The 55991-nt window shown below is 71.6% G+C and carries 48 protein-coding genes and 2 pseudogenes (2 of these 50 cut by a window edge); 15 read left to right on the forward strand and 35 right to left on the reverse strand.

Annotated elements, in window-relative coordinates:
- On the reverse strand, positions 1-165 hold the 5' portion of the coding sequence (locus tag AB0E78_RS33795) for a hypothetical protein (RefSeq protein WP_361840820.1). The gene continues 108 nt to the left of window position 1, outside the view; the window shows 165 of its 273 coding nt (coding positions 1-165); the start codon lies at positions 163-165; its stop codon lies off the left edge, out of view.
- Positions 166-272: 107 nt separating this feature from the next.
- Positions 273-1703, reverse strand: a complete 1431-nt coding sequence (locus tag AB0E78_RS33800; protein WP_361841246.1) for a PLP-dependent aminotransferase family protein — start codon at positions 1701-1703, stop codon at positions 273-275.
- A gap of 108 nt (positions 1704-1811) precedes the next feature.
- On the opposite strand from AB0E78_RS33800, the pseudogene AB0E78_RS33805 reads away from it, so the two are divergent.
- Positions 1812-2648: pseudogene (locus AB0E78_RS33805) on the forward strand (EamA family transporter); the annotation flags it as partial.
- Between the two features lie 24 nt (positions 2649-2672).
- Here the strand turns inward: AB0E78_RS33805 and AB0E78_RS33810 are convergent.
- On the reverse strand, positions 2673-3518 hold the full coding sequence (locus AB0E78_RS33810) for an alpha/beta fold hydrolase (protein WP_361840826.1): 846 nt from the start codon (positions 3516-3518) through the stop codon (positions 2673-2675).
- A 199-nt stretch (positions 3519-3717) separates the two neighbouring features.
- On the opposite strand from AB0E78_RS33810, the gene sigJ reads away from it, so the two are divergent.
- Both sigJ and AB0E78_RS33820 read left to right on the forward strand, forming a co-directional pair.
- Complete coding sequence (sigJ, locus tag AB0E78_RS33815; protein WP_361840828.1) at positions 3718-4608, forward strand: RNA polymerase sigma factor SigJ; 891 nt, start codon at positions 3718-3720, stop codon at positions 4606-4608.
- A 244-nt stretch (positions 4609-4852) separates the two neighbouring features.
- Positions 4853-5614, forward strand: coding sequence for a GntR family transcriptional regulator (locus AB0E78_RS33820; RefSeq protein WP_361840831.1), 762 nt, complete (start codon positions 4853-4855; stop codon positions 5612-5614).
- Positions 5615-5665: 51 nt separating this feature from the next.
- On the opposite strand, the gene AB0E78_RS33825 is transcribed toward AB0E78_RS33820, so the two are convergent.
- From AB0E78_RS33825 to AB0E78_RS33835, 3 genes are all read right to left on the reverse strand, one after another.
- The gene (locus AB0E78_RS33825; RefSeq protein ID WP_361840833.1) at positions 5666-6823 is read right to left on the reverse strand and encodes an ROK family transcriptional regulator; all 1158 of its coding nucleotides are present in this window, start codon (positions 6821-6823) and stop codon (positions 5666-5668) included.
- Positions 6824-6931: 108 nt separating this feature from the next.
- A complete protein-coding gene (locus tag AB0E78_RS33830) occupies positions 6932-7534 on the reverse strand; it encodes a hypothetical protein (protein ID WP_361840836.1) in 603 nt (200 codons plus the stop codon).
- A complete protein-coding gene (locus tag AB0E78_RS33835; protein ID WP_361840838.1) occupies positions 7524-9095 on the reverse strand; it encodes an ROK family transcriptional regulator in 1572 nt (523 codons plus the stop codon). The genes AB0E78_RS33830 and AB0E78_RS33835 overlap by 11 nt, the downstream gene beginning before the upstream one ends.
- A 207-nt stretch (positions 9096-9302) precedes the next feature.
- On the opposite strand from AB0E78_RS33835, the gene AB0E78_RS33840 reads away from it, so the two are divergent.
- Entirely contained in the window at positions 9303-10793 is a 1491-nt protein-coding gene (locus AB0E78_RS33840) for a hypothetical protein (RefSeq protein WP_361840841.1), read from the forward strand.
- Positions 10794-10865: 72 nt separating this feature from the next.
- Here the strand turns inward: AB0E78_RS33840 and AB0E78_RS33845 are convergent, their stop codons facing one another.
- Together AB0E78_RS33845 and AB0E78_RS33850 are read right to left on the reverse strand one after the other, a co-directional pair.
- The gene (locus AB0E78_RS33845) at positions 10866-11528 is read right to left on the reverse strand and encodes a response regulator transcription factor (protein WP_361840843.1); all 663 of its coding nucleotides are present in this window, start codon (positions 11526-11528) and stop codon (positions 10866-10868) included.
- A 14-nt stretch (positions 11529-11542) separates the two neighbouring features.
- Positions 11543-12763, reverse strand: coding sequence for a histidine kinase (locus AB0E78_RS33850; protein WP_361840845.1), 1221 nt, complete (start codon positions 12761-12763; stop codon positions 11543-11545).
- 108 nt (positions 12764-12871) lie between these two features.
- On the opposite strand from AB0E78_RS33850, the gene AB0E78_RS33855 reads away from it, so the two are divergent.
- From AB0E78_RS33855 to AB0E78_RS33865, 3 genes are all read left to right on the forward strand, one after another.
- The gene (locus AB0E78_RS33855) at positions 12872-13804 is read left to right on the forward strand and encodes an ATP-binding cassette domain-containing protein (protein ID WP_361840848.1); all 933 of its coding nucleotides are present in this window, start codon (positions 12872-12874) and stop codon (positions 13802-13804) included.
- A gap of 2 nt (positions 13805-13806) precedes the next feature.
- On the forward strand, positions 13807-14544 hold the full coding sequence (locus AB0E78_RS33860) for an ABC transporter permease (protein ID WP_361840851.1): 738 nt from the start codon (positions 13807-13809) through the stop codon (positions 14542-14544).
- A 75-nt stretch (positions 14545-14619) separates the two neighbouring features.
- Positions 14620-15123 carry a hypothetical protein gene (locus tag AB0E78_RS33865; RefSeq protein WP_361840853.1) on the forward strand — a complete coding sequence of 168 codons (504 nt, stop codon included), beginning with the start codon at positions 14620-14622 and terminating at the stop codon, positions 15121-15123.
- Here the strand turns inward: AB0E78_RS33865 and AB0E78_RS33870 are convergent.
- From AB0E78_RS33870 to mutA, 6 genes are all read right to left on the reverse strand, one after another.
- A complete protein-coding gene (locus AB0E78_RS33870; protein ID WP_361840856.1) occupies positions 15101-15661 on the reverse strand; it encodes a GNAT family N-acetyltransferase in 561 nt (186 codons plus the stop codon). The two genes, AB0E78_RS33865 and AB0E78_RS33870, sit on opposite strands and share 23 nt — an antisense overlap.
- Positions 15652-16731 (reverse strand): enoyl-CoA hydratase/isomerase family protein, encoded by a 1080-nt coding sequence (locus AB0E78_RS33875; protein WP_361840858.1) that lies wholly within the window; start codon positions 16729-16731, stop codon positions 15652-15654. The genes AB0E78_RS33870 and AB0E78_RS33875 overlap by 10 nt, the downstream gene beginning before the upstream one ends.
- A 119-nt stretch (positions 16732-16850) precedes the next feature.
- On the reverse strand, positions 16851-18137 hold the full coding sequence (locus tag AB0E78_RS33880; protein ID WP_361840861.1) for an alpha/beta hydrolase: 1287 nt from the start codon (positions 18135-18137) through the stop codon (positions 16851-16853).
- Between the two features lie 122 nt (positions 18138-18259).
- Complete coding sequence (meaB, locus tag AB0E78_RS33885) at positions 18260-19261, reverse strand: methylmalonyl Co-A mutase-associated GTPase MeaB (protein ID WP_361840864.1); 1002 nt, start codon at positions 19259-19261, stop codon at positions 18260-18262.
- A 2-nt stretch (positions 19262-19263) separates the two neighbouring features.
- The gene (gene scpA, locus AB0E78_RS33890) at positions 19264-21465 is read right to left on the reverse strand and encodes a methylmalonyl-CoA mutase (protein ID WP_361840867.1); all 2202 of its coding nucleotides are present in this window, start codon (positions 21463-21465) and stop codon (positions 19264-19266) included.
- Positions 21465-23315, reverse strand: coding sequence for a methylmalonyl-CoA mutase small subunit (gene mutA, locus AB0E78_RS33895; protein WP_361840870.1), 1851 nt, complete (start codon positions 23313-23315; stop codon positions 21465-21467). Before mutA ends, scpA begins: the two co-directional genes overlap by 1 nt.
- Positions 23316-23831: 516 nt before the next feature.
- On the opposite strand from mutA, the gene AB0E78_RS33900 reads away from it, so the two are divergent.
- Positions 23832-24236 (forward strand): SAV_915 family protein, encoded by a 405-nt coding sequence (locus tag AB0E78_RS33900; RefSeq protein WP_361840873.1) that lies wholly within the window; start codon positions 23832-23834, stop codon positions 24234-24236.
- A gap of 83 nt (positions 24237-24319) precedes the next feature.
- Positions 24320-25660: a diaminopimelate decarboxylase gene (gene lysA / locus AB0E78_RS33905; protein ID WP_361840875.1), complete on the forward strand. Its 1341-nt coding sequence runs from the start codon at positions 24320-24322 to the stop codon at positions 25658-25660.
- A gap of 12 nt (positions 25661-25672) precedes the next feature.
- Here the strand turns inward: lysA and AB0E78_RS33910 are convergent, their stop codons facing one another.
- Both AB0E78_RS33910 and AB0E78_RS33915 read right to left on the reverse strand, forming a co-directional pair.
- Positions 25673-26308: a response regulator transcription factor gene (locus tag AB0E78_RS33910; protein WP_361841249.1), complete on the reverse strand. Its 636-nt coding sequence runs from the start codon at positions 26306-26308 to the stop codon at positions 25673-25675.
- Complete coding sequence (locus AB0E78_RS33915) at positions 26308-27444, reverse strand: sensor histidine kinase (RefSeq protein WP_361840877.1); 1137 nt, start codon at positions 27442-27444, stop codon at positions 26308-26310. The genes AB0E78_RS33910 and AB0E78_RS33915 overlap by 1 nt, the downstream gene beginning before the upstream one ends.
- A 218-nt stretch (positions 27445-27662) precedes the next feature.
- Between AB0E78_RS33915 and AB0E78_RS33920 the strand changes: the two genes are divergently transcribed.
- Complete coding sequence (locus tag AB0E78_RS33920) at positions 27663-28256, forward strand: DedA family protein (RefSeq protein WP_361841252.1); 594 nt, start codon at positions 27663-27665, stop codon at positions 28254-28256.
- 19 nt (positions 28257-28275) lie between these two features.
- Here the strand turns inward: AB0E78_RS33920 and purB are convergent, their stop codons facing one another.
- Both purB and AB0E78_RS33930 read right to left on the reverse strand, forming a co-directional pair.
- Positions 28276-29718, reverse strand: a complete 1443-nt coding sequence (gene purB, locus AB0E78_RS33925; protein ID WP_361840880.1) for an adenylosuccinate lyase — start codon at positions 29716-29718, stop codon at positions 28276-28278.
- Between the two features lie 130 nt (positions 29719-29848).
- Entirely contained in the window at positions 29849-30049 is a 201-nt protein-coding gene (locus tag AB0E78_RS33930) for a hypothetical protein (protein WP_361840882.1), read from the reverse strand.
- A gap of 49 nt (positions 30050-30098) precedes the next feature.
- Here AB0E78_RS33930 and AB0E78_RS33935 point away from each other — a divergent pair, with 49 nt between their 5' ends.
- Complete coding sequence (locus tag AB0E78_RS33935; protein WP_361840885.1) at positions 30099-30449, forward strand: hypothetical protein; 351 nt, start codon at positions 30099-30101, stop codon at positions 30447-30449.
- Between the two features lie 72 nt (positions 30450-30521).
- Here the strand turns inward: AB0E78_RS33935 and AB0E78_RS33940 are convergent, their stop codons facing one another.
- Entirely contained in the window at positions 30522-31301 is a 780-nt protein-coding gene (locus AB0E78_RS33940) for an SGNH/GDSL hydrolase family protein (protein ID WP_361840887.1), read from the reverse strand.
- A 17-nt stretch (positions 31302-31318) separates the two neighbouring features.
- Here AB0E78_RS33940 and AB0E78_RS33945 point away from each other — a divergent pair, with 17 nt between their 5' ends.
- Positions 31319-31837, forward strand: a complete 519-nt coding sequence (locus AB0E78_RS33945; protein WP_361840890.1) for an N-acetyltransferase — start codon at positions 31319-31321, stop codon at positions 31835-31837.
- Between the two features lie 7 nt (positions 31838-31844).
- Here AB0E78_RS33945 and AB0E78_RS33950 read toward each other — a convergent pair whose 3' ends face one another.
- A complete protein-coding gene (locus AB0E78_RS33950; protein ID WP_361840893.1) occupies positions 31845-32324 on the reverse strand; it encodes a DNA-binding protein in 480 nt (159 codons plus the stop codon).
- Between the two features lie 349 nt (positions 32325-32673).
- On the opposite strand from AB0E78_RS33950, the gene AB0E78_RS33955 reads away from it, so the two are divergent.
- Positions 32674-33282: a hypothetical protein gene (locus tag AB0E78_RS33955; protein WP_361840895.1), complete on the forward strand. Its 609-nt coding sequence runs from the start codon at positions 32674-32676 to the stop codon at positions 33280-33282.
- A 171-nt stretch (positions 33283-33453) separates the two neighbouring features.
- Here the strand turns inward: AB0E78_RS33955 and AB0E78_RS33960 are convergent, their stop codons facing one another.
- The 4 genes from AB0E78_RS33960 to malX form a co-directional block, all read right to left on the reverse strand.
- Positions 33454-34152, reverse strand: coding sequence for an HAD family phosphatase (locus tag AB0E78_RS33960; protein WP_361840897.1), 699 nt, complete (start codon positions 34150-34152; stop codon positions 33454-33456).
- Positions 34153-34177: 25 nt separating this feature from the next.
- Positions 34178-34660, reverse strand: coding sequence for an Lrp/AsnC family transcriptional regulator (locus AB0E78_RS33965; protein WP_361840899.1), 483 nt, complete (start codon positions 34658-34660; stop codon positions 34178-34180).
- Positions 34661-34766: 106 nt separating this feature from the next.
- Positions 34767-35975, reverse strand: coding sequence for a MalY/PatB family protein (locus AB0E78_RS33970; RefSeq protein ID WP_361840902.1), 1209 nt, complete (start codon positions 35973-35975; stop codon positions 34767-34769).
- A gap of 3 nt (positions 35976-35978) precedes the next feature.
- Positions 35979-37583, reverse strand: a complete 1605-nt coding sequence (gene malX / locus AB0E78_RS33975) for a maltose/glucose-specific PTS transporter subunit IIBC (RefSeq protein WP_361840905.1) — start codon at positions 37581-37583, stop codon at positions 35979-35981.
- 288 nt (positions 37584-37871) lie between these two features.
- Here malX and AB0E78_RS33980 point away from each other — a divergent pair, with 288 nt between their 5' ends.
- Positions 37872-39695 (forward strand): glycoside hydrolase family 15 protein, encoded by a 1824-nt coding sequence (locus AB0E78_RS33980; RefSeq protein WP_361840907.1) that lies wholly within the window; start codon positions 37872-37874, stop codon positions 39693-39695.
- Positions 39696-39717: 22 nt separating this feature from the next.
- Here AB0E78_RS33980 and AB0E78_RS33985 read toward each other — a convergent pair whose 3' ends face one another.
- The 7 genes from AB0E78_RS33985 to AB0E78_RS34015 form a co-directional block, all read right to left on the reverse strand.
- On the reverse strand, positions 39718-40455 hold the full coding sequence (locus tag AB0E78_RS33985; protein WP_361840910.1) for a class I SAM-dependent methyltransferase: 738 nt from the start codon (positions 40453-40455) through the stop codon (positions 39718-39720).
- 5 nt (positions 40456-40460) lie between these two features.
- Positions 40461-44933, reverse strand: a complete 4473-nt coding sequence (locus AB0E78_RS33990) for an aminotransferase class I/II-fold pyridoxal phosphate-dependent enzyme (RefSeq protein WP_361840913.1) — start codon at positions 44931-44933, stop codon at positions 40461-40463.
- 161 nt (positions 44934-45094) lie between these two features.
- Positions 45095-46774 carry a right-handed parallel beta-helix repeat-containing protein gene (locus AB0E78_RS33995; RefSeq protein WP_361840916.1) on the reverse strand — a complete coding sequence of 560 codons (1680 nt, stop codon included), beginning with the start codon at positions 46772-46774 and terminating at the stop codon, positions 45095-45097.
- Between the two features lie 5 nt (positions 46775-46779).
- A complete protein-coding gene (locus tag AB0E78_RS34000) occupies positions 46780-47742 on the reverse strand; it encodes a UDP-glucuronic acid decarboxylase family protein (RefSeq protein WP_361840919.1) in 963 nt (320 codons plus the stop codon).
- Entirely contained in the window at positions 47739-49103 is a 1365-nt protein-coding gene (locus AB0E78_RS34005) for a UDP-glucose/GDP-mannose dehydrogenase family protein (RefSeq protein ID WP_361840922.1), read from the reverse strand. Before AB0E78_RS34005 ends, AB0E78_RS34000 begins: the two co-directional genes overlap by 4 nt.
- Before the next feature lie 39 nt (positions 49104-49142).
- Entirely contained in the window at positions 49143-50207 is a 1065-nt protein-coding gene (gene galE / locus AB0E78_RS34010; RefSeq protein WP_361840925.1) for a UDP-glucose 4-epimerase GalE, read from the reverse strand.
- 6 nt (positions 50208-50213) lie between these two features.
- Positions 50214-52043 (reverse strand): glycosyltransferase, encoded by a 1830-nt coding sequence (locus AB0E78_RS34015; protein ID WP_361840928.1) that lies wholly within the window; start codon positions 52041-52043, stop codon positions 50214-50216.
- 123 nt (positions 52044-52166) lie between these two features.
- On the opposite strand from AB0E78_RS34015, the gene AB0E78_RS34020 reads away from it, so the two are divergent.
- Positions 52167-52883: a TetR/AcrR family transcriptional regulator C-terminal domain-containing protein gene (locus AB0E78_RS34020; protein WP_361840930.1), complete on the forward strand. Its 717-nt coding sequence runs from the start codon at positions 52167-52169 to the stop codon at positions 52881-52883.
- Here AB0E78_RS34020 and AB0E78_RS34025 read toward each other — a convergent pair.
- The 4 genes and pseudogenes from AB0E78_RS34025 to AB0E78_RS34040 all read right to left on the reverse strand — a co-directional run.
- Positions 52878-53258 (reverse strand): annotated as a pseudogene (locus AB0E78_RS34025) (MerR family transcriptional regulator); the annotation flags it as partial. The gene AB0E78_RS34020 and the pseudogene AB0E78_RS34025 overlap by 6 nt on opposite strands.
- A 289-nt stretch (positions 53259-53547) precedes the next feature.
- Entirely contained in the window at positions 53548-54891 is a 1344-nt protein-coding gene (locus AB0E78_RS34030) for an aldehyde dehydrogenase family protein (protein ID WP_361840932.1), read from the reverse strand.
- Positions 54892-54963: 72 nt separating this feature from the next.
- A complete protein-coding gene (locus AB0E78_RS34035; RefSeq protein WP_361840935.1) occupies positions 54964-55533 on the reverse strand; it encodes a TetR/AcrR family transcriptional regulator in 570 nt (189 codons plus the stop codon).
- A 5-nt stretch (positions 55534-55538) separates the two neighbouring features.
- Positions 55539-55991, reverse strand: the 3' portion of a protein-coding gene (locus AB0E78_RS34040; protein ID WP_361840938.1) for a type 1 glutamine amidotransferase domain-containing protein. The gene runs 243 nt beyond the window's last position; only the last 453 of its 696 coding nucleotides appear in the window; its start codon lies beyond the right edge, outside the window — the gene reads right to left on this strand; the stop codon is at positions 55539-55541.

Here is a 55991-nt window from a genome sequence, read left to right on the forward strand (position 1 = left end):
TCGCCATCCGATGAGGGACGGGTCGCCGGCTCCCGGGTGCAACGGCTCCGCCGTGACGCCGAACCGCCGCTCCAGAAGACCCCGTACGTCCAGGTCGTCCGCGGTGCCCGCGGTCGCGGGGCGCGGTGGGGTTCGGAGCTGGACGATGACTTCGGCCTCGGTCATGGATCTGCCCCCCGGGCACGTCCGGCACCGCGTCCGAGCGGCTCTCTCACGGTCACCGGGCGGGCCTGACCCTAATGAGGCGCTGTCACCGGAACGTCGCGGTGGCGTCACCGGGCCCGGGAGTCAACACCCCCGGCAAGGAGCCGCACCCCCTCGGCGATCCGGGCGGGCGTGAGGTGGGCGTAACCGAGCACCAGCCGCACGCCTGGCCCGTCCGCCGAGCCGTAGTCGCTCAGCGGGCGCACCGCGACCCCGGCCGCGGCGGCCCGCCGCAGGAAGTCCTTCTGCGTTCCCGTGTGTTCGGGCAGCCGGGCGATGACGTGCAGTCCGGCGGCGATGCCCGTCACCTCCGTGCCGGGAAAGTGCTCGTCGAGCGCCGCGACGAGGGCGTCCCTGCGCTCCCGGTAGGCGCGCTGGCAGCGGCGCAACTGGCGGTCGTAGTCCCCGCGTTCGACGAAGCGCGCGAGCAGCGCCTGGTCGAGCGCCGGATTGCCCAGGTCCATCATGCGCTTGCGGGCGACGACCTCATCGGTCATGGACTCCGGCACGAGCAGCCAGCCCAGGCGCAGCCCCGGAGCGAGCGACTTGCTGACCGAGCCCGCGTACGCGACGTGTTCGGGGTCCAGGCCCTGCAGGGCGCCCACCGGGGCACGGTCGTAGCGGAAGTCCCCGTCGTAGTCGTCCTCGACGACCAGGCCGTCCACGGACCGTGCCCAGTCAAGGAGTTCGGTGCGCCGCCGCGGCGAGTAGCCGATGCCCAGGGGGAACTGATGGGCGGGCGTAGTGACGACCGCGCGCAGCCCGCGCTCCCGCAGTACGCCGGTGACGACGCCCTCGTCGTCCAGGGGCACCGGCACCGTGCCGACGTCCGCCGAGGCGAACAGCTCGCCGTGCTGCGGGCTTCCGGGGTCCTCGACGCCGACGGCGCGCACCCCGCGCGCGTGCAGCACGAAGCCGATCAGCGCCATGGCCTGTGCCACGCCGGAGCAGACGACGACCGTCTCCGGGTCCGCGACCACGCCCCGGCGGCGTACGAGCAGTTCGGCCAGGGCCGTACGCAGCCGGGGCAGGCCGCGCGGGTCCGGGTAGCCGAGCGCGTGGTGGGGGAGTTCGGCCAGGACGCCGCGGTGGGCCGCCGCCCACGCGGCGCGCGGGAACAGGGAAAGGTCGGGGGTCCCGGCGATGAAGTCCACGCGCGCGTGGACGGGACGCGGCGCCAGATCGCGGGCGCCGCGCGCGGCCTTCCGCGCCGCGCCGCCCACCCAGGTGCCCGCGCCGCGGTCGCTGCGCAGATACCCCTCGGCCGTCAACTGCTCGTACGCCTCCGTGACGAGCCCCCGTGACACACCCAGATCGGCGGCCAGCTCACGGCTCGACGGCAGCCGCGTCCCCGGCGCGAGCCGCCCGGACCTGACCGCCTCGCGCAGCGCCGACCGAAGGCTGCGGCCACGGCTGCGGGCAGGGGCGGACGCGGCGGGGAGCAGCAGCTCCCACGCGGCGGTCCCAGGTGCCTGCCCCGAACCTGATGTCACCGGGATGTGCCTCCTGAGCGTGACGGGAAGGGCCGGGCCCGCGCGAAGTGGTCCCCGAACGAGCCCCGGAAGTGGACCTTAAACCGGTCCGCGTCCGTTCCTAACGTCAGGGACATGAACGCGAACCTCACCCGCGGGTCCCTCCTCGCCGCCCTCGCCTGCCTCCTTGTCGGCGGCTCCTTCACCGCCAACAGCCTCCTCGGCGACTACCCGTACGCGGGCGGCCAGTTCCTGCGCTACGGCCTGGCCTGCCTGCTGCTCCTGCCGCTGCTCGGGCGGGGTGGCACGGCGCCGCTCCGCCGCCTCACGCCGCGCCAGTGGGGGCGCCTCGGGGTCCTCGCCGCCGTTGGCATGGTCGGCTTCAACCTGGCGATCCTCGCCGCCGAACGCACGGCGGAACCTGCCGTACCGGGTGTCTTCGTAGGATGCGCCCCGGTCGTGGTGGCGGTCATCGTGCCGCTCCTGGAGGGACGGCAGCCCCGACGGGCGGTCATGTACGGGGCGTTGATCGTGGCCGCCGGAGCCTTCACAGTGCAGGGGTGGGGCCGTACGGACGTGCTCGGCATCGTCTTCTCGGTGGGCGCGCTCGCGGGCGAGGTCGGCTTCGCGGTCCTCGCCGTTCCCGTGCTGCGCCCGCTCGGCCCGAAGCTGCTCTCCGCGACGGTCTGCGGGCTCGCCGCCGCCGAGTCCGCCGTCGTCGGTGTGCTGGCCGACGGCGGGGACTGGCTGCGGGTGCCCAGCACCACCGAGGCGGCGGCCCTGCTGTGGCAGGCGGCGATCGTCACCGTCATCGGGTTCGTCTGCTGGTACTCGGGCATCCAGCGCATCGGCGCCGAGCGGGCCACCCTCTTCTCCGGCCTCATTCCGGTCGCCGCGGCCTTCACCGCCCCCTTGGTCGGCACCGGCTCCTACGGCGTCCCGCAGGCCGTGGGCAGCGCGCTCGTCGGCGCCGGGGTGGCCATCGGCTCCGGCATGCTAAGCGGCCTGCGCGCGACGGCAGGTGTCGATGACGACGCGCGAGACGAGAGCCGGGTCGTCGTTCATCGGGACGTGCCCGCAGCCGGGCAGGCGCACCAGGCGGGCCTCGGGAACGGCGTGCTTCGCACGGATGCCCTGGCGGCGCAGCAGGATCCGGTCACGTGCGCCCCACGCGACGGTGACCGCGAGTCCGGGCACGTCGTCGGCGAAGAGCAGGTCACGCCCGGCGGCGAGGGTCTGCTCGAACCCCTTGGCTTCGCGCAGCGCGAGCGTCTCGGCGACGACGGCCTCCGGTGAACGGCGCCCGGGGTGGGCGTAGATGGTGCTGGTCAGTGCCGCGCGTCCGGCCGCGGAGCGCGAGAGCCGTTCGATCAGCGGCAACGGAAGGAGCCGCGCACCGTGCCGCATGGCGAGCAGGGTGTTGAACGCGTACCGCCGCTCCCCGGGCGTCCAGAAACCCGCGGGGGACAGCGCGGTGACCGAGCGGACGAGCTTCTCCCGGCCGAGTCCCAGGGCGAGCAGACCGCCCAGCGAATTGCCCGCCACGTGCGGGCGGTCCACCTCAAGGGCTTCGCACAGAGCGCCGAGCACGGACACCACCGTCGGGATGTCGTACGGGAGCCCGTCGGGCAGGGCGGGGGACTCCCCGAAGCCCGGCAGGTCCACGGCTATCACGTCGTACTCGGCGGCCAGAATGCCGAACACCGGGTCCCACGCCTGGCGGTGGTGCCCGATGCCGTGCAGCAGGAGCAGCGGCTCGCCCATGCCCGCGCGTTCGTAGGCGACGGACACCGTCCGTGGGCCGCCGGGGGATTCGACGCTGAAGGACACCTCTGCGGCCATTGCTGCTCCAGTCCCCGCCGCCCGGCGACGGTCCTCAGACACCTTAGACACGTTGTCAGCAACAATTACCGCTCAGTAGCCTCCAGTTCAAGGGGGTGGGCGGGTCCAAGAGGGCGGCGCACGGACCGCCGGGCCGGTGTGGGGTGCGCCGCACTCGAATCACCTGGACACCGGGTGGCGCGTCGGCTGGGATGGAGGGGTGGCGACCGACACCGTGACCGACGTCTTCGAAGAGCACCGGACCGTCCTGATGGGCGTGGCCTACCGCATGCTCGGCCGCGTGGCCGACGCGGAGGACGTGGTGCAGGAGTCCTGGCTGCGCTGGTCGGCGGCCGACCGGGCGCAGGTGCGTGAACCGCGTGCCTACTTGGTGCGGGTCACCACGCGGCTCGCCGTCGACCGGCTGCGCCACGTGCAGTCACGACGCGAGTCCTACGTGGGCCCATGGCTGCCCGAACCCCTCGTCACCGACTACGGGCCGGTCGTCCCCGACACCGCCGAGCAGGCCGTGCTCGCCGACTCCGTTTCCATCGCCGTCCTGGTCGTCCTGGAGTCGCTGTCGCCCCTGGAGCGCGCGGTGTTCGTGCTGCGGGAGGCCTTCGGGTTCCCGTTCTCGGAGATCGCCCTCACGCTGGACCGCGGGGAGCCCGCCGTGCGGCAGCTCGCGGCGCGGGCCCGCAAGCACGTCGACGAGGGAAGGCCGCGCTATGCGGTGGACCCGGACGAGCGCAAGGACCTGACCGCGCGGTTCCTCGCCGCGGCGACCAGCGGTGACCTGGACGGCCTGATGTCCCTGCTCGCCCCGGACGTGCGCCTCGTCGGCGACAGCGGCGGCAAGGCGAAGGCCCCGCTGCGGATCATCGAGACGGCCGACAAGGTGGGCCGTTTCCTCGGCGGCCTGGCCCGCAGGGGCGTGCCGGAGGGGGCGGAGCTGGAAGCCCGGTTCCTGGAGATCAACGGTGCGGGTTCCGTGCTGATCCTCGTCGACGGCAAGCCGCACTCCCTGTTCCAACTGGACGTCGCCGACGGACAGATCACGGACGTCTACATCATCCGCAACCCGGACAAGCTGGTCGGCCTCGTCTCCTGAGGCCGCAGGTGACAGGCCCCCGCCCCCGCAGGGCGGGGGCTTTGTCTTGTTCGCGACGCGTGTGAGACCCGACATCAACATCGCATGAATGCTCTGTGGCATCGTCCCTGTGCGCGCTGTAACGGATCGAGGATTGGTCTTGACCAAGGGTGGGTGCCGTTCTATCGTCGCAGAGATAGTGCAGGAACCTTTAATAAACAAGGCGCTGAAAAGCCGCCGGCACACGGCGATTGCGGAGGACAGGGTGGGGACCACGCAGCTGGAAACGGCGCCGGAGCCGAAGTACTGGCACCTCAAGACCGTGCTCAGCGAGGCACTCGACTCCGAGTTCGCCGTCGGCGAGATCCTGCCCAACGAACGTGATCTCGCGGCCCGCTTCGGCGTGGCCCGCGCCACGCTCCGGCAGGCACTCGAGCAGCTCGAGTTGGAAGGCAGGCTGCAGCGCCGCCGCGGGGTCGGTACGACCGTCGCCCCGCCGCGGATGGGTGTGGCCGTCGGATCCGCACAAGGCACTTGGCCGGGCGAGGTCGGCGACGCCTGGCAGCCCGCCGACTGCGCACCGGCGGTCCCGCCCGCCGAGGTGGCCCGCATGCTGGCGGCGGACCCCGACGAGCAGGTGCACGTGGTGCGGCGCACGCGCGTCTCGCACGGCCAGCCCGTGGCCGCCGAGCTGCTGTACGTGTCGACGTCGTCCGTCCCGGAGCTCTCCGCCATCGACGCCCCGTCCGGCCCGGCACGCGCGCGTGGCGTGCTGCGCGAGCTGCACCGGCTCGGCCTCGAAGGGCAGGACCGCGCCGTCGAGCTCGGCTCGGCCCGCGCGGACGATGCCAAGGCACTCGACCGACTGCCCGGAGCCCCGGTCCTCGTCGTGACGACCCGCTTCTTCGCCGAGGGACGCACCGCCGCGGTATCCGTGGCGACGTACCGCGCGGACACCTGCCGCCTCACGTTCGGCGACGCGGGCGGCGTCGAGATCCACCACGGGCCGGAGCGCCAGGCTTCCTGAGCACTCCTGAACACCGGCCGCCGATTTCGCGCGGCGCCTCAGCGCGGCGCTTCAGCGCCGCGCCGTGACCGTCCCCTCGACCGCGAACAGCTGCTCCTCGACATGGTCGAGGGCCAGCCGCAGCGCGCCCGTCGCGACGGCCGCCTCACCGAGCACCGACAGGGCGACCCGGGGCGGCCGCAGGCAGTAGCGGGCCAACTCGCGGCGCAGCGGCTCCAGTACGCCGTCCAGACCGGCGGCCCAGCCGCCGACGACGACCAGCTCGGGGTCCAGGGCGAGCACCAGCGCCGCCACGTCGTGCACCAGGCGCTGGATGAACCGCTCGACGGCCTGCTGTGCCCGCTCGTCGCCCTCGCGCGCGTGGGCGAACACCTCCGCCACCGCCTGCTCGTCGAGCGGATGCAGCGGCTCGTCCGTGGTCGAGAGGAGCGTCTCCGGGGTCACGTCACGGCCCAGGAGATGCAGCGCGCCGATCTCCCCGGCGGCGCCGCCGTAGCCACGGTGCAGCCGGCCGCCGATCAGCGCCCCGGCTCCCGGGCTGAGGCCCGCGAGGACGAACACCACGTCGTCCGACTCGGCCGCCGCGCCCTTCCAGTGCTCGGCCACCGCCGCCGTGTTCGCGTCGTTCTCCACCAGGACGGGGCACTTGAAGGACCGGCGCAGGCGCTCGCCCAGCGGGAGCCCCGTCCACTCGGGCAGCGCCGTGCCCAGGCGGACCGTGCCGTCCGCCTCCACGATGCCGGGGCTGCCGACGCCCACCGCGCGCAGCGAGCTGCGGGCGATCCCGCCGCGACGCAGCAGATCGGCGACCGCCGTGCGCAGCCGCTCGATGCGTTCGTCCGCCGGGGCCGTCTCGTCCACGGCCCTCGCGGTGGTGCCGAGGACCTGGCCGTCCAGGTCCGAGAGGACGGCGGCCACCCGGTGCGGGCCGATCTCCAGGCCGAGCAGATGCCCCGCCTCGGCCCGGAAGCGGAACCTCCGCGCGGGCCTTCCCTGGCGTCTGGCCGCGCCTTCCTCGGCGGCGGTCTCCACCACGAGTCCGGCCTCGATGAGCCCTTCGACCACGCCTTCGACGGTCGGCCTCGAAAGCCCCGTCACCCGGGTGACCTCGGTGAGTGTCGCGAAGTCCGCCGCACGCAGCGCGTGCAGCACCACCGCGGAGTTGATCCGCCGCAGCAGAGAGGGATCCCCGCCGGTCAGCCGCCCCAACGTCAGTCCTCCCAGCTCGTGCGCATGATGGGCGGATCGTACTCGCCGGGGCCGACCGCTGCGAGTGCCGGGCCCACCTGTGACGCAGAGTGCCGGTCGGTGGGGCTCTCAGCCCGGTGCGTCTCCCGCCCCGCGGTGCGGTCCATCGCCGGGCGCCACCGCGTCCGCCCCTCGCTCGGCCGGGGCAAGCAGCGTCGCGAACACGGCACGCAGTTTGCCCGCGGTCTCCCGGGAGAACATGCCGACGAGCGCGCCCAGCGCTGTCATACCGTACGGATTGATGTCGGCGGACGACGCCATCGTGGTGGTGAGGCCGCCACGCAGCACGAAGTACACGACGAGGGCCAGACCCGCCCCGGCGAACGGCTCGACGATGTACATCAGCACCCAGCTGCGCCTCAGTCCGCGGTTGCCCACGTACCAGTAGAGCGAACGCAGCGTGTGTATCACCGCGCCCAGGCCCCCGGCGGAGGCGACGACGATGAACAGCCGTGTCTCGCGCAGCAGATCCGGGGACCAGAACAGCACCCGCACCTGTGCCGCCTTCTCCGTGACCTGGGCAGTTCCGGGGGAGGGCGCGGGTGGCCATGTCTGGACGAGCGTGACCCCGAGCGTCGATGCCATCAGGAGCAGCAGGCCCGCCAGGAGGATGATGTCTCGCGTCCCGGCGTACTGCGTTCCCACGGTCGACGGAACCGGGTCATCCGCCATGACGGCTCAGGCACTGCCTGGCGACCGCGGCGGCGGCCAGCGCGCCGACCCCGTCGTCGTAGGGCTTGGCTGTCAGGATCACGGCGTCGGCGGCCGTCGAGAAGGCCTGTTGGCGGACCGTCCTGCGGACGGCGGCCATGAACAGCCGTGCCGAGTCGAATTCGCCGTCCGAGACGAGTCGGGCGGGGCCGTAGAGCACGATCCGGTCCGGGTTGGCCAGGTTGATCAGCGCGGAGAGGCCGATGCCCAAGGCCGCGCCGGTCCTGCCCAGCACGTTCTCGACGTACTTGCGGCACGCGGCGTTCGACAGCAGGGCCAGCGCCGCGTCCAGGTCTTCGGCGGCCCGTTCGGTCGAGCCGCGGATGTCGTTGGCGATGGCGTCGGTGCCCGCCACGCTCTCCAGGCAGCCGCTGTTGCCGCAGCTGCACAGCGGGCCGTCGGACTGCACGACCACGTGGCCGATCTCCCCCGCGGAGCCCGTCGCTCCATGGTGGATACGGCCGTCGAGCATCAGGCCCGCGCCGACGCCCTGGTCGAGGATCACCGCGGCCTCGGTACGTCCGGCCGCGGGCCCGGCGTAGGTCTCCTCCAGCTGGACCAACGCGTTGGCGTCGTTCTCCAGGACGGTCGGCAGCCCGGTCGCCCGGCGCAGCGGCTCCGCGAGGGAAAAGCCCGCCCAGCCCGCCCCTGCCGCGTAGTTGGGGGCGTAGACGACGCGGCCGCGGGCGGCGTCGACATGGCCGCCGATCTCGACTCCGAGCCCGACCCGGCCGGCAGCCGCCGGTGCTTGGGCCGCCGGGGCCTCGGCGAGCAGTCCGCGGACGAATTCCGCGAGGGCCGTGACCGCCTCCTCCGCGTTCCAGACGGGTTTGAGTCCTCGCTGGGCGCGCGCGATGGCCGTCCCCATGGCGTCGGTCACGACACCTGACACCCGTCCGGGCCGGACCTTGATCCCCACGAAGTAGTCGAAGTCCGCCGACTGTGACCGGGTGCGGGGCTCGTGGCTGCTCTCGCGCGGGTCGAGGCCGGTTTCTTCGAGATACTGCAAGCCCCGCGGTGTGATGTCCCAGGAGTTCTGCCGCCACTGACGGCGCTTCCAGGCGACGTCGGCATCGACCAGCTTGCGACCGATCCGGCTGACCTCGGTGATGTCGACGCCGAGCCGAGCGGCGAGCTGGGCGTTGCTCTGGCCCGGCTGGCGGGCCACCTCGACGAGAAACCGCGCCGCGTGACCGGCCGGGTCGAGCGAGAGCTGCAGGGCGGACGGCAGGCGGCGCAGCGCCCAGTACGTCACATCGATGAGGCCGAGAAGGCGGCCGCGTAACTCCGCGGACGATTCGCCGTGGCCGTCGCGCAGTTGGCGCTGGTGTCCGTACTGGCGGCGCAGTCCTTCGTGGGCCGCTTCCAGCGCCTCTTCATCGCCCGCCAATGAGGCGTCCGTGACCATCATGCCCAGCGAACTGAACAACCCGTCGGATATGTCTTCCGAAGCCTTCATCTCGTCGATCAGGCTCTGGACCTCGGTTGCTCGGTCGTATCGCTGGCGCCTTCCGTCACTCATGTCACTCCCCGTGTCCTTATCTCGCACATTGGCAGACATCTCCAGCGTGGAGCGATGTCAAGTGAGTGTCAAGTGAGTCCGTCATGATATTTTCGGGCATTTACCAGATCGATGCCGATGCGGGCTCAATTTTTCGTCAATTTCTTTGTGAATATGACGCCACCCTACGTTAATATCTGGTTAAGCGGCATGAGCTCGGGGGGGATCATGAACGAAAGCATGTCAGCGAGTGGTGGCAAACATTCGATCAAAGGGATTGTTCTGCCCGCCGACCCGGCAGACCTCTTCGTCGTTCTCTATGACCTTCTCCCTGACCGCCACTTCCGCGGTCTCAGGGCGAACGAGTGGCAGGGTGACGAGGCAGTGGGCCAGCTGGCCGAGGAGGTGTGCGAGGACGTGCGGTCCTTCGGCGACGCCGATACTGCCCACGTCGAGCAAGCCTTCGATCAGTATGGTGACCAGGGCATCTTCGCCGCGCTGATCGGGCTCGACGAGGCGCTCGGTGTGGTCAATCCGTTCGGTGGCGCTCGCTGCGCATCAGCTTTGACCAAGATCGCCCGGCGGTACAACGAGAAGAACCAGCTCAATGATCCGGAAGGCCCGACGACCGGCAAGCTGCTGCCTCGCTGTGCGCGGCCCGGAAAACTGCTCGTGCAGCCCACGGGTAAGCCTGATTTCTTCAAGCAGGTACATCGCGTCACTGAAGACAACTTCAGGAACGTGCGCCACATGAGTTTCAAGCAGCGGAACGGTGCGCATTTCTCCGGAAAGAAAGCGATTCCTATAGGGTCTGCACCGTTACTGGAAAGCTACGAGGATCTGATGTTCGATTTCCCCGAGGTGGACGGCAAAACCTTTTACAAGGTGTCACCGCGGGACGAACGGCTGTGCGACCGCATCGACCACGTGGTCAAGAACCTGGACGACTCGGGCGCCGAGATCGGAGTGATGCCGGAGGGCAGCCTGTCCAACGGGCTCATGGATCACTGGGCCACCCACCTGGGCACGGACCCCGAGGGAAGCCGTCTGCGGTGGGTACTCCTGGGAACCGGCCCCCTCGGCGAGGGCGACCCCCGGCCGAACCGTGCCGTCATGGTGGACCGCTCCACCGGGGAGACCATCCTGACCCACGACAAGATGCACGGTTTCACCATGGGCAAAGGCCAGGCGGACCGGTGGCGGCTGCCGGACCGGCCGAGGCACGAGGCGGCGGCGGAGTACCTGGAGCGTGGAGACATCGTCACCGTCGCCGAAACCGCGATCGGTCGTGTGGCCGTCCTGATATGCGAGGACATCAAGCAGTCGACCGACTGGGAGGCGGCACTGCGCGCCTTCGGGGTCTCCCATCTCTTCGTGCCGTTGCTTTCCTCGCCGATCAGCAGGACGTTCCCTCGCTGGGACCGGCTGGCCGCCGAGCGCTGCGTCGAGGTGATCGGCGCCTGGGTGATCCTGGCCAACAGCCTCGCCGTAGGAGCCCACATCAAGCTGCCGCCGGACAACTGTTTCAACGTTCTCGTCGTGGGACCGCGGTTGCCGCGCTCGCTGGACAACGGCGACTGTGTCGCCCAGTTCGCCCGGTCGGAGAACGGTACGGAACTGGCCCGCGTCGTGGAACCGGACCGGGAGAGCGGGGCGATGCGGCGCCGCCCGGAGGACGCGCCGCTCCCGACGATCGGCCGGGGCGGGACCGCACCCTGAGGGCCGGCGGCATCGGCTGCCGCCCCGACAGTGGGGGACCCCATCGAAGCGCATCCCTTCGGAGGCGCTCGCTCACCCCGGCGCCACGAACCCGGATTCGTACGCGGCGATGACCGCCTGCGTCCGGTCGCGGGCCCCCAGCTTCGCCAGCACGGAACTCACATGCGACTTGACGGTCTCGGCGCCGACGATCAGCTCCGCCGCGATCTCCGCGTTCGACAGGCCACGCGCCATGAGGCGCAGCACGTCCGCCTCGCGTTCGGTCAGCGCGGCCCGGTCCAGGACGTCCCTGGCCGCCGCGTTGCCGGGCCGGCGCCCGTACTCGCCCGCCAGCTGCCGCACCGCCGCCGGGAACAGCAGCGACTCGCCCTCCGCGACCAGCCGGACGGCGTTCACGATCTCCGCGGGACGGGCGCGCTTCAGCAGGAAGCCGTCGGCACCCGCGCGCAGCGCCTCGTACACGTACTCGTCGTTCTCGAAGGTCGTCACGACCAGGATCTTCGGGGGGTCCTGCACGGTGCGCAGGACCGCGCGGGTTGCCTCGATGCCGTCCAGGAGCGGCATGCGGACGTCCATGGCGACCACGTCGGGGCGCAGTTGGCGCACGAGCGGAATCACCGCGGCGCCGTCGGCCGCCTCGCCGACCACCTCGATGTCGGGCTGCGCCTCCAGGACGGCGCGCAGACCCGCGCGTACGAGGGGTTCGTCGTCGACGAGGAGGACGGTGACCGGCATCCGGTCAGCCTAGATCACCCGAGCGGCAGCTCGACGTGCACCTGCCATTCGCCGTCGCGCGGGCCCGTGGTGGCCCGGCCGCCGAGCAGCGTGGCCCGCTCCCGGATGCCGCGCAGCCCGCTGCCGCCACGCCCGGTGACCTCTCCTCCCGTCGGCAGCGCATTGCGTACGTCGACCTCCAGGGCCGCCTCGTCGACCGCGAGCCGCACCCGTACCGGCACGGGACCGGCGTGCCGCAGCACGTTCGTGAGGGCCTCCTGGAGCATCCGATAGGCCTCGCGGGACACCGGGCCCGGCAGCCGCTCCAAGGGGCCCGTCACCTCGGTGTCGACCTTCGCCCCCGAAGCGCGCGCGGAGTCCAGGAGTTGGCCGGCGTCGGCGAGGGTGGGACGCCTGCTCGCGGGCTGCCCGTCCTCCCGCAGCACGCGCAGGACCCGCTCCAGGTCCTCCAGGGCGGCCCGGCCCGTCTCCTCGATCGCGCCCAGCGCCCGGTCGGTGAACCCCGGGTCGGCCGCGGCCCGCGCGGCGCCCGCCTGGACGACGGCGACGGTCAGCGCGTGCCCGATGGAATCGTGCAGTTCGCGGGCGATGCGGTTGCGTTCGAGGAGCTGCTCGGTGCGTTCCTCCAGGGCGGCGAGGCGCTCCACGGGGGAGGGGCCGAGCAGCCGCCGGGCCGCCGACGTCATCAGCCGGCCCGCGACCACCATCACCCCGAGCAGCACCAGGACCGGGACCGGCACGAGCAGCGCGTTCGCCGGGTGCGGTGCCGGCAGCGGAAGGAGCAGCCCGGGGTCCTCGCCGGACTCCGACGACGCCGCTCCCACCAGGGCGAGCGCCGTCCCCAGGCACTGCACCGTGACGTAGCCCGCCGCGCAGCCTGCCTCCAGGCGCAGCACGGCCCACAGCGCCGTCCTGCCCCGGTCGCGCCATGACGCGGAGGGCGCCACGGAGATGCCGGAGTCCTCCTGGTCGCCCGGCACGCGCGCGTGCTGCCCCGGGAACAGCATCAGCCGTGCCTGCAGACCCTCCGCCCTGCGCAGCGAGGGCAGCAGCAGGGCGGCCGCCACCACCAGCGGGATCGGCTGAAGCGCGATCTGCAGCCAGGCGACGAGCGAGGGACTGCTGAGTCCCGGCGTGATGAACGCGCCCATCAAGGGGATGGCGGCGCCGATGAGCAGGTGCAGCCAGCGCGTGTAGGTGACCGCTTGGGTGAGTGGTCCGAGAAGGCGGGGCATCACGTCATCGTGCCAGCAGGCACGGGCCGCACGGCTCCCCCGTGAGGGGGAGAGCAACTCCCCGGGCGGGGGAAGACCCACCACCCCTCGGGCCGCGAGTCTGGGCCCATGACCAGCATCGACGTCCAAGACCTCACCAAGGAGTACGGCACCACCCGCGCGGTGGACGGACTGACGTTCACCGTCCGCCCGGGGAAGGTCACCGGGTTCCTCGGACCCAACGGAGCCGGGAAGTCCACCACCATGCGCCTCGTCCTGGGCCTCGACCGGCCCACGTCGGGCACCGCCACGCTGGGCGGACGCTCCTACGCGTCCATCGATGAACCCCTGCGCCACGTGGGGGCCTTGCTCGACGCCCAGGCCGCGCACGGATCACGGACCGCGCGGAACCACCTCCTGGCCCTCGCCGTCGCCAACCGCATCCCCGCACGCCGCGTGGAAGAGGTCCTCGAAGAAGCCGGACTGACCTCCGTGGCAGGGCGCCGGATCAAGACGTTCTCCCTCGGCATGCGCCAGCGCCTGGGCATCGCGGCGGCGCTGCTCGGCGACCCGCGCATCATCATGCTGGACGAGCCGTCCAACGGCCTCGACCCCGAAGGCATCATCTGGATCCGCGAGCTCCTGCGCCGCCTCGCCCGCGAGGGCCGGACGGTCCTGGTGTCCAGCCATCTCATGAACGAGACGGCCACGTTCGCCGACCACTTGGTGATCCTCGGCCGGGGCAAGCTGCTCGCGGACACCTCGATGCCGGACTTCATCGCCGCGCACAGCAGCCCGCGGGTGCGGCTGCGCACTCCGGAGAGCGACCGGCTGAGCTGCCTCCTGGCGGACAAGGGGTACGCGATGACGGCGGGGGACGACGGCCGCTGGACCGTGGACGGCGCGAAGGCCGGCGAGATCGGGGCCATCGCCGCCGGTCATGGCATCCCCCTCCTCGAACTCTCCGACGAGCAGGCCTCCTTGGAGCAGGCCTATCTCGCCCTCACGGCCGACGACACCGAGTTCGCCGCCGCCCCTTCGAAGCCCCGCCAGGAGGCCTGACCATGTCGACGACCGCCGTGCTCCACTCGGAATGGATCAAGATCAAGTCGGTGCGTGCCAGCCTCGGTTCGCTCATCGCCGTCTTCGTGGCCACCGTCGCCATCACGGTGCTCGCGTTCGCCGCCGTCGGCACCGCGGAGGCGGACAACGCCGACTACGAACCGCTCTTCGGCGCCTTCTACGCACTCAACTTCGGCCAGATCGCCGCCATCAGCTTCGGCACCACGGCGATGTCCTCCGAATACCTGAACGGCGCGCTGCGGATCTCCCTCTCCGCGGTGCCGCGCAGAGGGCTCTTCTACGGGGCGAAGGCCGCGGTGGTGGGCGCCCTCGCCCTCGGCGTGGGGCTCCTCACCAGCTTCGCCGGCTTCCTGACCGGCCAGGCCTTCCTCGGGGAGTACGCCATCGGCCTCGGCCATGACGGTGCCTTGCGGGCGTGCGTCGGCGGAGGCATCTACCTCGCGCTCATGGCGCTGCTCGCCGCGGGCCTGACCATGGTGCTGCGCAGCGGCGTCGCCGTACTGAGCATCCTCATCCCGTTCACGCTCATCGTGTCCTTCGTCATCGGGGACATGGCGAGCGGTGTCGCGGAATTCCTGCCGGACCAGGCCGGGCAGCAGGTGCTCCACGAGAACCCGGCGGGAACGCTGGGCCCCTGGGCGGGACTTGCCGTCACGGCGGCGTGGGCGGTTGCCGCGCTGCTCGCGGGCTGGTGGGCGGTGCGCCGGCGGGACGCGTGAGGTGGATGTCCGGATGGTGACGCCGGGGGCCTGACGGCGGGCCAGTTGTCAGTGCCGGCCGCTTTACTGGATGCCATGAGTACCGCAGAGCATCTCGCCGCGATCGACCTGCTGCGCTCACGGGAGTTCCCCGCGGAGCACGGCAGGTCGCACTCCGGCGTCGGCGGTCCGGGCTATCACATCGCCGAGTTAATGACGAGTGGCGACTTCTGGGAGGACGACGGCACGCAGTGGGAGGCGACCTCCGATCAGTACGACGCGGAGCGCGACGGCCTGACGGTCCTGCTCGCCGAGCGCTGGGGAGAGCCCCAGATATTCAGCCTCCACAGCCTCTTCGAACGGAAGATGGACGAAGAGGACCGCTTGGCTGATGACGGCGAGGGCGACGGCGAGGGCGAGGACTCGGCGGACGACGCGGGCGAGGAGATACCGGAGCCGTGGGACTCACTGAGTTCCTCGGTGCCGGACCTTCACCTGTGGCGGGTCGACGGGCTGTGGATCGCGCTCGGCGTCTCGCAGTGGGACAAGGAGCTGCCGTTCCAGCTCCTCGCCGTGGTCACGGAGATCGATCCCCCGTGACGGTCGCGTCGTGGGCGTGATGGCCGACGGCATGGATCCGGATGGCGCGTCCGCAGTGCGGGTCGAAGGAGCCGCGCTCCACGCGCATGCCGAGCTTGCCCATGATCCGCTCCGACGCGTGGTTGCCCACCTGGACGATGCTGACGATCCGCTCCAGACCGCGCTCGGTGAAACCGAAGTCGAGAGCGGCCCGCGCCGCCTCGGTGGCGAGACCCTGTCCCCAGAAGGAGCGCCCGAGCCGCCAGCCGATCTCCACCGCGGGCAGCACCTCGGGCAGGTAGTGCGGCACGGACAGACCGGTGAACCCGGCGAGCTCACCGGTGGCGCGCACCTCCACCGCGAAGAGTCCGAACCCCTCGCTCTCCCACCCCCGCTCCCACATCGCCATGGTGGACCGGGTCTGCTCCTCCCCGTCGTGGACGGAGCCGTCGCCGATCCAGCGCATCACCTCGGGGTCGGAGTTGATGGCGGTCATGGGGGCGACGTCCGCGTCGCGCCAGCGCCGCAGGACGAGGCGGGGCGTCAGGATCAGAGGCATCGCGGATCCGTCCCCGGGGCGAGGCCGAGCTCGTCGCCGTCGCGCGGCGCGAAGTGGCGGGCCACCTCCGCGTCGCTCACCTGCGTGAGCTCGGCGGGGGACCAGTGAGGATCACGGTCCTTGTCGACGACCTGGGCGCGGATACCCTCGACCATGTCCGGAGCGGTGATCGCGGTGGCCGACACGCGGTACTCCTGGTCGAGCACCTGCTCCAGGGAGGCGAGGGCGCGGGCCCGGCGCAGGGCGGCCAGGGTGACCTTCAGGGAGGCCGGCGACTTGCCGAGGATGGTCTCGGCCGTCTCCTTCGCCGCGCGGTCGCCGGAGGTGTACAGCCGGTCCACGATCTCCTCCACGGAGTCCGCGGAGTAGCAGGAGTCGATCCACTCGCGGTGGGCGGCGAGTTCGCCCTCGGGTGCGGTGGTCGCGTACTCCGCGACCACCTCGTGCACGTCGGCTTCGGCCAGCGCCGCCGTGAACCGCGGCAGCCGCTCCGACGGCACGTAGTGGTCGGCGAGGCCGCACAGAAGCGCGTCGCCCGCGCCCACCGCCGAGCCGGTCAGCGCAAGGTGGGTGCCGAGTTCGCCGGGCGTCCGTGTCAACAGATACGTACCGCCGACGTCCGGTACGAAGCCGATCCCCGTCTCCGGCATGGCGATCCGGGAGCGCTCGGTGACGATCCGCACGCTGCCGTGCGCCGACACACCGACCCCGCCGCCCATCACGATGCCGTCCATGACGGCGACGTACGGCTTCGGGAAGCGGGCGATGCGCGCGTTGAGCCGGTACTCGTCCCGCCAGAAGCCCACGGACGCGGCCCCGCCGCCCGCACGGATGTCGTCGTGGATGGACCGGATGTCGCCCCCGGCGCACAGCCCGCGCTCACCGGCCCCGGTGAGGACGACCGTGGCGACGGCATCGTCGCGCTCCCATGCGGCCAGAGCGTCGTCCATCAGCCGGACCATGACGTGATTGAGGGCGTTGATGGCGCGGGGCCGGTTGAGGACGATGTGTCCCGCGCGGCCGTGGGCGCGCAGCAGGACGGGAGCTTCGTCGGAGTCAGCGGTGGACATGGGGCAGGTGGCTCCTTCGGCGGCGGATGACGCGTTCGACCGGCACGTGACGGGCTGCGCCCGCACGGATCGAATCTACGTCCTGGCCGCGGCGAGCGGCGGCGTGGGCCAGGACACGCTCAGGGCGCGTGGAAGGTGACCTCCGGGTTGGCCTTCGAGGGGCCGTCCAGCAAGGGCCGGTGCCGGTCACGGAGGTGCTGGTCGAAGAAGGCCGTGACGTAGGCGGCGGTGATCTGGCCCGAGCGCTCGCCGGAGAGCGGTGCCGACGGGTCGGTCATGTTGAGCTGACCGCCCAGTATCGGCAGGTCGGTGAAGGTGAGGTGCCCGGAGTCCGCGACGGTGAGCCAGCGCTTCCAGCCGTGCAGACGGTCCCACTGACGTGGCCAAGTGACGTCCTCGGCACGGGGGTTGTGACCCTCGCGGGTGCCGAGCATGAGGACGGGGCGGCCGGTGCCGGCGGACGGGACCGGGGCGAAGAAGGTGCCGTCCAGGTTGGCGGCGGCGCGGATCCGGTGGTCCGTCCCGGCGGCCACGGCTGCCGCGTTTCCGCCCAGCGAGTGTCCCGCGGCCCCGATCCGCCGGGGGTCGATGAGCGCCGCGTAGTCGGGGTGGCGCTTGTCGGCGGGGCGGGGTCGTCCGGTCGGCTCATCTCCGCTCGACTTGGCTCCGGTCAACTCGTCTATGACGAAGAAGATGTCCGATGCCCGGTTTCGTGCCGCCTTGGCCAGCATCTTCTTCTCCCCGGCGTCACCGCCCGGCGCATCCTCGACCTTTTCGCAGGCGACACAGGTGCGGATGCGGGAGGAGTCCTTCGCGCCCGGGAACTCCGTCCCGAAGGACTCATACGCGTGGTCGACGACCGCGACGACATAGCCGTGGGAGGCCAGCTCCTCCGCGAGTGCGCTGAGGGTGGCGCGATGCAGCGTGAAGCCGGGGGAGAGGACGACGAGCGGGTGCTTGCCCCGGGCGGGGCGGGCGGCGGAGCGGGCGTTCGTGCGGACGGAGGTGAGCTGCTCGGCGTCGTAGAGCTTGTCCAGCTTCTGCCCCTTCAGGAGCAGTTCGGCCTCCTCGGTCGCCAGGTAGGGCGCGCGGGCGCTGACACCACCGCCGCCACTGCCACCGCGCCCGGCCGGGTAGAAGACGGACACCATCAGCTCCCGGGACCCCGCCGATGGCATCCACGGGTCACGACGCTCGTCGTCCACGAGATGGAGGGTGTCCCGTCCGATCTCGTAGGCCCCGGATGGGCGGGGGAGGGAGAGCCCGGCTTCCGCCGGTGCCGACGGGGAAGCCTGCCCGGCCGCCGACGAGCCGCCGTTCTCGGCGCAGGCCGCGACGGTCGGGCTGAGGAGGGAGAGGGCCAGCAGGGCGGTGACGGCGCTGCGCCGAGTGCGGTTTCTGATCATGTACTGGAGCGTATGAACCGCGGAAAGCGCCCGGCACTGACGAAGGTGCGGAGCAACCCCCTACTTTCGTAAGGGATTTCGGACGCCTCCCCTGTCAGTCCCGCCCCGTCAGCCCCGCCCCGTCAGTCCCGCCGTTCGTGCCCCTGGAACGCCTCCAGGATCCGCTCGGCCGCCGACGTCGCCGTCAACGTGCCCTCGCGCACCCGCTGTTCGAGGTCAGGAGCGAGGTCCCGCACCTTCGCGTGCCCCCGCAGCCGGTCCAGGAGTTCGTCCCGCACCATCGTCCACGTCCAGTCGACCTGCTGGTCGCGCCGCTTGGCGGCCAGGCGGCCGGTGGAGTCGAGGAGCGAGCGGTGCTGTTCCAGGCGGTCCCAGACCTCGTCGAGCCCGCTGGCCTCCCGCGCGCTGCAGCTGAGCACCGGGGGAGTCCAGGCCGCGTCCGCCGGGTGCATCAGGCGCAGCGCGCCCGCCAGTTCACGCGCCGCCGAGCGCGCGTCGCGTTCGTGTGGGCCGTCCGCCTTGTTGATGGCCAGGACGTCCGCCAGTTCGAGGACGCCCTTCTTGATGCCCTGGAGCTGGTCGCCGGTGCGGGCGAGGGACAGCAGCAGGAACGAGTCGACCATGTTCGCGACCGCCGTCTCCGACTGGCCCACGCCCACCGTCTCCACGAGCACCACGTCGTACCCCGCCGCCTCCATCACCACGATCGACTCGCGCGTCGCCTTCGCGACCCCGCCGAGCGTCCCCGCGGTGGGCGAGGGGCGCACGAACGCCGCCGGGTCCACCGACAGGCGTTCCATCCGTGTCTTGTCGCCGAGGATCGAGCCGCCCGTCCGGGTGGACGACGGGTCGACGGCCAGGACCGCGACCCGGTGCCCGAGGCCGGTCAGCATCGTGCCGAGCGCGTCGATGAACGTGGACTTGCCCACGCCCGGCACCCCGCTGATGCCGATCCGCCGCGCCCGCCCGCTGTGCGGAAGGAGCTGGGTCAGCAACTCCTGTGCCAGGGCGCGGTGTTGGGGCCGCGTCGACTCGACGAGCGTGATGGCGCGCGCGATCTGCGCCCGCTTCCCGTCGAGTACGCCCTTGACGTACGCGTCGATGTCGATCCGCGGCGCCGCCATGCTCACAGCTCGTGGCCGAGGTCGGCCGCCAGCCGCTTCACCAGGTCGTAAGCGGCGTCCGGGATGACCGTGCCGGGCGGGAAGACGGCCGCGGCGCCCATCTCCAGGAGCGTCGGCACGTCCTGCGGCGGGATCACCCCACCCACGACGATCATGATGTCCTCGCGGCCCTCGGCGGCCAGCTCCGCGCGCAGCGCCGGTACGAGGGTGAGGTGCCCGGCGGCAAGCGACGAGACGCCCACGATGTGCACGTCCGCCTCGACGGCCTGGCGCGCGACCTCCGCCGGGGTCTGGAAGAGCGGGCCGACGTCCACGTCGAAACCGAGGTCGGCGAAGGCGGTCGCGATGACCTTCTGGCCGCGGTCGTGGCCGTCCTGGCCCATCTTGGCGACCAGGATGCGCGGCCGGCGCCCCTCGGACTCCTCGAAGGTCTCGACGAGGGCGCGGGTGCGTTCCACGGACGGGGACGAGCCTGCTTCGGTGCGGTACACACCGGAGATCGTACGGATCTGGCCCGCGTGCCGCCCGTACGAGGCCTCCAGGGCGTCGGAGATCTCACCGACCGTGGCCTTCGCGCGGGCCGCGTCGACCGCGAGCGCCAGGAGGTTGCCCTCCAGGCCCGGACCGGGATCCCGCTCGGCCGCCGCGGTCAGTGCGCGCAGCGCGTCCTGGCAGGCCGCCTCGTCGCGCTCCTCGCGCAGCCGCTTCAGCTTGGCGATCTGCTGGTTGCGTACCGAGGAGTTGTCGACCGCGCGGACGTCGATCTGCTCGTCGGTCTCCACGCGGTACTTGTTGACGCCGATCACGGGCTGGCGCCCGGAGTCGATCCGCGCCTGGGTACGCGCCGCGGCCTCCTCGACGCGCAGCTTCGGGATGCCCGCGTCGATGGCCTGCGCCATGCCACCCGCCGCCTCGACCTCCTCGATGTGCTGCCAGGCGCGCCGCGCCAGGTCGTGCGTCAGCTTCTCGACGTACGCGCTGCCGCCCCACGGGTCGATCGTCCGCGTGGTGCCCGACTCCTGCTGGATGAGCAGCTGGGTGTTGCGGGCGATGCGCGCGGAGAAGTCGGTGGGCAGGGCGAGCGCCTCGTCTAGGGCGTTCGTGTGCAGCGACTGGGTGTGGCCCTGCGTCGCCGCCATCGCCTCGACGCACGTACGCGTGACGTTGTTGAACACGTCCTGCGCGGTGAGCGACCAGCCCGAGGTCTGCGAATGGGTGCGCAGGGAGAGCGACTTGGGGTTCTTGGGGTCGAACTGCTTGACCAGCTTCGCCCACAGCAGGCGCGCCGCGCGGAGCTTGGCGACCTCCATGAAGAAGTTCATGCCGATCGCCCAGAAGAAGGAGAGCCGCGGCGCGAACGCGTCGACGTCCAGGCCCGCTTCCTGACCCGCCCGCAGATACTCCACGCCGTCCGCGAGGGTGTACGCGAGCTCCAAGTCGGCTGTCGCGCCCGCCTCTTGGATGTGGTAGCCGGAGATCGAGATGGAGTTGTAGCGCGGCATCTTCTGCGAGGTGTACGCGAAGATGTCGGAGATGATCCGCATCGAGGGCTTGGGCGGATAGATGTAGGTGTTGCGGACCATGAACTCTTTGAGGATGTCGTTCTGGATGGTCCCGGCCAGCTTCTCGGGAGCCACGCCCTGCTCCTCGGCGGCCACGATGTAGAGCGCGAGCACGGGGAGCACGGCGCCGTTCATCGTCATCGACACGGTCATCTTGTCCAGCGGAATGCCGTCGAAGAGCTGACGCATGTCGTAGATCGAGTCGATCGCCACACCCGCCATGCCGACGTCGCCCGTCACCCGCGGGTGGTCACTGTCGTACCCGCGGTGCGTGGGCAGGTCGAAGGCGACCGAGAGGCCCTTCTGTCCTGCCGCGAGGTTGCGGCGGTAGAAGGCGTTGGACTCCTCGGCGGTGGAGAATCCCGCGTACTGGCGGATCGTCCAGGGCTGGTTGACGTACATCGTCGGGTAGGGGCCGCGCAGATACGGCGCCACACCGGGGTACGTCTCCAGGAAGTCGAGGCCTTCGAGGTCGGCGCCCGTGTAGAGCGGCTTGACCGCGATGCCCTCAGGGGTCTCCCACGTGAGGTCGTCGTCGGCCTTGCCCGTGGACTCCTTGACGGCGCTGCGCCACTGGTCCTTGGAGACCTCGGAAGCGGAGTCGGACGTCAGGCCGACGCCGGAGAAGTCGGGGATCGCCATTACGCCACTCCCATGTGGTCGAGGGTGGAGGAGAGCACGGACACGGCGTTGCAGCCCGCGAAGACGTACGCGTCGACACCGGGGTGTTCGGCGGGCCGTCCCGCGAGGAACACCCGTCCCGCGCCCGCCGACTTGAGCGCCTCGGTGACCTCGGCGGCCTGCTCTTCGTAGAGCGCGTCGCTGGAGCAGAGGCACGCCACCGTGGCACCGCTGGCCTTGAACGCATCGGCGACCGTCGTCGCATCCACCGTCACCGGGTCGTGCACGGCCTCGATGCCGCCCGCCTGGAAGAGGTTCGACGCGAAGGAGGCCCGCGCGGTGTGCGCGGCGGCGGGACCGAGCGCGGCGAGGAACACCCGGGGGCGGGCCCCCGTGGCGTCGAGGTGCGCGTCCGAGCGGGAGCGCAGGATCTCGTACGCCTCGTCGCGGCGGACGCGCGGCAGGCCGCCCGGTGCCGGGACGGGCGGAGCCTCGCGCTCGACCGGACGCTCCGTCAGGTTCGGGAACTCGCTGACACCGGTGATCGGTTCACGGCGCTTGGCGAGCTTCTCGCTGCGCTTGGCCCAGGTGGCGGCGAGACGCTCACCGATCACCCCGGAGCGCAGGGCCGCGGCCTGGCCGCCCGTGCGCTCGATCTCCTGGAAGAACTCCCAGCCCGCGTGGGCGAGTTCGTCCGTGAGCCGCTCCACGTACCAGGAGCCGCCCGCCGGGTCGATCACGCGGGCGAGGTGCGACTCCTCCAGGAGGATCGTCGAGGTGTTGCGGGCGATGCGGCGCGCGAACGCGTCCGGCAGGCCGAGCGAGTGGTCGAAGGGCAGCACGGTGACGGAATCGGCGCCGCCGACGCCCGCGCCGAGGCAGGCCACCGTCGTCCGCAGCATGTTCACCCACGGGTCGCGGCGCGACATCATCACCGGCGAGGTCACGGCGTGCTGACGCTGCGCGCCCGCGTCCGGGGCGCCGCAGACCTCGGCGACGCGGGCCCAGAGCCGCCGGGCCGCCCGCAGCTTGGCGATGGTCAGGAACTGGTCGGCGGTGGCCGCGTACCGGAACTCCAGCTGGACGCAGGCCTCTTCGGCCGTAAGACCCGCCTCGGTCAGCTCGCGCAGGTAGGCGACCGCCGTGGCGAGGGAGGCGCCGAGCTCCTGCCCGGCCGAGCCGCCCGCCTCGTGGTACGGCAGGGCGTCGACGGTCAGCGCGCGGAGGTTCGGGTACTCCTGCCCGCACAGCCGGGCCAGTTCGACCGCGGTGGCCGGGTCGAGCCGCTCGCCGGTGCGGGCCTCGTGGCCCAGCGGGTCGGCGCCGAGGGTGCCGTGCGCGGCGTCCCTCGGGATGCCCCGCTCCTCGTAGAGCCGGAACAACTCGCGTGCTGCCGGGCCGACTTCGCTGCCCGCGTCGAGGGCCACGGGCGCCAGGTCGAGGAAGACGCCGTCCAGGGCGCGCTCGATGCCGGAGACCGGGAGTGCGCCGGGGCCGACGCCGAGCCACAGCGAGGTGACGCCGTTCTCCAGGTCCGCGAGCGCGGTCTCGTTCGAGCCCGCCGGGTCCGTGGCCGCGATCCGCTGGCGTACGTCCCAGCCGGCCGCGGCAGTGCCCGCGGCGGTACCGCCCCTGACAAAGGGGGCGAAACCCGGGTATCCGGCGTCAGGCGCGGCTTCCCGGGCGGTGTACAGGGGGCGGGTGCTGAGCCCGTCCTCGAGTGCGGTGGACAGCGCTTCCTCCGCGGCCGGCCCCGATACGTCCTTACCCGATTTGCGCAGCACGCCTTCCACCAGGCGCTGCCACTGCTCATGGGTCGCATCAGGGAACTCGGCGGCCAGGGAAAGCCCGTCGTCAGGCAGGACCGTCATGGGCATGATGCTAGGGCGGAACCCCTGGCACTCGGGGCCGTGTAGGGCTGTGACCTTGGCCTCTCCCCGACGCTCTTGATCTCGTACGAGTGGGCGGCTACGGCATGGCGACGGCTTGGCCCTGCGGTGGCCCGCTCCGGAGTCGTCCCAGGCCAGAGCGTCGCGCGGGGGCCTTGGCCGGGGCTTGTGCGGGGGCCTGGGAGACCTACCGGGCCGAGCCGCGGGTGCCTTGGTGCGCACGGTCTTCCAGAGGCCCGCGATGTCCCGTCAAGCGGCTGGAGACCGGCTGCCGAGCCGCTGCCGAGCGGTCGCCGAGTCGCCGCCAAGCCGCCGTCGAGCCGGTCGTCAAGCCGCTCGTCAAGCCCTCGTCAACACGGGCCGCGCACCCGTCAACGTCCCGTCATGGACGCCGGATGGCACCCGGTGCCGGGCATAGCGTCGGTGGAGGCCCCCGGGTTCCTTCCCCCGGCCCCGGGTGCCGCCGTTCACCGAACAGGATCCCCGAGGAGGAATCCCATGACAGCGCTCCCGTGCGGCGAGGACCCCGAGCCCTCCGAACCGGGCCCGGCCGGGCCGTTCTTCGTCCCCGTCCGGCCGGGACCCGCGGGCTGTGTCGCCCGCCTGTTCCGCACGCCCGTGGGCGGCCGTACCGCCGTCGCCTTCACCACTCCCCAGCGGCTCGGTGCCGCCCTCGGCGACCGCCAGGCCTGGGTCAGGCTCTCGGAGCCGGCGCTGCGGGCGCTCACCGAGCCGCTCGGCGTCCGCGAGGTCACCGTCGACCCACGGCTCGCCGCGCACCCCGTCGGCCCGCCCGAGCGGCCCACTCCCGCCTGGCGCGAGTGGAATCCGCAGGCGGTCGGCGCGCTGCGCGTCACGGGGGCCGCCGCGCTGGTCGGCGCCCTCACCGCCTGGATCGGCTGAGGACGCGGCAGCCGCAGACGAGCGCAGGCAAGCGCAAGCGCAAGCGCAAGAGGACGAGGACGAGGCGAAGAGAGAACCTGCCCATGACCACCCTGTACGACCCCCTCACCCCGGACGCCACCGCCGACGACGACCTGTCCGTCTGGCCCGGGTCCACCGCGCGTCTGCCCCACGGCGACCTCGCCGTCGGCGGCGTACCGCTCACTCGGATCGCCGAGCGCTTCGGCACCCCGGCGTACCTCATCGACGAAGCCGACGTACGGACCCGCTGCCGCACCTATCTGCACGCCTTCCCCGACGCCGACGTGCACTACGCCGCCAAGGCGTTCCTGTGCCGCGCGATGGCCCACTGGGTGGCGGAGGAAGGGCTCGGGCTCGACGTCTGTTCCGCCGGGGAGCTGGAGCTCGCCGTCACCACCGGCTTCCCCGCCGAGCGCATCGTGCTGCACGGCAACGCCAAGAGCCCGCACGACCTGGAGGCCGCGCTGCGGCTCGGCGTCGGGCGCATCGTCATCGACAGCGCATCCGAGATCGCGCGGCTCGCCGCCGGCGTGCCGTCGGGCAGCCGGCAGAAGGTGATGGTCCGGGTGGTGCCGGGCATCGCGGCCGGCGGACACGCCAAGATCCGCACCGGGACCGACGACCAGAAGTTCGGCCTGTCGATCACCGACGGCTCGGCACAGCACGCCATCGCCCGCATCATCGGCCAGCCAGGCCTCGAACTGACCGGACTGCACTGCCACTTGGGCTCGCAGATCACCGCCGACAAGCCGTTCCTCGCCGCCGTGCGCCGACTGGTCGGCCTGATGGCCCGCGTCAAGGACCAGCACGGCGTCACCCTCCCCGAACTCGACCTCGGCGGCGGCCACGGCATCGCCTACCGGCCCGGCGATGAGGCGCTCGACATCACCACCCTCGCCCGCAAGGTGCGCGCCGCCCTGATCGAGAGCTGCGCGGCGGCCGGGCTCACCGTGCCCAGGCTGCTCATCGAGCCGGGGCGCGCCATCGCGGGCCCCGCCGGAGTGGCCCTCTACCGCGTCCTCGCCGTCAAGCGCACCGGCGGACGCACGTTCGTCGCCGTGGACGGCGGGATGAGCGACAACCCGCGGCCCGCGCTGTACGGCGTGCGGTACGCGCCGCGCCTGATCGGCCGGCACTCCACGGCTCCCTCCGCGCCGGTGACCGTCGTCGGGCGGCACTGCGAGGCGGGCGACGTACTCGCCTCCGGCAGTGAACTCCCGGGCGACGTGAGGCCGGGAGACATCCTGGGCGTGCCGGTGGCCGGGGCGTACCACCTGTCCATGGCGTCCGGCTACAACCTCGTGGGGCGCCCGCCCGTGGTGGCCGTCGCCGACGGACACGCGCGGCTCCTGGTGCGGCGCGAGTCCCTCGACGACTTCCGCAGCAGGGACGTGGGCCTCTAGCGGGCGGCCGGTTCAGGAACCGAGATAGCGCAGGACGGCGAGCACGCGGCGGCTGTATCCGGTCGTCCCGGTCAGTTCCAGCTTGTCGAAGATCGCGTTGATGTACTTCTCGACGGCACTCTGCGACACGTACAACTGCCCGGCGATCGCCGCGTTCGTGTGTCCCTGCGCCATCTTGGCGAGCACGTCGCGCTCCCGTGGCGTCAGGCGCTGGAGCGGGTCGGTGTGGCTGCTGAGGGTCAGCAACTGCCGTACGACCTCCGGGTCGAAGGCGGTCTGCCCCGACGCGACCCGCTCCAGGGCGTCCAGGAACTCGTCGACCTGGACGACCCGGTCCTTGAGCAGATAGCCCACGCCTTCGGTCGCGGTGGTCAACAGCTCGGTGGCGTAACGGCGTTCGACGTACTGCGACAGCACGAGGACGCTCGTGCCGGGCCACTTCTCGCGGATCTCCAGCGCGGCCCGCAGCCCCTGGTCGGTGTGCGTGGGCGGCATGCGTACGTCGATCACGGCGGCGTCGGGCGGGTCCTCCGCGACGGCGGCGAGCAGCGCCCGTGCGTCGCCGACCGAGGCCGTGACGGTGTGGCCCTCGTCCGCGAGGAGCCGGGCCAGGCCCTCCCGCAGCAGCGTCGAGTCGTCGGCGAGCATTACGCGCATGGCAGCTCCGCGGTGATGAGGGTGGGCCCTCCGGCGGGGCTGTCCACGGTGAGGGTGCCGTCCAGGGCGGCCACGCGCCGGGCGAGCCCGAGCAGACCGCTGCCGGACGGGTCGGCGCCGCCCTGCCCGTCGTCCTCGACGCGCAGGTGCAGCACGGCACTTCGCCGCTCGGCGTGGACGGTGACGAGGGTGGCGCCCGAGTGCTTGACGGCGTTCGTGACGGCTTCGGCGGCGACGAAGTACGCCACGGCGTGCGCGGTCGGCGGCGGGGTTTCATGCAGGGTGCAGTCGAGACGTACGGGGATCGCGGCCCGCTCGGCGACCGTGTCCAGGGCGGAGGCAAGACCGCCTTCGTCCAGGGCCGCGGGGTAGACGCGCCAGGCGACCTCGCGCAGTTCCACCAGCGCCTGCTGGGTCTCCTCGTGCGCCTGGGCGAGCAGCCGCGCGGACTTCTCCGGCTCGGGGGCGCGGCGGGCCCTGCCGAGCAGCATGCCGAGGGCGACGATGCGCTGCTGTACGCCGTCGTGCAGATCGCGTTCGATGCGGCGCCGCTCGTCGTGCACGGCCTCCACCACCCCGGCGCGGCTCGCGACGAGCTCACCGATCCTGCGCTCCATGAGCTGCCCGTCGTTCGGGCCGAGGAAGCGGCGCGCGTGCCGCTCGTCCGCGAGGGCGACGCCGTACGTCCCCTGCACGCACAGGTAGAGCAGGAAGAGGCCGCCGACCGAGGAGAGCACCAGGGTGCCGGGGGAGCGGATGTCGGCGACGAACCACCCCCACACCGCGAGCGAGGCATAACCCGCCCCGAGCAGCGCGCAGGCGAGCACGACACCGCCGAGCAGTCCGACGGCCCAGCGCGACGCGATGTAGTTCACGGCGGGCAGGCCGGTCACCGGCGTGCCCGGCTCGGTGCCGAAGAAGGTGGCCATGCGCCGTCGCTCCACCTCGGCGAGCCATTGGGCACCGGCCACGATCCGGGCCTCGGCGCCGCGTCCGGTGCGCCGTCCGAGCGTGGCGAGCAGCCACAGCCCGGCCACCAGGGCGAAGGCCAGCTCGACGAGGCCGGTGAGGGCACCGGCGAGGACGCCGACCGTCACCCTGAGCCAGCGCTTCAGATGCGTACGCATGATCGGCAACGCTAGCCCAGCGGCCGGGGCGCGGGGACTGCGGAAAACCACCATGCTTTCCTGCGGTCCACCGCACCCGATCTCTGCGGCCGCCCTCATACCCTCGCGCGCGGCGGTTTCCTAGCGTCGAGCACATGATCCTCACTGCCGCGTACGAAGCCTCCGCCGCCGCGAACGAAGCCCCGGCCGGCGGTGTGGCGGGCTGGGCCGCCGACCTCATGGACTCGTTCGGCGCCGTCGGCGCCGGAGTGGCCATCGCCCTGGAGAACCTGTTTCCGCCGCTGCCCAGCGAGGTGATCCTGCCGCTTGCCGGATTCGCCGCGAGCCAGGGCGAGTTCGGCCTGCTCGCGGTCCTGTTCTGGACCACGGCGGGCTCCGTGATCGGCGCGCTCGCGCTCTACGCGATCGGCGCGCTGCTCGGCCGGGACCGTACCGTCGCCATCGCGGCCCGCCTCCCGCTGGTGAAGGCGTCGGACATCCACCGCACCGAGGAGTGGTTCGCACGGCACGGCACCAAGGCGGTCTTCTTCGGCCGGATGATCCCGGTCTTCCGCAGCATGATCTCGGTCCCCGCGGGCGTCGAGCGGATGCCGCTGCCCGTCTTCCTCGCCCTGACGACCGCGGGCAGCCTCATCTGGAACGCCGTCTTCGTCCTGATCGGCCACGCGCTCGGCACCCGCTGGCACCAGGTCACCGACCTGGTCGGCCTGTACTCCAAGGGAGTTCTCGCCGTCGCCGCCCTCGCGGTGCTCGCCTTCGTCGTCCTGCGGGTCCGCAGGGCGGGCAAGGGCGAGCACCGCGCGACGCGCTAGGCGTGGCCCGGACGGGCGCTCAGAGAATGGCGCCCGGGGCGTAGGCGGCGGCCTCGGGGTGCTCCTTGAGGAGCACCTCGATCTGCGCGACGACGGCGGCGACCTGGTCGCTCGCCGCGCCCGTGAACGACAGCTTGTCGGCCATGAGGGCGTCGAGCTCGGCGCGGTCCAGCGGGATGCGGGAGTCGGCGGCGAGCTTGTCGAGGAGTTCGTTGCGCTCGGCGCCCTGCTCGCGCATGGCGAGCGCGGAGGCGACGGCGTTCTCCTTGATGGCCTCGTGGGCCTCCTCGCGGCCGACGCCCGCGCGCACCGAGGCCATCAGGACCTTGGTCGTGGCGAGGAAGGGGAGGTAGCGGTCCAGCTCGCGCGCGACGACGGCCGGGAAGGCACCGAACTCGTCGAGCACCGTCAGGAAGGTCTCCAGGAGCCCGTCGAGTGCGAAGAACGCGTCCGGCAGGGCGACACGGCGTACGACGGAGCAGGAGACGTCGCCCTCGTTCCACTGGTCGCCCGCCAGCTCGCCGGTCATCGACGCGTAGCCGCGCAGGATGACGGTGAGGCCGTTGACGCGCTCGCAGGAGCGGGTGTTCATCTTGTGCGGCATCGCGGACGAGCCGACCTGGCCCGGCTTGAAGCCTTCGGTGACGAGCTCGTGCCCGGCCATCAGGCGGATGGTCTTGGCCAGCGAGGAGGGCCCGGAGGCGAGCTGCACCAGGGCGGTGACGACCTCGTAGTCGAGGGAGCGCGGGTAGACCTGGCCGACGGAGGTGAAGGCGCGGTCGAAGCCGAGGTGCCCGGCGATGCGCTGCTCGAGGTCGGTGAGCTTGTCGGCGTCGCCGCCGAGCAGGTCGAGCATGTCCTGGGCCGTGCCGACGGGGCCCTTGATGCCGCGCAGGGGGTAGCGGCCCAGCAGGTCGTCGACGCGGCGATACGCCACGAGCAGCTCGTCGGCGGTCGTCGCGAAGCGCTTGCCCAGCGTCGTCGCCTGCGCGGCCACGTTGTGCGAGCGGCCGGCCATGACCAGCTCCGCGTACTCGGCCGACAGCTTGCCGAGGCGTGCGAGCACCGCGACGGTGCGGTCGCGCACCAGCTCCAGGGAGAGCCGCACCTGCAGCTGCTCCACGTTCTCGGTCAGGTCGCGGGAGGTCATTCCCTTGTGGACCTGCTCGTGCCCGGCGAGCGCGTTGAACTCCTCGATACGGGCCTTCACGTCATGGCGCGTGACCTTCTCGCGCTCGGCGATCGAGGCGAGGTCGACGTCGTCGATGACCCGCTCGTAATCGGCGAGGGCCGCGTCCGGGACCTCGATCCCCAGATCCTTCTGCGCCCGCAGAACGGCGAGCCAGAGCTGACGCTCCAGCTTGACCTTCTGCTCGGGCGACCAGAGGGTGGCGAGCTCGGCGGAGGCGTAACGCCCGGCGAGGACGTTCGGAATACGGGGCTTTGCAGGCGCGACAGTCACGTGTACGGAGTTTACCTGCCGCCCGACCTGCTCTTTGACCGTCCGTACAGTCCGCGGAGAGCGGGTGCATTGGAGCATCATCCAGGACATCGCACGCGGCGCGAGGCCCAGCCCCCTGCTGCGGCGGACCCTACTCGCCGGGCATCCGCAGCACCTGCCGCAGGGCCTCGACGCCCCCGTGCCACGGCTCCCCGCCGGCCTCCGCCCACAGATCGAGCAGCTCCGAGTCCCCGAGCAGCACGTGGTCCAGGTATCCCGAATACCCCTGCGCGCTCCCGGCTTTGTCGAGGTCCGCGCATCGTGTCACCGAGCACTGACGACGGCCGGTCACCGGCACCGCCACAACTCCCGTTGATCCACCTACGTCTAGGCTTCACGGCATGGAGCAGCGCGAGATCATCCAAAGAGTCGTCGGCATCCTGACCGAGGCGATCGAGATGCGCCGACAGGTACGGGAGAACCCGGAGGGCGAGGTCGAACCCAGTGGCGCGGTCGGCGCGATGCTCGAGGAGATGCTGCCACGCATCGAAATCCCCGCCGACGCCACCGCCATCGAGGTCGCCGAGGTGGTCGGCCGGGAACTGAGCCCGGTCATCGAGCAGATCACGTCGGCCTTCGCCTTCTCCTTCGCACAACTGGCAGAGGCGCACGACGAAGGGCGCACCGACGTCACGTCGGCGGACGTACTGCAGTCCATCGCCCTGCACTTCGAGGACGAGGTGGAGGAGTAATCCGCACCACCGACCGGCGCGGGCGGGCCCCCTGAGGGGCGGCGCGCCCGCGCCGTCCCATGTCGCGCTCGCTCAGGCCCGCGGATCCTCGTACGGCAGCAGATCAGGGCGCTTGGCCGGGAGGCCGTCGCCGGAGGAGCGGCCTGTGAGGCGGCGCATTATCCAGGGGGCGAGGTGCTGCCTGGCGAAGCGGACGTCGGCCACGCGGCGTGCCGTCCAGTTCGGCGGGGGCGTGTCCGGGAGCGGGGACCGCCAGTCGTCCTCGGCGTCGTAGCCGAGTGACTGCCACACCGCTTCGGCGACCCTGCGGTGGCCCTCGGCGGTCAGGTGCAGCCGGTCCACGTCCCAGAGGCGCTGGTCGCCCAGCGCTCCCGATCCGTACAGGTCCACGACCGTGGCGCCGTGCCGTGCCGCCAGCTCGTCGATGTGGACGAAGAGCTCTTCCATACGGGGGCGGAAGCGCGCCATGACGGGGCCGTTCCTGCCCGGGCTGCGCATCAGGACGAGCTGCTTGCAGGCGGGGGCGAGGCGTTCGACGGCCTCCTCCAGGAGGTCGCGTACGCGGACCATGTCGCACTTGGGGCGCAGCGTGTCGTTGAGGCCGCCCACCAGGGTGATCACATCGGGCTGCATGGCGGCCGCGACGTCCACCTGCTCGGCCACGATCTGACCGATGAGTTTCCCGCGCACCGCGAGGTTCGCGTACCGGAAACCGGGGGAGGCGGCAGCCATCCGGGCGGCGAGCAGATCTGCCCAGCCGCGGTAGCTGCCGTCGGGCAGCAGGTCCGACATGCCCTCGGTGAAGGAGTCGCCGACCGCGACAAGACTGGTGTAGTTGGCATTCATCTGCATGGCGGGAGCGATCGTACATGGACCTTCGGCCCTTCGCCCCGGCGGATGCGGCCACCGTGGCGCGCTGGCCCGTCTCCGCCGGTGAGGTGGCCATGTGGTGCGGACCGCGGGATTTCCCGGTGACCGCGCGGGTGGTCGCCGGGTGGCAGCTGGACGCGGACACGCGGGGGTATGCGCTGGTCGAGGGGGAGGCGCTCCTGGGCTACGGGGAGGTGTGGTGCGACGAGGACGAGGGCGAGGCGGAACTCGCCCGGATCATCGTGGCGCCGGACACCCGGGGGCGAGGCGCCGGGCGGCGGCTGGTGCGGGGACTTGCCGCGCTGGCTCTGCGGGGCGGGTACGCGGAGATCTTCATGCGCGTCCACCCGGAGAACACCGCCGCCCTCCGCTGCTACCGCGGGGCCGGGTTCCTGCCCGTGGACCCCGCTCTGGCCGCGGAGTGGAACGCTCCGCAGCCCGTCAGCTATGTGTGGCTCCGGGATGCGGGGGCGGCAGCAGGGGCGGCGGGGACGACGGGAGCGGCGGGGGTGCTTTGAGGCGCTGTCACTGGTTCGAAGGCTCGGCTTTCGGGGTGGTTTCCGGGTCGACCGTCGCCGTACGGCCCACCAGCCGTTCGTAGCGCTGCCTCGCCGCCTGCGGAGTGCCCAGGCCGAGGCCGAAGGCGATCTCCGGCCAGGTCATGCCGCGTCCGCGCGCCATCTGAAGGAGCGCGGACTCCACCTCGTCCATCTCGCGGCGCGCCATCGGCATGAGCGTCAGCGCCGCGGTGATGTCCGCGTGGTCCACCTCCGGCTCGCCGTCCGCGGGCTGTGCGATTCCGGTCAGCAGAAACGTCACCAGGCGTGCTGCCTCATAGGGGCCGACGATCGTGGCGTGGACCTGTCGGCGCCGCTGCTCGTCGGTGGCCGCGTGCCGCTCGGCGATGCGGAACAGGGAGGCGGGGGCGCGGCCCGCGCGCACCTGGTCCGGGTGCGTGGGGCTGAAGGGATCGGTCTCGACGGACTGCTGCTCCGGAGTGGTCATGGGATCAGCATCGAGGACACACGTGATGATGTCAACGATTCATTGTGAACAAACTGTTTGCATGCGCCCATCGACGGTCCGGGCCGCCTCGGTGGTGGTGCGGTCGCCGGGTCGGTCCCCGTATGGAACGGTGGAAAACGGATGAAATGCCACTCGTGGCGAACCTGGTGAGAGGGGAATCGCATGTCATCGAAGCGACGTCGCAAGAAGAAGGCACGCCGTAAGCACCCGGCCAACCACGGCAGTCGTCCCCAGTCCTGACTGCCGCTGACCACGGCCCCCGCAACCGGTTTCTGCGTGATCTCGTCAACGGCCTTGCCACCTGGGTCAACGGGTGAACAATGGTGCAATGTTGGAGTTGTTGCGAGAAGTCGGCGTGGAACTGCCGGGCGGCGCTGGGCTGTTGAAGTTCGGGATGACACCCGGCGAGGTCCTGGAACTGCTGCCGCCCGACAGGGTCACACACCACCGGCAGTGCATGGGGCTGACCCTCGGCCAGTACGCGGAGCTCCGGCACGCGCACGACGCCTGGCTCGGCGGCCTGCTCTTCGAGCCCGAGTGGAGCTTCGACGCCGAGCTGGACGGCGTAGTCCTGGGGTTCGGCGGTGGCGGGCCCGGGGCCACGGACCGGCTCGCCCGCGTGGAGATCCAGGCGCGGGCCGAGCCGGACCGCCCGGAAGTCACCCCGGTGGCCTGGGACGACATCGACCTGTTCGGCTACCCCGCCGCGGAGATCGTGGCCGTCCTCCCCGGGGCCACCGCGGCGCCCGGCGGGCCACCGCCGGCCGAGCTCGCCGTGGACGAACTCGGCCTCCGCCTCTCACGCGCCAGGCCTGCGGCGGAACACTGGGAGCGGGTGACTCTCTTCGGGCCCGGCTCCGGCAGCTGGGGCGCCTGCTGCGCGGGCGGACTCGTCTGCGCCGAACAGGGGGACGGCCTCGTCGGGATCATGTACTGACGGGGGTGTGCCGATCCCCTCTCCGTGGCCCGCGCGGTCGGCGGCATGAGCATCCAGTTCGCCCGCCTCACGGTGTCCGCCCCGGAGACGTACGACGCTGCCGTGCGCGATGTGACGGCCATGTTCCTGCACCTACTAGGAGTCGATCACCCAGACCAGGGAGCTGTACGCCTACGACCGGGGCAGCGAGGCCAGGTGGTCCAGGTGGTCCCAAGCGGCCTGGGCCGTGAATTCGGCCTGACCGCCGCGCAGCAGCAACCCCGCCGACGCGAACGCCGGTTCGTCCGCGTGGGCGGCGACGTAGGGGATCGCGATGCAGCGCATGCCCGCCGCGTGTGCGGCCGTCGCGCCCGGAGCGGCGTCCTCCAGGACCACGCAGTCGGCGGGCTCGGCGCCGAGGAGCGCGGCGGCGGCCAGGAAGACATCGGGCGCGGGCTTGCCGTGGGTGACCTCGTCGGCCGAGACGACCGTGGTCAGGAGCGCGTCGAGGCCGGTGCCGGAGAGGATCGCCTCGATGGCGGCGCGGGACGACCCGGAGGCCACGGCCATCGGCACCCCGGCGCCGTGCAGCCGCTCCACGAACTTCCGCATCTCGGGGAAGACATGCGTGTCGGCGCGGGCGAGGGTGAGATAGCGGCGGTCGAGCTCCGTGAGCAGGTCGGCCACCGGTACGCCGATGCCGTACCGGTCCTTCCACGTGGCGAGGGTCTCCTGGGTGCCGATGCCCACGTACTGCTCGTTGTCGGCCCAGGTGTACTCGATGCCGTGCTCGGCGAGCAGCTCGCGCGACGCCGCGTAGTAGTTGGGCTCGCTGTCCACGAGTGTGCCGTCGAGATCGAAGATGACCGAGGTGCCGCCAAAGGTGCTCATGTACTCCAGCATGCCAAGCCGCAGATCACCGCTGCTCGGCGGAGGCCCGGCCGATCGACTCGACGAGCGGCAGCAGGCGGTGCGGGACGCGCTCGCGCAGGGCCATCTCCGTACGGGTGCGGACCACGCCCGGCATCTGGATCAGCTGCTGGACCACGTCCTCCAGGTGGCCGTTGTCCCGGGCGACCACCCGGGTCAGGAGATCGCCGCCACCGGTGATCGAGAAGGCCTCGATGATCTCCGGCACGGCGGCGAGCGCGTCACCCACCTCGTCCAGATGCCCCTGCGTGACCTCGATGTGCACGAAGGCGAGCACCGGATGCCCGAGCGCGGCGGCCGAGAGCGAAGGCCCGGTCCCGGTGATCACCCCGTCCCGCTCCAGCCGGTCGAGCCGGGCCTGCAGGGTGCCACGAGCGACACCGAGCACGCGCGCGTACTCACGAACGCTGGTGCGGGGCTGCTCCAGGAGGAGCCGCAGAATGCGGGTGTCGAGCTCGTCGACGGCCATGGCACGGATCTCCCGGATACGAGGAACGAACCTCGCGACTGTACCAATGGAGTGCGGTCAGCAGCCGCCGGGAGCCGGGCCTGACCTGCGGATACTGCCCTGTCCCTCAGCCGGCGTCCGCTCCCCGGTGGAGCGTCCGAAGTGCGTCCACCAGCGCCGTGACGCCCCGCTCGGCCTTGGTGCGTGGGCAGCCCACGTTCAGGCGTAGGTGGGCGGGGGAGCCGTAGGCCGTGCCTGGCATGATGGCCACCTTTTGGGTGTCGACCAGTTCGCGTTGGAGAGCCTCGTCGTCCAGGGCCAGAGGGCTTATGTCGATCCAGGCCAGGTAGCCGGCCTGGGGTGGGGTCCAGTTCAGGGTGGGGAATGCCGTGTTCAGGCGGTCGGCGACCAAGTGGAGGTTGGCGCGGAGGTAGGTGCGCAAGGCGTCCAGCCAGGGGGCTCCCTCTCGGTACGCGGCGATGTGGCCCACCAGTGAGAGCACCGCGGGAGAGGACAGGCCGTCGGCCTCCTTGAGTTGGTGGAGGTAGGCGTCACGTGTCGCCGGGTCGCCGATGATGCCGTAACTGCCCGTCAGAGCAGGGATGTTGAAGGATTTCGAGGCCGAGGTCACGATCGCCCAGCGGCCTTCGCGGGCGCCGTGCAGGGACCACGGTCGGTGGACGTGCGGCGGATGGGCCAGGTCCGAGTGGATCTCGTCGCTGATCACCGCGACGCCGTAGCGCCCGCACAAGTCCGCGACGCGGTCCAGCTCCGCCTCCGTCCAGACATGGCCGGTGGGGTTGTGGGGTGAGCACAGCAGCAGTACGGCCGTGTCGGGGAGGGCCAGCAGCCGTTCCAGTTCGGTCCAGTCGCCGAGCGGGCAGCGCAGCAGCCGTCGTTCGTGCGCGGCGACCGTCTTGGGGAAGGCGTCGTACGTCGGCGTGTGGACGACGACGCCGTCGCCGGGGCGTGACCAGAGCCGCAGGAGCTGGGCGACCTGGTAGATCACGGAGGGGCCGTAGACGATCGACTCCGGCGCCACCTCGGTCGCGTGGCGTTCGCCGTACCAGTCCACGATCGCGGAGAGGAAGTCGGCCTGGCGCCACCGGGAGTAGCCGAGCACGCCGTGGTCGAGCCGGCCGCGGAGCGCCGACAGGACCGCGGGCGCCGTCTCGAAGTCCATGTCCGAGATGGTGAACGGCAGCAGGCCGGGGACGCCGAAGCGGTCCTCGACGTAGTCCCACTGCGTGCACCACGTGCCGTGCCGGTCGACGGGTGTGTCGAAGTCGAAGTCGAAGTCGAAGTCGACGGGGTGGTGCTGGAAGGGGTGGTCCATTGCTCAGCCCACCCGGACCATCGTCGCTATCGCGTCCTTCACCGACTGCACCTGCGGGCCGATGATCACCTGCACGTTGTGCGCGTCGAGCTTGATGACCCCCACCGCACCGAGCTTCTTCAGCCGCGGCTCGTCGACCTGTTCGGCGTCCGCGACCGTCATGCGCAGGCGGGTGATGCAGTTGTCGAGGGTCTGGATGTTCTCGGCGCCGCCGATCGCCTTCAGGATCGCCACGGCGTCGTACTTCCCCGCGATCAGTTCGCGGGGAGCCGTCGCCTCCTCCGCGGATGACGGCTCCTCCTCGTCGGCCCCCTCCGGCGAGGGCTCCTCGCGGCCCGGCGTCTTGAGGTCGAAGCGGGTGATGGCCCAGCGGAAGAGGAAGTAGTAGCCGGCGAACCAGACCGCGGCGATGACGGGGATGAGGTACCACTTCGTGGTCGTGCCCTGCAGGACGCCGAAGACGAGCCAGTCGATGACGTTGCCGTCGGTGTTGCCGATGAACACCCCGAGCACGGCGGCGGTCAGGAATCCGAGGCCCACCAGCACGGCGTGGATCAGGTACAGCCACGGCGCGATGAACAGGAACAGGAACTCGAGCGGTTCGGTGATGCCGCCGACGACGCACGCGACGACACCGGAGACGAGGAGCGCCTTGATCTCCGGGCGCATCTTCTTGTTCGCGCAGTGATACATCGCCAGGGCCGCACCCGGAAGCCCGCCTAGGTAGACCGCCATCTTGCCCTGGGACAGGAAGTGGGTGGCGTTGGTGACCGCGTCACCGGGCGGGTTCGAGCAGTTGAGCTGGGCGTAGAAGAGGTTCAGCGCACCCGAGACGTGGTCGCCGCAGACCGCGCCGGAGCCGCCGACATCCGTGAAGCGGAACATCGCGACGAGGATGTGGTGCAGGCCGATCGGGCGCAGCAGCACCTCTCCCATGCCGAAGAAGAAGGGGCCGAAGACGCCCGCGTGACCGATCGCGCGCCCGAGATCCGTGATCCAGCCGTTGAACGTCGGCCACACCAGCGGGATCAGCAGACCGAGCAGGCTGAGCACGAGCGTCGAGATGATCGGCACGAACCGAAGACCGCCGAAAAAGGCCAGTGCGTCGGGCATCCGCTGAGCACGAAAGCGCTGGTGAAGGATGCTGACAACGATGCCAACAGCGACGGCGCCGAGCAGTCCCGTATCGATGGACTGGATGCCGATCACGTCGGCGATCCCGTAGTGGGCGATGGCCTTCTCGTCGTCGAGATCCACGCCCTTGGCGGTGAGATAGAAGTTCACCGCGAGGTTCATCGCGGCGAAGCCGACGAAGCCGGAGAACGCCGCGACGCCCTTGTCCTCGCGGGCGAGGCCGAGGGGGATGGCTATCGCGAACATCACGGGGAGGAACTTGAAGGCGACGAGGCCGGTGCTCGCCATCCACGTGAAGACGAGATGGAAGCCCTCGCCCCGGAGGAAGGTCAGATTGTCGGTGACGGCCTCGCTGGAGAGCGACGAGCCGATGCCCAGCATGATGCCGCAGAACGCGAGCAGGGCCACCGGGAGCATGAACGTCTTGCCGAGGCCCTGGAGGAATTCCCAGAGCGCGGACTTGGTCTTCTGCATGTGTGGGGGTCTTTCGGGCCTGAGCGGAGGCGTGCAATGACCGGCCCACGGGCGCGCGGGCCAGGACGGTGGTGGCCGGTCACATGCTGCACACAGGGATCGCCTGCTCATCAGCGTGGAAGGTCCATCGATCCACGCCGAAGGTCGATCGATCCGCCCGGACGGATAAGATCACAGCCGCTCCGGAGCTGTCCATGGCCTTAGGTCCCGGGGCCCGAGCCCAAGCCCGAAGGGCGTGTCCGCCGTACAATAAAAGGGCGGCAATGTGCACGACGGCGTGACTCGATCATGAACACTCGTATCGAGGACTACGCCCTCATCAGTGACCTGGAAACCGCTGCCATGCTCGGCAGGGACGGGTCGATCGACTGGCTCTGCCTGCCGCGCTTCGACTCACCGGCCTGCTTCGCCGCGCTGCTCGGCACGGCGGACAACGGCTTCTGGCGGGTTTCCCCGGTCGGCGCGGGACCGTGCGCACGGCGCGCCTACCGCCAGGACACGCTGGTCATGGACTCCCACTGGGACTGCCCGACCGGTGCCGTGCGCGTCACGGACTTCATGCCGCCCCGCGCGGGGCTGCCCTGCATCGTGCGCATCGTCGAAGGCCTGTCCGGTGCCGTGGCCATGCGCAGCGAACTGCGCCCGCGCTTCAACCAGGGCCGCGTCATGCCCTGGGTGCGCGCCGAGGAGCACTGCACGGTCGCCGTGGCCGGGCCCGACTCGCTCTGGCTGAGCGCCGACGGCCCGATGGAGATCCGCACCGGCATCCACGACTCCACCGCCCACGACCCCGCCGTCCGCGACTCCTCCGCCCTGGACTTCACCGTCTCGGCCGGCCAGCGCCTGACGCTGCAACTCGTGTGGGCACCCTCGCACCTGCCGGAACCGCCCGAGCCCCTGAGGGTCCCGGCGGAGACGGCACTGAAGGCCACCGGCGACTTCTGGCGGCGCTGGACGGCCAAGTGCCGCTACCAGGGCCCCTGGCGTGAGGCCGTCACCCGCTCGCTGATCACCCTGAAGGCCCTCACCTACGCGCCCACGGGCGGCATCGTCGCCGCGCCGACCACCTCGCTCCCGGAGTGCGTCGGCGGCGAACGCAACTGGGACCACCGCTTCTGCTGGCTGCGCGACTCCACACTCACCCTGTCCGCCCTGCTGCGCAGCGGCTACCGCGACGAGGCGACCGCCTGGCTCGACTGGCTGGTGCGGGCCGTGGCGGGCGACCCGGCCGATCTCCAGGCGGTGTACGGAGTGGAGGGCCAGCGGCGGCTGCCGGAGGCCGAGGCGCCCTGGCTGCCCGGTTACGAGGGTTCGCGGCCCGTCCGCTTCGGGAACGCGGCGGCCCATCAGCTCCAGCTCGACGTGTACGGCGAGGTCCTCGACACGCTCTATCTGTCGTTGCGGGCGGGGATCCCGATGCAGCCCCACCTGTGGAGCCTGGTCGAATCCCTGATGAGCCACCTGTGCGGCCACTGGCGTGAACCGGACCAGGGGCTGTGGGAAGTCCGGGGCGGCGGGCGGCAGTTCGTCCACTCCAAGGTCATGTCATGGGTCGCCGCCGACCGCGCCCTGCGGATGGGCGAGATGCTCGGCAGGAACGAGTCCGCGGGGGAGTGGCGGGCCATGCGGGACGCGGTGCACCAGGAGGTGTGCCGCGAGGGGTGGGACGGCGGGCGGCGGGCGTTCGTGCAGTCCTACGGATCGTCCGCCCTGGACGCGTCGGCCCTGCTGATCCCCAAGGTCGGCTTCCTGCCCGCCGGCGACGCCCGCGTGCGCGACACCGTCCGGGCCATGCGCGCCCTGGACCACCACGGATTCGTGCGGAGGTACGCCCACGACGGCCGGGGCACGCACGGCGTCGACGGCATGCGCGGCTCCGAGGGCACGGTCGTGGCCTGCTCCCTCTGGTACGCCGACGCGCTCGCGGCGACCGGCCGCCTCCGGCAGGCGAAGGAGACCTTCGAGCGCGTCCTGGACGTACGCAACGACGTGGGCCTGCTCGCGGAGCAGTGGGACCCGGAAAGCCACCGCCAACTGGGCAACGCACCGCAGGCGTTCAGCCATATCGCGCTGGTGGAGACGGCGTTCGCGCTGCAGGAGGCGGGCGCCTGAGAGCGCTGCCCCGCAGGAGCAGTCACTCCCCGCGCCGCGCCGCCGTGAGCAGCACCATCCCGGAGTCGCCGTAGTCCGGCAGCGTCGGGTCGGCCTCGATCCGGGTCACCGCGAGGTGCTCGGTGAGTGGGGCGAACACCTCGGTGACGACGGCCGGGTTCACCGGGCAGCCGGGCCACCGCGAGGCGGGCCCGATGCGGTACGTCGGCATGTTCTCCATGAACGCCGCGACGAGACGGCCGCCCGGGGCGACGGAGCGCACGAAGCGGTGGCAGAAGTCCGTGAACTCCGCGAAGTCCTCGGTGACACCCTCGGCGACGAAGTTCATCGACGCGATGTCGTACGTGCCGGGCACCAGCGCCCGGACGTCGCCGTGGACGACCCGCACGCCCGCGAGTGCCCCGGGAAGCGTGGACGGCAGATCGGGGTTGAGGCGACGGCACAGCGCGTGGAACGGCAACCAGCTGTCGTCGGGGGCCTGTTCGAGCTGCCGGGTCAGATAGGCGACGCCCGCGGCGCTCGCCTCGACGGCGTCGATGCGGCGGCTCGCGGCGGCGGCGAGCATCAGCGGATAGAGGTTGGGCCCGGCCCCGAACTCCACGGAACACGCGGCGCTCCCTCGGCCGAACCGCCGGTAGAAGGCCGAGTGGTGGGCGATGACCGCGGCATCGGACGGATGCAGCTCGCGGTAGTTCTCGCCGAGATAGGCCTGGACGGGCCAGCTGTCCCAGTCGACGTCGTCGTTGCGGGTCGGAGCCATGGCGGTCAGCTACCCGGCCGCAGCGCGAAACGCTCGGACAGGCGGGTCAGGGCGGCGTTGAGACGGTCGATGTCGTCGTCGGAGTTCAGGGCGGTGAGCTGCACGCGGAATCCGACGCGGTCGCGCGGTACGAGCGGATAGGCCGCCAGGGTCACATAGATGCCCTGCTCCCACAGGAACCCGGCGACCGCGTCCAGGTCCGAGGCGTCGGCCAGCGGGATCTCCACGATCGGCAGCTCATCGGAGTTGAGCGTCCGCAGGCCGAGCCCGGCCACGTGGTCGAGCACCCGGACGGTCTTGCGGTGCAGATCGGTGCGGATGACGTCGCCGCGCCGGTCGTTGACCTCCAGACCGGCGAGCGCGGTGGCGAGCGAGGCCGTGGGCGAGGGCCCGGAGTACAGATAGGGGGCGGCGGCGACCTTCAGGTGGTCCTTGAGCCAGGACGGCAGCGCGAGGAAGGCCAGGAGCGACGAGTAGGCCTTGGAGAAGCCGCCGACCAGGACGATGTTGTCGTACGTCTCGCCCGTGTGCCGTACGACGCTGTTGCCGCGGGAGCCGTAGGGGCACGGTTCGGCTGCGCCGCGCTCCCCGATGACGCCGAACCCGTGGGTGTCGTCGATGTACAGCGTGGCGTCCACGTCGCGGCAGATACCCGCAAGTTCGGGCACGTCGGCGATGTTCCCGCTCATGCTGTTGACGCCGTCGAGGCAGACCAGGCGGGCCGAGCCGTTCGGCACCGACCGCAGCATGGCGGCCAGTTCGGCGGGGCGGTCGGCGTGGAACCGCCGCAGCGTCGCGCCCTGCCCCCGGGCCGAGACACAGCCGTCGTACACGGTGCGGTGCGCCGCGGCCTCGACGAAGACGTGCCCCTTGTCGGCGAGGACGGGGATCACCGAGGCATGGATCAGCGTGGCCGTCGGGAGGAGCAGGGTGTCCGGCGCCCCGAGCAGCGCGGTGAGCCGTTCCTCGATCTCGGGGTAGAGCCGGGGGCTGCCCAGGAGCCGGGACCAGCTCGGATGCGTTCCCCAGCGGCGTACGGCGGGTTCGATGGCGTCGATGATCTCGGGATCGCAGTCGAAGCCGAGGTAGTTGCAGGAGGCGAAGTCGATGAGCCAGTGGTCCCCGCTGCGGATGTGCCGGCCGCGGACCTCGTCCAGGACGCAGTCGGTCATCGGACTGGTGCGCCGCAGGTGGTCGAGATCGCCCCAGCGTGGATCGCGCCGATCCCCCAGGAGTCCGGTGTCCGGTTCGCTCATGGTGCTCTCCCTCTCCGAAGGGGGCGGGGCAGGCGCGGTGGGCGGGGTGACGACAGCGGCAGCGGCGCGCGGGGCGGCATGGACGGCAGGGGCGACACGGGAGGCAGAGGCGCAAGACGCGGCGCCGTTGTGTCCCCGGCGCCCGCGGAGGAGCCGCTCCCCCTGCTCGGCCGTCAGGGGCCGCGCGAAGAGGTAGCCCTGCCCGAACCCGCAGCCCATCCGGGCCAGCAGATCCCGTTGCGCGGGCTCCTCGATGCCCTCGGCGATGACCTGGAGGCCCATCGTGTCGGCGAGGTGCACGATGCCCTCGACGAGGGCGAGCTGCCGGGGGTCGTCGGCGATGTCGTCGATGAACGACTTGTCGATCTTGAGTACGTCGACGGGGAACTCGCGGAGATAACGCAGCGAGGAGAATCCCGTGCCGAAGTCGTCGACCGCGATCCGCACCCCGAGATCCTTCAACGCCCGCATGACCGCCTGGATCTGCCCGTCACGCCGCATCAGCACCGATTCCGTGAGCTCCAACTGCAGTGACCCCGGGGCGAGTCCGGGTGTCTCCAGGGCGCCGCGCACCTCGCCGAGGAAGCCCGGGTCGCGGAACTGCCGCGCGGACACGTTGACGCTGATGTAGGGGCGCCGGTCCGAGGGCGCGCCCACGCCCTGCAGCCCGGCGATGTCCGCGGCGGCGCTGCCCAGGACCCAGGCGCCGAGCGGCGTGATGTGCCCGGTCTCCTCGGCGAGCGGGATGAACTGCTGCGGCGGCACCAGACCGCGCCGGGGGTGCGGCCAGCGGGCCAGCGCCTCGAAGCCGACGATCTCGGCGGCGTGCGGCGCACCGTTCGCCGCGCCACCGCCCGCCGCGCCACCGCCCACCAGGCCGCCGTTCCCGCTGATGTCCACCACTGGCTGATAGCGCAGCGCGAATTCCTCGTCGGCGATCGCCCGGTCCAGACTCGTCTGCAGATCGTGCCGCTCCAGCATGCGCACGTGCAGCCGCTGCTGGAAGCGGCGCCACTGACGCTTCCCCGCGGCCTTGGCGGCGTACAGCGCCAGGTCGGCGTGGGCCAGGAGTTCCTCGGTGCTCGCGCTGTCCACGGCCGTGGCCACGCCGACGCTCGCGGAGACGCTCACGCTGTCGCCGGACAGCTGGAACGGCCTGCTGAGCGCCTGCACCACCTGCGCGGCCAGGATCTCGGCGTCGGCGGGCTCCTTCGCGTCCTCCATCAGGACGGCGAACTCGTCGCCGCCGAGGCGGGCCGCGGTGTCGCTGCGGCGCAGCGTCCGCGAGAGGCGGGAGCCGACGGCGGCGAGGAGCCGGTCACCGACCGAGTGCCCCATCGTGTCGTTGACGACCTTGAAGTCGTCGAGGTCGACGAAGAGCACGCAGGTCAGCGTCGACTCGCGACGGCCACGCAGCAGCGCGCGCTCGATGCGCTCCAGGAGCAGCGTGCGGTTGGGAAGGCCGGTCAGCGCGTCGTGGAAGGCCCGCTGGGTGAGCTCGTGCTCCAGCTGACGCTGCTCGGTCACGTCCCGCAGGGTGACGACGAGCCCGCGCACGGTCGGGTCCCGGCGCAGGTCGCTGCACCGCACCTCCACCTCGATGCGCCCGCCGTCCCGCGGAATCCACCAGTAGTCGTGGGGCTCCCGCTGCCCACCCGCCCGCATGACCGTGAGCACCCGGGCCGCCCGGTGGCCGTCCCGCTGGTCCACCAGCTCCGGCAGCTCCGCCCCGACCAGCCGGACGTCCCCGAAGACGGCCTGGGCGGACGGGCTCGCGTACCGGACGGTGTCGTCGTCGTCGACGATGAGGATGACGTCGGAGGCGTTGCGCACCAACGTACGGAAGTACGCCTCGCTCTCCCGTCGGATGATCTCCTCGCGGAGCGCGATGCGCGCCTTCGCCAGGCCCGCGTGCGAGGCGAGTATCTCCAGCGAGCCACAGATCTCCGTAAGCCGCCGCTCGGGGCCGGTCGCGATCAGTACACCCGGCGGCTCGTCCACGGCCGGACGGTCACGCTGGATCATCGGGCACACCAGCGCACTCTGCGACGCGTCGAACCGGGCGGCGATCTCCGGGCCGAGGTCGGCGGCCCGGACCAGATGCGTGCGGTGCAGGTCGAGGGCCGCGTGGGGGACCGGCGGGGAGTCGTCCGCCTCCAGGAGCAGGGTCGCGGGCAGGGCCCCGGGCCCGGACAGCGCGGCAACCGTCGTCTCGCAGGTCGCGGTGATCTCCTCCGTCGTGATCGCCGCCACCAGCGAGGCGGCCGCCCCGCGCAGTGCCAGCTCGCGGTCCATGGCCTTGCGGTGCGCCACGACCATGCCGGCGAGCCGCAGGATCACCAGGAGGAACAGGGTGCCGGAGAACGCGGCGATCACGGCCGCGTCATGAGCGCCGCCCAGCAGGCCCTCCATGAGCAGGATCGCAGGAGCGATGAGGGTGGCCGCGGCGAGCAGCACGAGTCTGCGCACCGGCGGAAGCAGGGACTGGCGCTGGTGCGCGTACGCGGTCAGTTCCGCCATCGAGGGGTGCAGTGCGGCGAGGCCCCACGCCGTGTAGAAGACGATCCAGCCCGTGTCCAGGAGCGTGCCCGCCTGCCACAACCCGTTGAGTTGCAGGATCCCGTACGCGATGTCGAAGGCGAGCAGGGTGAACGTGCCGAGTACGAGCAGGCGTACGGCGGGATTGTGGCCGGTCGCGAAGTCCGGGGTGAGCAGCCGGGCCAGGAGGGCCAGGACCAGTACGTCGCCCAGCGGGTAGGCGATGCTGATGGCGCGCTGCGTCCAGGTCAGCCCCTCGACCTCGGTCAGCGGCTGGACGAGGTAGACCCAGACCGGCAGCGCGAGCCCGGCGGTGATGATCAGCGCGTCGAGGAGACTCGGCAGGTCGCGGCCCGCCCAGCGGTGGCGCACGAGACCGAAGAGGCCCGCGGCGAGCAGTGGGTACACCGCGAGGTAGGCGGCGTCGGCCGGGGACGGGAACGGGTTCGACGCCTGGAAGTACTCCTCGACCACGTTGTAGTACGTGTCGCCCGCGGCGAACGCGAGCAGCCCGGCCGCCAGCACCCACCACGGCCAGCGGTGCGCGGGCCGGTGGACGTGCACACCGACGAGGACGGCCACGACGCCACCGAGGCCGATGAGCGCCCAGAGCGGGGCGCGCAGGCCGGGCACCGTCATGTAGACGGCGGTGAGAGCGGCGACCAGGAGGACGTAGCCGGCCATGAGCCGATGTGCCCGTGGTTGATCCCGGGGGAATGCCCGAAGCAATGGCAAAGCGCCTCCCTGCGTGGCAGGGACACCCGGCCGCGAATCACGCGTCAACCTGGGGTCTCGCTGTAATGATCGTAGGCCTGGGCGGTGGACGCCTGCATCTTCAGGCGGTGTCAGTCGCCCTGGGGCAGCGCGGCCCCGACCGGCGGGGGCGTACCGACCCTCTGCCCGAAGTAGTCGACGGAACCGGGGTCGATGCCGAACAGCTTGCGCAGGTCGAGGCCCTTGTCCGCGAGGGCGTCGCAGTCCGGGGCGAACAGGCGGGCGTCGGCGGCGGATGTGACCGACGGCAGCGTGCCTCCGGTGAAGCAGGGGTCGGCGGTCAGGCCGGACGGCCGTCCGTCGACGCGTTCCTGGCCGGTCGCCTTGCGCCATGTGGCGATGCCGGTGAAGGCGTGGTCGCCCCACTGCAGTGCCCACTGTTCTTGCGGGGCACGGTAGTTGTTGCCCTGGAGCAGGACGTTCTTGGTGCTGAGCCCCCCGTCCGCGAGGGCCAGCGGGGAGCCGTCGGTGACGAACAGGTTGTTGCGGACGGTGACCCCCTTCTCGCCGTCCATCAGGCGCAGGGCGGGGCCGCTCTTCCCGTTCTCCAGGGCCGTCATCACCACGGTGTTCTGGTAGATCCGCAGGTTGCGCACGTCGTGGCCGTAGACCGCGAGCCCGCCGAAGCGCGGCAGCTTGCGGCCGTCGTCGGAGGTGATGTTGTAGCGGATCGTGTTGTCGGTGTGCGCGCCGTTCGTCTTCCGCGTGTACGCGTAGAAGCCGGGGCCGTCGTTGTGGAAGGCCAGGTTGTACTGGATCGTCGAGTCCGAGACGTTCTCGTCGAAGCCGAACCCGGCACCGTCGACCTTGGAACCCGTGTGGTTGCGGTAGGCGGTGTTGTGCTCCAGGACCACGTTCTTGGCGTCGTACGCCCAGATGCCCACCGGGCCCGAGGGTGCCTCGCCGGACGACCTGGATCCGTTGTCGTGGGCGCTGGAGCCGCGCACCGTGGCGTTCCGCACGGCGCCGAGGATGATGCCGTCACCGGTGTGGCGGTCGTCCGCGCCGGGATCACCGGTGTTCCGGTACGCGTCGACGTCCGAGACATTGAACTCTTCGTGTGCGTAAGTCGGTTGACCGGGGTTGAACTCAGGGCCGTACGTCAGGAGACCGACGTCCTTGTTGCCGTACAACTTGGCCTCGCGGATCGTCACGTTCTTGAATCCGTTGCCCTTCTCCGCTCCTCCGACCGCGATGCCCGTCCGGAAACCGGAGACACGGACGTGGGAGAGGGTGACCCGGTCCAGCTTCCCGCCGTCCGGACGGTCGGCGTAGAGGTTGATGCCGCCGTCGTGGGCGTAGGCGGCGCGGTCACCCTTGACGGTGAGGTCGCGGATCTCCACGCCCGCGGTGTTGTGCACGGAGATGCCGGGGGAGCCCTCGGCCTCGACCGTCGCCCGGCCCTCGCCGTACGACCCGACCACCACGGGTTGGTCCGCGCGTCCCGCCTCGTCGCCGTTGAGGGTGATGGTGCCGGTGAAGCGTGCGCCGCCCTCCAGGAGCAGCCGGTCGCCCGGTTCGAGCGCCACGCGTTCGGCGCGGGCGAGGGAACGCCAGGCCTGACCGGGCGAAGAACCGTCGTTCTGGTCGTCGCCCCGTGAGCTGACGTAGTACGTACTGGCCGACGGCGCGTAGTGGGGCGTGGCCGCACAGCCGCTCGCGCCGAGCAGCACGATCGCGGCGGTGAGGACGCCGGGGGCGGTGCAGCGCCTGACGGCGGCCGGGACGGTGTTCCTGCGCACGGGGATCATGGGGATCAGGCCTCCACCGGCACCCGCGCGCGCCGCGACGCGGACCGTGCGGTGAACAACGCGATCGTGTGCCGCAGGCCCTCGTCGAGAGGCACGCGGGGCATCCAGCCGAGCTGCTCCACGGCCCGGTTGATCACCGGGCGGCGGCGGGCCGGGTCGTCGACGGGCAGCGGGCGGTAGGCGATCCGGGAGGGCGATCCGGTGAGGCGCAGGACGAGCTCCGCCAGTTCACGGACGGTGCGCTCGCTGGGGTTGCCCAGGTTCACCGGACCGCCGAGGTCGCTGTCGAGCATCGCGAGCAGGCCGCGGACGAGGTCGTCGACGTAGCAGAAACTGCGGGTCTGGCTGCCGTCGCCGTAGAGGGTCAGCGGCTTGCCCGCGAGGGCCTGGCGGACGAACGTGGAGACCACGCGTCCGTCGTGCGGGCGCATCCGCGGACCGTACGTGTTGAAGATCCTGACGATGCCCACGTCGACGCCGTGGCTGCGCCGGTAGGCCATGGAGAGCGCCTCCGCGAACCGCTTGGCCTCGTCGTAGACGCTGCGCGGGCCGACCGGATTGACGTGGCCCCAGTACTCCTCGGGCTGCGGGTGGACCTCCGGGTCGCCGTAGACCTCGCTGGTGGAGGTGAGCAGGAAGCGGGCGCCGTGCCGCTGGGCCAGGCGCAGGGCGTTCTCGGTGCCGCGGCTGCCGACGGCCAGGGTCTCCACGGCGAGCCGGTGGTAGTCCGGCGGTGACGCGGGGCTCGCGAGATGTGCCACGGCGTCCACAGGGCCCGGCACGTCGAACGGCGCCGTCACGTCGGCGTGGACCAGCCGGAAGCGGGGCGTGCCGCGCAGGTGGGCGACGTTCTCCGGTTCGCCGGTGCAGAAATTGTCCAGGCAGCAGACCGTGTCGCCCCTGCGCAGCAGGGCCTCGCACAGGTGGGAGCCCACGAATCCGCCGCCGCCCGTCACCACGACCCTCATGACGCACCTCCGGCGAGCGCGGCCACGTTGGCCGAAGAAGGTGCGGCCGTGGACAGCTGCGGGCGGCCCGGGGCGTGCACGGCCCAGCCCGCCGCCGACCAGCGCTCGGGGTCGAGTCTGTTGCGGGCGTCCAGGAGGACCGGGGAGCGCACGAGGGCGGCCAGCGCCGCGGGGTCGATGTCCCGGTACTCGGGCCAGTCGGTGAGGTGCAGGACCAGGTCGGCGTCCTCGCACGCCTTGTCGACGTCCAGGGCGTAGGCCAGCTCGGGACGGGCGTCGCGCGCGTTGTCGATGGCCTGCGGGTCGTGCACGCGGACCGTGGCGCCCTGCTGGTGCAGGGCCGCCGCCACGACCAGCGCCGGCGAGTCGCGGACGTCGTCGCTGCCCGGCTTGAACGCCGCGCCGAGCACCCCGATCCTGCGCCCGGAGAAGGAGCCGCCGAGGAGTCTGCGTGCCTGTTCGACGACGCGGGAGCGCTGCCGGGTGTTGATCCGGTCGACCTCGTGCAGGAACACCACCGCCTCGCCGGCGCCGATCTCCTCGGCACGGGCGGCGAAGGCCCGGATGTCCTTGGGGAAGCAGCTGCCGCCGAAGCCGAGCCCCGGTTCGAGGAAGCGCGGGCCGATCCGCGAGTCCGCGCCGATGGCCCTGGCAAGCAGCGAGGCGTCGGCGCCCGCGGCGTCGCACACCTCGGCCATGGCGTTGATGAAGGAGATCTTGGTGGCGAGGAACGAGTTCGCCGCCACCTTGACCAGCTCGGCGGTGGCCGGATCGGTGCCGAAGAACGGCACCCCGGCGAGGATCATCGGCGCGTAGAGCGCCCGCAGCACGCCCTCCGCGTGCCGCGACGTCACGCCCACCACGAGCCGCTCGGGCCGCATGGTGTCCTGGACCGCGGATCCCTCGCGCAGGAACTCGGGGTTCCAGGCGACCTCCGTGCCCGGCGCCGTCGCGGCCAGGCGCTCCGCGAGGCGGGCCGCCGTGCCGACCGGCACGGTCGACTTGCCCACGACCAGGCTGCCGGGCCGCAGATGCGGGGCGAGCCCGTCCACGACGGCGTCCACGTACCGCAGGTCGGCGGCGTGGCTGTCGGGGCGCTGCGGGGTGCCCACGCACACGAAGTGTGTCCGGGCGAACGCGGCGCCCTCGGCGAGCGAGGTGGAGAAGCGCAGTCGGCCCGACGCGACGGTCCTGGCGAGCAGTTCGTCGAGGCCGCTCTCGTGGATGGGCGCCCGGCCCGCCGCCAGGGAGGCGATCCGTTCGGCGTCGATGTCGATGCCGAGGACCTGGTGGCCGATGTCGGCCATGCACGCGGCGTGCACCGTTCCCACGTATCCGGTGCCGATCACTGTCATCCGCATGACGTCGCTCCTTATGGGTCGTGCTGGGTCATGCCTGGGTCAGGGGGCCTTGTGCTTGTTGTTCGGATGCCGGCCGGGACCGGCGTAGCCATGGGGGTTGAGCTGCTGGAAGCGCCAGGCGTCCCGGCACATCTCCGGCAGGCCCCGGGTGGGCCGCCAGCCCCACGCGCGGGCCACCGCGCGCGCGTCGGCGACGAGTTCGGTCACGTCGCCGGGGCGGCGCGGCATGATCTGGTACGGGATGGTCCTGCCGCAGGCCGCGCCGAACGCGGCGATGACGTCGAGGACCGAACGGCCTTTCCCCACACCGAGGTTGAACACGCGCATGCCCGGTCCGTCGGCGAGGTGGTCAAGGGCGATGCGGTGGGCCTCGGCGGTGTCCATGACGTGGAGGTAGTCGCGGACGGCGGTGCCGTCGGGCGTGGCGTAGTCGTCGCCGAACACGGGCAGCCGATCGCGCCGCCCGACGGCGACTTGCGCCACGTACGGCATCAGATTGTCGGGGACGCCGCCCGGGTCCTCGCCGAGGAGCCCGCTGGGATGGGCGCCGACCGGGTTGAAGTAGCGCAGGGCGAGCACGGTGAACTCCGGGCGGCGGGCGCACACATCGGCGAGCACCTGCTCGCAGATCCATTTGGATGCCGCGTACGGATTGGTCGGCCGGGCGGGCGTGGACTCGTCCAGGGGGCCGCGCCCCGCGTCGCCGTAGATCGAACAGGACGAGGAGAACACCAGCTGGTGCACGCCGTGTTCCTGCATGACCCGCAGCAGCGCGGTCGTGCCGCCGACGTTGGTGTCGTAGTAGTCGATGGGCATCCGTGTCGACTCGCCCACGGCCTTGTGCGCGGCAAAGTGCACGACGGCGTCCACGGAGTGGCGGCCGAAGACGGCCGACAGGGCGCGCCGATCACGGATGTCCAGCTCATATACGGCGCCGACGAAGCGGTCGGCGATCCGCTCCACCCGCGTGAAGACCTGCGGGGTGCTGTGGGAGTAGTCGTCGATCACGATCAACTCGTAGCCGTGGTCGAGGAGTTCGACGCAGGTATGGCTCCCGATGAAGCCCGCGCCGCCGGTGACGAGGATGGTGGAGGGTGCGCTCATGGCCGTTCACCAGCTCAGGACGGCGGCGACGTACGCCGGGTAGAAGACGAGGGCGGTGGCGACCGGCAGTGACACCAGAAGGCCGAGGGTGACCGGGAGGCGGGCCGTCGACAGCGCGTGGCTGAAGCGGACGTCCGCGGCCCGCGCCGCCTCGCGCACATGGAGCAGGGGGACGGCCACGGCGACGGCCGCGTAGGTCGTGGCGGCGAGGAGACAGAGGAAGACATAGCCGGCCGACGGGCTCGTCAGCTCGCCCACCAGAGCGACGGAGGACAGGACGGCGGCCAGCGCGACGAACGGCAGGGTGAGCCGGGCGGGCAGCGGCCGGGGTCCGCCGGTGTCCTTGGGCGTGACCTTGAAGGTCACCGGCCGTGGGCTCAGCTTCTGCGCGACGGCGCCGAACAGGCCCAGGATGACGAACGGCCAGCGGGCGAGCGCGAACAGCCACGTCTCCCAGCTGATCACCGGGGCGTTGCGCGGGCGCAGCATCCCGCGGCGGCGCATCAGGAACAGGGTCAGGAGCAGCCACACGGGCATGGACCAGAAGTGGATCAGGAAGTCGACGTAGTCGATGTTCATCCACGGCAGGCCGGTGAGGACGGCGACCGGCGGGAGCGTGAGGCCCGCGATGATCATCAGGCCGAGGAGCGGGTAGTAGGCCAGGGCGTACGAGAAGCGCAGCCGCAGCAGCAGGGGCAGCCGGCGCAGATGGCGCGGCAGCAGACCGAGGAGCATCGTGGTGAGGCTCCGCGACCACTGGTACTCCTGCGTGATCATGTCGGCGAAGGTGAGCGGCCCGTCCCCGTGCGCCTCGGCGTCGATGGCGAACGCCCCGTGCCAGCCAGCCGAGTTGAGCAGATACGTGGTGGAGAAGTCCTCGGCGAGTTCGGGGCCCAGGCCCCCGATGTCCCGCAGCGCGCGGGTGCGCACGGCGTAGTGGGAGCCGATACACATCGGCGCGAGCCCGTCGCTGTGCCCCAGTTGCACCGCGCCGTGCCAGACGGCCTCGCGGTGCAGGCGCCCCCGGGCCGACCAGGACACCGCGCCGTTGGCGTCGCACATGCTGGGGGCGGCGACATAGCCGATGGCGGGGTCGTCGAAGGGGCGGACCATCTCGGCGAGGTAGGTCGGCGCGGGCACGTGGTCGCAGTCGAGCTGGGCGACCACGTCGTACCGCTGATAGCCCCAACTGTCGTAGAAATAGGCGAGGTTGCCCTCCTTGCAGCGGGTGCGGCGCGGCCAGTCACCGCGGTGGTACGGGGTCACGCCGCGGCGGCACGACATCCGCACCCGGTGCGTGCGGCACCAGGTGGTGATCTCGTCGGTCGGGTCCTCGTCGCACAGCCACACGTCGTACGGGTGCGGAAAGTCCTGGGCCAGCATCGCCTCGAGCGTCTGCCGGGCGGTGGGCCACGGCTCCGACGGGGCGCGGGTCACGGCGAAGGCGACCGGGAGCGCGGGGACGGGCAGCTCAGGGTTGACGCGGCGCAGCCGGAGGGCGGTGACGAAGAAGTAGCAGGGGAGTCCGGTGAGGTAGAGCAGCAGGGCGCTGTTGACGATCAGCCCCGCCCAGCCGACCCGGTGCTCCGGCTGGAGCCACCAGGACCAGAACCACAGGAAGCTCAGCGCCCAGCCGGCGGCGATGGCCATGAGGGCTGCCCTGTCGCGCCGGGGGAGTGCGGGCAGGAAGGTCGTCGGCCGGACGGTGCGCACCGGGAACGGATGTCCGAAGACGGGGCCGCCCGCGGTGACGCGGACGACGTTGCCGTCCGACATCCGTGCGAGGTCGAGCTCCACCTGGACCAGATCCGCCGACATCGGCTCGCTGTGCGTCATGGCGCGACGCTCCTGAGGGGTCTGACGCTGTACGCTGACTACGTACGTTTACGTCGTATATGTACGACTTTGCACCCAATGCTCTCTGAGGTCAAGGGGGCCAGTGAGGCGGAGGTGGCGGACATGCCGAAGGGGAAAGAGACGGACCCGGGTGAGGGGCGGCGTGCCAGTGACCGTGGGCGCTATGGGCGGCTCACCAGGGAGCGCGTCCTGGCCACGGCCCTGGAGGTCGTCGACCGCGACGGGCTCTCCGGCCTGAGCATGCGCAAGCTCGGCGGGGAACTGGGCGTGGAGGCGATGGCCCTCTACCGCTACGCGGCGGGCAAGGGTGCTCTCCTCGACGGCCTGGTCGAGGCGTTCTACCAGGAGCTGGAGGAAGACCTGACGGCGAAGCGCCAGGAGGAGCAGCACCCTCAAGGCGACGACTGGCGGCAGGAGTTGAAGCACATCGCGCTCGCCACCCATGGAGTCGCCCTGCGGCACCCGAACATGGTCCCGCTGCTCGCCACCCGCCTGCTGTCGACCCCGCTGGCCCGCCGCCCCGCCGCCGTGCTGCGCAGCGACGAGCGTGTGCTGGCCCTGCTGCATGGCGCCGGTCTGGGCGACCGCCGCACGGTGGAGGTGCACCGCGCCTTCACGGCGTGGCTGCTCGGCTATCTCCTAGTCGAACTGCGGGCCATGGACGACGAGCCCGGCGAACCGGACTCGGCCTTCCGGCTCGGTCTGCACCGCATGCCCGCGCAGGAGTTCCCGAGGCTGCGGGCCACGGCCATCGCCCTGGACGGGCAGGGCGGGCAGGAGCCACTGGCCGCGGGCCTTGACGCGTTGCTCGGATCATGACCCCGCGGGCTCCAGCGGGACCCGGTCCGGAGGATTTCCGTCGCGCACCGCGTCGAAGTACTCCGCGATGGCGTCCCGGTTGCGGGTCAGGCACTCGACGCGCTCGGACATGCAGTCCCGCTGCTCCTCGAGCGTGGCGATCATCTCCCGTGTCGCGTCCGGGAAGTAGATCGTCCGCGGCTTGTCGAGGCACGGCAGGATCTGCTTGATGATGCGGGCGGGCGGGCCCGCGTCGAGCAGCCCCCTGATCTGCGCGACCCGGTCCACGAACCGCTCGTCGTACTCGCGGTAGCCGTTCGCCGCGCGCTCGGCCATGATGAGGCCCCGCTCCTCGTAGTAGCACAGCAGTCGCCGGGGTCTCCCGGTGCGCTCCGACCGCCGCTGCCCTCCTGGTGGCCGTGGCCGCCGCCCTCCTCGCGGTCCGCGCCGACAGCCCCGCCCTCGGCTACCTCGCCGTGACCCTGTGGGGGCTCGGCCGGGGCGGCGTCGTGGTGACCGCCGCCCCCGGCACGGATTCGCCGCCCGGCGCGCGGCAGCGGGCTCCGGCGCCACCGGGGCACCGGAACCCGCGCTGGACGCAAGGGAGTTCACATCCGTTTCACCCCGGCCCTGACGGCCCTGCGGATCCGGGAGTACGTCAGCCACCGCGGGGATCGGCCGGGCATCAGCCCAGGGGAACGTCGAGCCGGGCCTTGCGGTGGCTGAACGTCGCGATGGAGTGCGGGCCGTGGTAATTCCCGACACCGCTCTCGCCGACTCCGCCGAACGGCAGCTCGGGAACCCGGAGATGAGCCATCGGAAGGCCGAAGCCCAGGCCGCCCGACGACGTCTCCGCGGCGAGCCGCTGCCGAGTCGTCTCGCTCTCGGTGAAGCCGTAGAGGGCGAGCGGCTTGTCGCGGTCGTTGATGAACGCGATCGCCTCGTCGAGCCCGTCGACGTTCACGATCGGCAGTACGGGACCGAAGATCTCCTCCCGCATCACCGGCTCGTCGGGCTTCACGTCGGTGAGCACGGTCGGCGCGATGTAGACGTCGTCGCGGTCGCTCTGCCCGCCGAACGCCGTCGTCCCGGAGCCGAGGAGGGCCGAGACGCGGTCGAAGTGCCGCTCGTTGACCATGCGGCCGTACGTCTCCGAGGACCTGGGGTCCGTGCCGAACACCCGCTCCACGGCCGTGCGCAGCTCCCGGGCCAGCGCGGGCGCGGTCTCCGGGTCGGTCAGGACGTAGTCGGGGGCGACGCAGGTCTGGCCCGCGTTGCGGAACTTGGATTCGGCCAGGCGGGTGGCCACGGCGGCCAGATCGACCCCCCGGTCCACGAACACCGGTGACTTGCCGCCGAGTTCGAGGGTGACCGGGGTGAGGTGCTCGGCGGCGGCGCGCATCACGATGCGGCCGACGGCGCCGTTGCCCGTGTAGAAGATGTGGTCGTACCGCTGGGCGAGCAGCGCGGTGGTCTCCGGCACGCCGCCCTCGACGACGGCGACCGCGTCCGTGTCCAGGTACTGGGGGATGAGCCGGGCGATCAGCTCCGAGGTGGCCGGGGTGACTTCGCTCGGCTTCAGGACGGCCGTGTTGCCCGCCGCCAGGGCGCCTACCAGGGGGACGAGCAGCAGCTGCACGGGGTAGTTCCACGGCGCGATGATCAGGACGGTGCCGAGCGGCTCGTACTGCGTACCGGCGGTGGACCCCTCGGGCAGCCCCGCGAGGGCGCCGGGCGCGAGCGGATGCGGGCTCAGCCACTCCTCCAGATGCGCCAGCGTGTGGTCGATCTCCCGTACGGGGAAGTCGACTTCGGCGGTGTACGCCTCGGTGCGCGGCTTGTGCAGATCGGCGTGGAGGGCGTCCGCGATGTCCTCGCGGTGCTCGGTGAACAGGGAGCGCAGCTGGGTTAGCTGCTCCTCGCGCCAGGCCAGGGGCCGGGTGCGGCCGGTGGCGAACGTGGCACGGAGCCCGGCGACGAGGGCTTCGGGGTCGAGTGCCTCGGGGGCGGGCGCTTCAGGGTGGCGCATGAGGGGTCTCCTCGGGAGTTCTCAGGTGCGGCTGGGCATGGGGGGAGGGGGTGGGGGTGAGTGACGGGTGGGTCAGCGGGGCGTCGGCGTGGTGACCGGCGATCCGAGCAGCCCGGTGAGGAGCGCGTCGGTGGCGGGGCCGAAGAGCCGGCGGCCGTCGGGCGCGGACTCCAGGCCTATGACCAGGGCGACGCAGATGTCGGCGGCCTCGGCGGGCTCCACCGAGGCCGGGGTCCCCGCCTCGGTGAACAGCTCGATGAGCAGGCTCCGCAGCGAGCCGGTGAAGCCGTGGCAGATGTCGCCGAAGATGCGGGCCTTCGCGTCGAGGAGCTCGGCGGAGTGCGGCGAGTCCCCGGCCAGGCGCAGCACCAGGTCGAGCTTGGCGGCGAGGACGCCCCGGATGCGCTCGGCGGCGGAGATGTCCTCGGCCGCCGCCTGCCGGGCCCGCGCGAGCGCCTCGGAGTGCAGGCGCTCGGCGAGCTTGCGGAAGGCGTCGTCCTTGTTGCGTACGTACTGGTAGACCGCGGACCGGGACACGCCCATCGTGGAGGCGATGTCGTCCATCGTGGTGCGCCGTACGCCGTACCGCGTGAGGGAGTCGTAGGTGGCGTCGAGGACCTCGTCGAGCCGGTCGGTGCCCATCAGGGTCAGGCCAGCTTCCCGAGCAGCTCGTCGGCCAGCGGAGCTGCGGACGCCGGGTTCTGACCGGTGATCAGGTTGCGGTCGACAACCACCTTGGGGGCCCAGGGCTCGCCCTCCTTGAAGTCGGCGCCCGCCGCGACGAGCCGGTCCTGGAGCAGCCACTTGGCCTTCTCCGCGAAACCGGACTGGGTCTCCTCGACATTGGTGAAGCCGGTCAGCTCGTACCCCGCGAAGGCGTTGGAGCCGTCCTCCTTGGTGGCGGCGAGCAGCGCGGCCGGACCGTGGCAGACGACGCCGAGCGGCTTGCCGGACTCCAGGGCGGCGGTGAGGAGCCTGCCGGATTCGGCGTCGACGGCGAGGTCCTCCATGGGGCCGTGGCCACCGGGGTAGAAGACCGCGGCGTAGTCGGCGAGGTCGACCTCCGCCAGCTTGAGGGGGCGCAGGAACTCGCTGATCTC

The organism is Streptomyces sp. NPDC032198 (assembly GCF_040636975.1).
Classification (GTDB): domain Bacteria; phylum Actinomycetota; class Actinomycetes; order Streptomycetales; family Streptomycetaceae; genus Streptomyces.

Excerpts from the sequence above, each read along its gene's own strand:
- AB0E78_RS33965 (WP_361840899.1), bottom strand. The coding sequence starts at position 34,660 with ATGGCCGTCGACGAGCTCGACACCCGCATTCTGCGGCTCCTCCTGGAG.
- AB0E78_RS33860 (WP_361840851.1), top strand. The coding sequence starts at position 13,807 with ATGTCGACGACCGCCGTGCTCCACTCGGAATGGATCAAGATCAAGTCG.
- meaB (WP_361840864.1), bottom strand. The coding sequence starts at position 19,261 with ATGGCGGCGCCGCGGATCGACATCGACGCGTACGTCAAGGGCGTACTC.
- AB0E78_RS33840 (WP_361840841.1), top strand. The coding sequence starts at position 9,303 with ATGAACGAAAGCATGTCAGCGAGTGGTGGCAAACATTCGATCAAAGGG.
- malX (WP_361840905.1), bottom strand. The coding sequence starts at position 37,583 with ATGCAGAAGACCAAGTCCGCGCTCTGGGAATTCCTCCAGGGCCTCGGC.
- AB0E78_RS33900 (WP_361840873.1), top strand. The coding sequence starts at position 23,832 with ATGACAGCGCTCCCGTGCGGCGAGGACCCCGAGCCCTCCGAACCGGGC.
- AB0E78_RS33980 (WP_361840907.1), top strand. The coding sequence starts at position 37,872 with ATGAACACTCGTATCGAGGACTACGCCCTCATCAGTGACCTGGAAACC.
- AB0E78_RS33835 (WP_361840838.1), bottom strand. The coding sequence starts at position 9,095 with ATGAGTGACGGAAGGCGCCAGCGATACGACCGAGCAACCGAGGTCCAG.
- AB0E78_RS33830 (WP_361840836.1), bottom strand. The coding sequence starts at position 7,534 with ATGGCGGATGACCCGGTTCCGTCGACCGTGGGAACGCAGTACGCCGGG.
- AB0E78_RS34000 (WP_361840919.1), bottom strand. The coding sequence starts at position 47,742 with ATGAGGGTCGTGGTGACGGGCGGCGGCGGATTCGTGGGCTCCCACCTG.
- AB0E78_RS33865 (WP_361840853.1), top strand. The coding sequence starts at position 14,620 with ATGAGTACCGCAGAGCATCTCGCCGCGATCGACCTGCTGCGCTCACGG.
- AB0E78_RS34020 (WP_361840930.1), top strand. The coding sequence starts at position 52,167 with ATGCCGAAGGGGAAAGAGACGGACCCGGGTGAGGGGCGGCGTGCCAGT.
- AB0E78_RS33970 (WP_361840902.1), bottom strand. The coding sequence starts at position 35,975 with ATGGACCACCCCTTCCAGCACCACCCCGTCGACTTCGACTTCGACTTC.
- AB0E78_RS34030 (WP_361840932.1), bottom strand. The coding sequence starts at position 54,891 with ATGCGCCACCCTGAAGCGCCCGCCCCCGAGGCACTCGACCCCGAAGCC.
- AB0E78_RS34035 (WP_361840935.1), bottom strand. The coding sequence starts at position 55,533 with ATGGGCACCGACCGGCTCGACGAGGTCCTCGACGCCACCTACGACTCC.
- AB0E78_RS33950 (WP_361840893.1), bottom strand. The coding sequence starts at position 32,324 with ATGACCACTCCGGAGCAGCAGTCCGTCGAGACCGATCCCTTCAGCCCC.
- AB0E78_RS33920 (WP_361841252.1), top strand. The coding sequence starts at position 27,663 with ATGGACTCGTTCGGCGCCGTCGGCGCCGGAGTGGCCATCGCCCTGGAG.
- mutA (WP_361840870.1), bottom strand. The coding sequence starts at position 23,315 with ATGACGGTCCTGCCTGACGACGGGCTTTCCCTGGCCGCCGAGTTCCCT.
- scpA (WP_361840867.1), bottom strand. The coding sequence starts at position 21,465 with ATGGCGATCCCCGACTTCTCCGGCGTCGGCCTGACGTCCGACTCCGCT.
- galE (WP_361840925.1), bottom strand. The coding sequence starts at position 50,207 with ATGAGCGCACCCTCCACCATCCTCGTCACCGGCGGCGCGGGCTTCATC.
- AB0E78_RS34015 (WP_361840928.1), bottom strand. The coding sequence starts at position 52,043 with ATGACGCACAGCGAGCCGATGTCGGCGGATCTGGTCCAGGTGGAGCTC.
- AB0E78_RS33910 (WP_361841249.1), bottom strand. The coding sequence starts at position 26,308 with ATGCTCGCCGACGACTCGACGCTGCTGCGGGAGGGCCTGGCCCGGCTC.
- AB0E78_RS33945 (WP_361840890.1), top strand. The coding sequence starts at position 31,319 with ATGGACCTTCGGCCCTTCGCCCCGGCGGATGCGGCCACCGTGGCGCGC.
- AB0E78_RS33915 (WP_361840877.1), bottom strand. The coding sequence starts at position 27,444 with ATGCGTACGCATCTGAAGCGCTGGCTCAGGGTGACGGTCGGCGTCCTC.
- AB0E78_RS33880 (WP_361840861.1), bottom strand. The coding sequence starts at position 18,137 with ATGATCAGAAACCGCACTCGGCGCAGCGCCGTCACCGCCCTGCTGGCC.
- AB0E78_RS33995 (WP_361840916.1), bottom strand. The coding sequence starts at position 46,774 with ATGATCCCCGTGCGCAGGAACACCGTCCCGGCCGCCGTCAGGCGCTGC.
- AB0E78_RS33935 (WP_361840885.1), top strand. The coding sequence starts at position 30,099 with ATGGAGCAGCGCGAGATCATCCAAAGAGTCGTCGGCATCCTGACCGAG.
- AB0E78_RS33810 (WP_361840826.1), bottom strand. The coding sequence starts at position 3,518 with ATGGCCGCAGAGGTGTCCTTCAGCGTCGAATCCCCCGGCGGCCCACGG.
- AB0E78_RS33850 (WP_361840845.1), bottom strand. The coding sequence starts at position 12,763 with ATGCCCCGCCTTCTCGGACCACTCACCCAAGCGGTCACCTACACGCGC.
- AB0E78_RS33955 (WP_361840895.1), top strand. The coding sequence starts at position 32,674 with ATGTTGGAGTTGTTGCGAGAAGTCGGCGTGGAACTGCCGGGCGGCGCT.
- AB0E78_RS33940 (WP_361840887.1), bottom strand. The coding sequence starts at position 31,301 with ATGCAGATGAATGCCAACTACACCAGTCTTGTCGCGGTCGGCGACTCC.
- AB0E78_RS33855 (WP_361840848.1), top strand. The coding sequence starts at position 12,872 with ATGACCAGCATCGACGTCCAAGACCTCACCAAGGAGTACGGCACCACC.
- lysA (WP_361840875.1), top strand. The coding sequence starts at position 24,320 with ATGACCACCCTGTACGACCCCCTCACCCCGGACGCCACCGCCGACGAC.
- AB0E78_RS34005 (WP_361840922.1), bottom strand. The coding sequence starts at position 49,103 with ATGCGGATGACAGTGATCGGCACCGGATACGTGGGAACGGTGCACGCC.
- AB0E78_RS33960 (WP_361840897.1), bottom strand. The coding sequence starts at position 34,152 with ATGAGCACCTTTGGCGGCACCTCGGTCATCTTCGATCTCGACGGCACA.
- AB0E78_RS33870 (WP_361840856.1), bottom strand. The coding sequence starts at position 15,661 with ATGCCTCTGATCCTGACGCCCCGCCTCGTCCTGCGGCGCTGGCGCGAC.
- AB0E78_RS33985 (WP_361840910.1), bottom strand. The coding sequence starts at position 40,455 with ATGGCTCCGACCCGCAACGACGACGTCGACTGGGACAGCTGGCCCGTC.
- AB0E78_RS33875 (WP_361840858.1), bottom strand. The coding sequence starts at position 16,731 with ATGTCCACCGCTGACTCCGACGAAGCTCCCGTCCTGCTGCGCGCCCAC.
- AB0E78_RS33990 (WP_361840913.1), bottom strand. The coding sequence starts at position 44,933 with ATGGCCGGCTACGTCCTCCTGGTCGCCGCTCTCACCGCCGTCTACATG.
- AB0E78_RS33845 (WP_361840843.1), bottom strand. The coding sequence starts at position 11,528 with ATGCCGGTCACCGTCCTCCTCGTCGACGACGAACCCCTCGTACGCGCG.